The organism is Streptomyces sp. CWNU-52B, from assembly GCF_047444975.1.
Lineage (GTDB): Bacteria > Actinomycetota > Actinomycetes > Streptomycetales > Streptomycetaceae > Streptomyces.
This window is the reverse complement of sequence record NZ_JBLFJV010000065.1, coordinates 1-42,873: the sequence shown is the minus strand read 5'-3', so window position 1 is coordinate 42,873 and position 42,873 is coordinate 1. Positions and strand designations below refer to the sequence as shown.

The 42,873-nt window shown below is 72.6% G+C and carries 35 protein-coding genes and 1 pseudogene; 12 read left to right on the top strand and 24 right to left on the bottom strand.

Annotated elements, in window-relative coordinates:
• Positions 1 to 117 precede the first annotated feature (117 nt).
• The 5 genes from ACLVWQ_RS39565 to ACLVWQ_RS39545 all read right to left on the bottom strand — a co-directional run bounded on the left by ACLVWQ_RS39565 (position 118) and on the right by ACLVWQ_RS39545 (position 4,683).
• On the bottom strand, positions 118 to 2,508 hold the full coding sequence (locus tag ACLVWQ_RS39565) for a glycoside hydrolase family 65 protein (RefSeq protein WP_414114167.1): 2,391 nt from the start codon (positions 2,506 to 2,508) through the stop codon (positions 118 to 120).
• Positions 2,505 to 3,281, bottom strand: a complete 777-nt coding sequence (locus tag ACLVWQ_RS39560; protein ID WP_414114166.1) for an HAD family hydrolase — start codon at positions 3,279 to 3,281, stop codon at positions 2,505 to 2,507. The genes ACLVWQ_RS39565 and ACLVWQ_RS39560 overlap by 4 nt, the downstream gene beginning before the upstream one ends.
• Positions 3,278 to 3,427, bottom strand: coding sequence for a hypothetical protein (locus ACLVWQ_RS39555; protein WP_414114165.1), 150 nt, complete (start codon positions 3,425 to 3,427; stop codon positions 3,278 to 3,280). The genes ACLVWQ_RS39560 and ACLVWQ_RS39555 overlap by 4 nt, the downstream gene beginning before the upstream one ends.
• Positions 3,428 to 3,492: 65 nt before the next feature.
• On the bottom strand, positions 3,493 to 4,368 hold the full coding sequence (locus ACLVWQ_RS39550; RefSeq protein ID WP_414114168.1) for a universal stress protein: 876 nt from the start codon (positions 4,366 to 4,368) through the stop codon (positions 3,493 to 3,495).
• Positions 4,369 to 4,437: 69 nt separating this feature from the next.
• Positions 4,438 to 4,683, bottom strand: a complete 246-nt coding sequence (locus tag ACLVWQ_RS39545) for a hypothetical protein (protein ID WP_414114164.1) — start codon at positions 4,681 to 4,683, stop codon at positions 4,438 to 4,440.
• 210 nt (positions 4,684 to 4,893) lie between these two features.
• Here ACLVWQ_RS39545 and ACLVWQ_RS39540 point away from each other — a divergent pair, with 210 nt between their 5' ends.
• Together ACLVWQ_RS39540 and ACLVWQ_RS39535 are read left to right on the top strand one after the other, a co-directional pair.
• Positions 4,894 to 5,391, top strand: a complete 498-nt coding sequence (locus tag ACLVWQ_RS39540) for an OsmC family protein (protein ID WP_414114163.1) — start codon at positions 4,894 to 4,896, stop codon at positions 5,389 to 5,391.
• Positions 5,388 to 7,754: a heavy metal translocating P-type ATPase gene (locus ACLVWQ_RS39535; protein ID WP_414114162.1), complete on the top strand. Its 2,367-nt coding sequence runs from the start codon at positions 5,388 to 5,390 to the stop codon at positions 7,752 to 7,754. The genes ACLVWQ_RS39540 and ACLVWQ_RS39535 overlap by 4 nt, the downstream gene beginning before the upstream one ends.
• Before the next feature lie 141 nt (positions 7,755 to 7,895).
• Here ACLVWQ_RS39535 and ACLVWQ_RS39530 read toward each other — a convergent pair whose 3' ends face one another.
• A complete protein-coding gene (locus ACLVWQ_RS39530) occupies positions 7,896 to 8,318 on the bottom strand; it encodes an Hsp20/alpha crystallin family protein (protein ID WP_414114161.1) in 423 nt (140 codons plus the stop codon).
• A 681-nt stretch (positions 8,319 to 8,999) separates the two neighbouring features.
• Between ACLVWQ_RS39530 and ACLVWQ_RS39525 the strand changes: the two genes are divergently transcribed.
• Positions 9,000 to 9,221: a hypothetical protein gene (locus ACLVWQ_RS39525; protein ID WP_414114160.1), complete on the top strand. Its 222-nt coding sequence runs from the start codon at positions 9,000 to 9,002 to the stop codon at positions 9,219 to 9,221.
• Positions 9,222 to 9,305: 84 nt separating this feature from the next.
• Here the strand turns inward: ACLVWQ_RS39525 and ACLVWQ_RS39520 are convergent, their stop codons facing one another.
• The 3 genes from ACLVWQ_RS39520 to ACLVWQ_RS39510 form a co-directional block, all read right to left on the bottom strand.
• Complete coding sequence (locus ACLVWQ_RS39520) at positions 9,306 to 11,048, bottom strand: GAF domain-containing protein (protein WP_414114159.1); 1,743 nt, start codon at positions 11,046 to 11,048, stop codon at positions 9,306 to 9,308.
• A 131-nt stretch (positions 11,049 to 11,179) separates the two neighbouring features.
• Entirely contained in the window at positions 11,180 to 12,208 is a 1,029-nt protein-coding gene (gap, locus tag ACLVWQ_RS39515) for a type I glyceraldehyde-3-phosphate dehydrogenase (protein ID WP_414114158.1), read from the bottom strand.
• A gap of 169 nt (positions 12,209 to 12,377) precedes the next feature.
• Positions 12,378 to 13,070, bottom strand: a complete 693-nt coding sequence (locus ACLVWQ_RS39510) for a response regulator (RefSeq protein ID WP_414114157.1) — start codon at positions 13,068 to 13,070, stop codon at positions 12,378 to 12,380.
• A 332-nt stretch (positions 13,071 to 13,402) separates the two neighbouring features.
• Between ACLVWQ_RS39510 and ppdK the strand changes: the two genes are divergently transcribed.
• From ppdK to ACLVWQ_RS39495, 3 genes are all read left to right on the top strand, one after another.
• Positions 13,403 to 16,111, top strand: coding sequence for a pyruvate, phosphate dikinase (gene ppdK / locus ACLVWQ_RS39505; protein WP_414114156.1), 2,709 nt, complete (start codon positions 13,403 to 13,405; stop codon positions 16,109 to 16,111).
• A gap of 220 nt (positions 16,112 to 16,331) precedes the next feature.
• The gene (gene adhE, locus ACLVWQ_RS39500; protein ID WP_414114155.1) at positions 16,332 to 19,064 is read left to right on the top strand and encodes a bifunctional acetaldehyde-CoA/alcohol dehydrogenase; all 2,733 of its coding nucleotides are present in this window, start codon (positions 16,332 to 16,334) and stop codon (positions 19,062 to 19,064) included.
• Between the two features lie 72 nt (positions 19,065 to 19,136).
• Entirely contained in the window at positions 19,137 to 19,601 is a 465-nt protein-coding gene (locus ACLVWQ_RS39495; RefSeq protein ID WP_414114154.1) for a pyridoxamine 5'-phosphate oxidase family protein, read from the top strand.
• Positions 19,602 to 19,635: 34 nt separating this feature from the next.
• Here the strand turns inward: ACLVWQ_RS39495 and ACLVWQ_RS39490 are convergent, their stop codons facing one another.
• The 4 genes from ACLVWQ_RS39490 to ACLVWQ_RS39475 all read right to left on the bottom strand — a co-directional run bounded on the left by ACLVWQ_RS39490 (position 19,636) and on the right by ACLVWQ_RS39475 (position 24,852).
• A complete protein-coding gene (locus tag ACLVWQ_RS39490; RefSeq protein ID WP_414114153.1) occupies positions 19,636 to 22,020 on the bottom strand; it encodes a phosphoketolase in 2,385 nt (794 codons plus the stop codon).
• A 65-nt stretch (positions 22,021 to 22,085) separates the two neighbouring features.
• On the bottom strand, positions 22,086 to 22,922 hold the full coding sequence (locus ACLVWQ_RS39485) for a universal stress protein (protein WP_414114152.1): 837 nt from the start codon (positions 22,920 to 22,922) through the stop codon (positions 22,086 to 22,088).
• Positions 22,923 to 23,083: 161 nt separating this feature from the next.
• Positions 23,084 to 23,767, bottom strand: a complete 684-nt coding sequence (locus ACLVWQ_RS39480) for a pyridoxamine 5'-phosphate oxidase family protein (RefSeq protein WP_414114151.1) — start codon at positions 23,765 to 23,767, stop codon at positions 23,084 to 23,086.
• Positions 23,768 to 23,784: 17 nt separating this feature from the next.
• Complete coding sequence (locus ACLVWQ_RS39475) at positions 23,785 to 24,852, bottom strand: alcohol dehydrogenase catalytic domain-containing protein (protein WP_414114150.1); 1,068 nt, start codon at positions 24,850 to 24,852, stop codon at positions 23,785 to 23,787.
• Between the two features lie 284 nt (positions 24,853 to 25,136).
• Here ACLVWQ_RS39475 and ACLVWQ_RS39470 point away from each other — a divergent pair, with 284 nt between their 5' ends.
• On the top strand, positions 25,137 to 25,496 hold the full coding sequence (locus ACLVWQ_RS39470; RefSeq protein ID WP_414114149.1) for an STAS domain-containing protein: 360 nt from the start codon (positions 25,137 to 25,139) through the stop codon (positions 25,494 to 25,496).
• Here ACLVWQ_RS39470 and pflA read toward each other — a convergent pair.
• From pflA to ACLVWQ_RS39455, 3 genes are all read right to left on the bottom strand, one after another.
• Entirely contained in the window at positions 25,490 to 26,254 is a 765-nt protein-coding gene (gene pflA, locus ACLVWQ_RS39465; RefSeq protein ID WP_414114148.1) for a pyruvate formate-lyase-activating protein, read from the bottom strand. The two genes, ACLVWQ_RS39470 and pflA, sit on opposite strands and share 7 nt — an antisense overlap.
• An 11-nt stretch (positions 26,255 to 26,265) precedes the next feature.
• Positions 26,266 to 28,533: a formate C-acetyltransferase gene (pflB, locus tag ACLVWQ_RS39460; protein ID WP_414114147.1), complete on the bottom strand. Its 2,268-nt coding sequence runs from the start codon at positions 28,531 to 28,533 to the stop codon at positions 26,266 to 26,268.
• A gap of 143 nt (positions 28,534 to 28,676) precedes the next feature.
• A complete protein-coding gene (locus ACLVWQ_RS39455) occupies positions 28,677 to 29,585 on the bottom strand; it encodes a universal stress protein (protein ID WP_414114146.1) in 909 nt (302 codons plus the stop codon).
• Between the two features lie 207 nt (positions 29,586 to 29,792).
• Here ACLVWQ_RS39455 and ACLVWQ_RS39450 point away from each other — a divergent pair, with 207 nt between their 5' ends.
• Together ACLVWQ_RS39450 and ACLVWQ_RS39445 are read left to right on the top strand one after the other, a co-directional pair.
• Positions 29,793 to 30,257, top strand: a complete 465-nt coding sequence (locus tag ACLVWQ_RS39450) for a cyclic nucleotide-binding domain-containing protein (RefSeq protein ID WP_414114145.1) — start codon at positions 29,793 to 29,795, stop codon at positions 30,255 to 30,257.
• Between the two features lie 49 nt (positions 30,258 to 30,306).
• On the top strand, positions 30,307 to 30,984 hold the full coding sequence (locus ACLVWQ_RS39445; RefSeq protein WP_414114144.1) for a CBS domain-containing protein: 678 nt from the start codon (positions 30,307 to 30,309) through the stop codon (positions 30,982 to 30,984).
• A gap of 86 nt (positions 30,985 to 31,070) precedes the next feature.
• Here ACLVWQ_RS39445 and ACLVWQ_RS39440 read toward each other — a convergent pair whose 3' ends face one another.
• Complete coding sequence (locus ACLVWQ_RS39440) at positions 31,071 to 31,658, bottom strand: hypothetical protein (protein WP_414114143.1); 588 nt, start codon at positions 31,656 to 31,658, stop codon at positions 31,071 to 31,073.
• A gap of 264 nt (positions 31,659 to 31,922) precedes the next feature.
• On the opposite strand from ACLVWQ_RS39440, the gene ACLVWQ_RS39435 reads away from it, so the two are divergent.
• Positions 31,923 to 32,945: an Acg family FMN-binding oxidoreductase gene (locus ACLVWQ_RS39435; RefSeq protein ID WP_414114142.1), complete on the top strand. Its 1,023-nt coding sequence runs from the start codon at positions 31,923 to 31,925 to the stop codon at positions 32,943 to 32,945.
• A gap of 78 nt (positions 32,946 to 33,023) precedes the next feature.
• Here ACLVWQ_RS39435 and ACLVWQ_RS39430 read toward each other — a convergent pair whose 3' ends face one another.
• A complete protein-coding gene (locus ACLVWQ_RS39430; protein WP_414114141.1) occupies positions 33,024 to 33,926 on the bottom strand; it encodes a universal stress protein in 903 nt (300 codons plus the stop codon).
• 174 nt (positions 33,927 to 34,100) lie between these two features.
• Here ACLVWQ_RS39430 and ACLVWQ_RS39425 point away from each other — a divergent pair, with 174 nt between their 5' ends.
• Positions 34,101 to 34,970, top strand: coding sequence for a universal stress protein (locus ACLVWQ_RS39425; protein ID WP_414114140.1), 870 nt, complete (start codon positions 34,101 to 34,103; stop codon positions 34,968 to 34,970).
• A gap of 99 nt (positions 34,971 to 35,069) precedes the next feature.
• A complete protein-coding gene (locus ACLVWQ_RS39420; protein WP_414114139.1) occupies positions 35,070 to 35,735 on the top strand; it encodes a CBS domain-containing protein in 666 nt (221 codons plus the stop codon).
• A 236-nt stretch (positions 35,736 to 35,971) separates the two neighbouring features.
• On the opposite strand, the gene ACLVWQ_RS39415 is transcribed toward ACLVWQ_RS39420, so the two are convergent.
• From ACLVWQ_RS39415 to ACLVWQ_RS39390, 6 genes and pseudogenes are all read right to left on the bottom strand, one after another.
• Entirely contained in the window at positions 35,972 to 36,505 is a 534-nt protein-coding gene (locus tag ACLVWQ_RS39415; protein WP_414114138.1) for a flavodoxin domain-containing protein, read from the bottom strand.
• Between the two features lie 111 nt (positions 36,506 to 36,616).
• A complete protein-coding gene (locus ACLVWQ_RS39410; protein WP_414114137.1) occupies positions 36,617 to 37,366 on the bottom strand; it encodes a CBS domain-containing protein in 750 nt (249 codons plus the stop codon).
• A gap of 13 nt (positions 37,367 to 37,379) precedes the next feature.
• Positions 37,380 to 40,151, bottom strand: coding sequence for a GNAT family N-acetyltransferase (locus ACLVWQ_RS39405; RefSeq protein ID WP_414114136.1), 2,772 nt, complete (start codon positions 40,149 to 40,151; stop codon positions 37,380 to 37,382).
• A gap of 362 nt (positions 40,152 to 40,513) precedes the next feature.
• The gene (locus ACLVWQ_RS39400) at positions 40,514 to 41,395 is read right to left on the bottom strand and encodes a universal stress protein (RefSeq protein ID WP_414114135.1); all 882 of its coding nucleotides are present in this window, start codon (positions 41,393 to 41,395) and stop codon (positions 40,514 to 40,516) included.
• A 165-nt stretch (positions 41,396 to 41,560) separates the two neighbouring features.
• Entirely contained in the window at positions 41,561 to 42,466 is a 906-nt protein-coding gene (locus ACLVWQ_RS39395; RefSeq protein ID WP_414114134.1) for a universal stress protein, read from the bottom strand.
• A 143-nt stretch (positions 42,467 to 42,609) separates the two neighbouring features.
• Positions 42,610 to 42,873 (bottom strand): annotated as a pseudogene (locus tag ACLVWQ_RS39390) (hypothetical protein); the annotation flags it as partial.

Below are 42,873 nucleotides of genomic sequence, written 5' to 3'. Positions count from 1 at the left end.
TTCCTGACACCACCCACCCTCCCGCCACAACACCCCCCACACCCGATGCCGAAGGTCCACGACAACAGGACTGAACGTCCCCACCCACAAGGACCGTTGGACCACCACCCAGGTATCTCAGTCCCGAGTGCCGGGCAGTATCAGCCGGGACGTCTCCCCCGGCCGCACCGAGAGTGTGCGGTCCGGCAGCCGGACGTCGATGGGCAGTCCGTCGGACGCGGGCACCGTGATGTCCAGGCTTCCGCTTTCCATGCGCAGCCGTACGCCCCAGTGCCCCTGGTAGCGCAGGGTGAAGCCGTAGGAGGACAGCTCCGGCAGGGGCACCGGGTCGAGCCGCAGGGCGCCCTGACGGGTCTCCAGGCCGGTGAGTCCGCGCTGGACGAGGTCGAGGGTGCCTGCCATCGCGCCCAGATGGATCCCCTCCCCCGTGGTGCCGCCCTGCAGGTCGGCGATGTCACCCCGCAGGGCCTCCTGGCAGTACCTCCAGGCTTCGGCGCGCCGGGCCCTGGCCAGCACCCAGCCGTGCACCAGGCCGCTGAGGGTCGAGCCGTGACTCGTACGGCTCAGGTAGTGGTCGACGGTGCGCTGCCAGGTGGCGTCGTCGAGACGGTGGCCCAGGCGGCCGAAGAGCTCCCGGAGTTCGGAGGGTGAGAAGAGGTAGCCGAGCATCAGCACGTCGGCCTGCTTCGACGCCTGGTAGCGGTTGACGGAGTCGCCCTCCGCCTCCAGGATCCGGTCCAGCCGGCGGATGTCGCCGTACCGCTTGCGGTAACCGTCCCAGTCGAGTTCGTCGAGAGCCCCGTAGCCCTCGAACTGGCTGATGACGTCGTCGTGGAAGGGGACGTGGAGGGTGCGGGACACGTCCTCCCACAGTTCGAGTTCGCCGCCGTCCAGGGCCGTCCGCTCGACGAGTTCCCGCCGGCGCGGTTCGGGGAGGATCCGCAGGACTTCGAGGGCACGGGTGAGGACCCAGGCTGCCGTGACGTTCGTGTACGCGTTGTCGTCGAGACCCGGCTTCTCGGCGTCCGGGTACGCGTCGTGGTACTCGTCGGGCCCGACCACACCACGGATGCGGTGCCGCCCCAGACTCTCGTCGTACGTGGCCGAGTCCGCCCAGAAGCGGGCGATCTGCAGCAGCATCTCGGCACCCTTGGTGTACAGGAACTCGCTGTCCCCGCTCGCCTCGCAGTACTGCCACACGTTGTACGCCACGGCCGATCCGACGTGGTGCTGGAGCCGGGAGTGATCGGGCAGCCAGCGCCCCGAGCGGGGGTTGAGGTGCAGTTCCTGGGTCTCCTCGCGGCCGTCGCTGCCGCTCTGCCAGGGGTAGAGCGCGCCCGTGCGGCCGGCCGCACGGGCGGCGCGACAGGCCGCTTCGAGCCGCCGGTGCCGGTAGCGGAGCAACGCCCGGGACACCTCGGGGAAGTGCAGGTTGAGATAGGGCAGGACGAACAGCTCGTCCCAGAAGACGTGCCCCCGGTAGGCCTCACCGTGCAGTCCCCTGGCCGGCACGCCCACGTCGAGGTCGGCGGTGTGCGGGGAGAGCGTCTGCAGCACATGGAAGAGGTGCAGCCGCAGGATGCCGCCCGCCTCGCCCGGCACGTCCAGTTCGGCGCGGCGCCAGAGCTGGTCCCAGGCCGTGATGTGCGTCTCCAGCAGGTCGTCGAAGCCCGGCGCGCCGTCGACCCGGTCGACGGCGGCCCGCAGCGGGTCGCTGATCGCGGGATCACGTGAGGTGTGCAGGGCGACGGTCTTGTCGACGGTCACCGTGCGGCCGGGAGACAGGTGCAGGAGGGTGCGCTGGGTGGCGCTCAGGGGGGTGTGCCGGATCGACACGGGCGCGTCCGCGGTGAGGCGGGACGCCATGCCGATACGGATGTCCGACGTACGGGTGCGGCAGCGCAGCCAGACCGTGTCCTGGCCGGCGGTGTCCGTCTGCACGTGGGTCAGATGGCGGCCGTCCAGGTCCTGGTACCGGGCCACGCCCGCGTTGGTGACGGCGCCGTCGAGCGCCGCCTCCACGTCGAGGTCGCCGGAGAAGTTCTCCGCCGTGAACTCGCTGCGCAGGGCGGCCAGATGAGGGTCGGCCATGTGCGCCAGACGCAGCTGCCGCACGAGGAGGACGCGGCCTTCGCCGTCGGCGTACCGCGTGCGGCGTTCCAGCAGCCCGGACGAGAGGTGCAGGGTCTGCCCGTGGCCGAGCACGGTCGCGGTGTCCGGAGTGAACCACGCGCCGGGGCCCTTCTCGCCCCGCAGGCGGAAGCGGAGCGGCAGCCAGTTCGGCAGGTTCACCATGTCCTCGTTCTCGACCCGGTGCCCCGCCACGTCGGACGTGAGCCGGTTGTAGCACCCGGCCGCGTACGTGCCCGGGTAGTGCACGTCGTCCGCCGCGCACTCCGCCAGCACCCCGCGGGTGGCGAGATAGCCGTTGCCCAGCGTGCACAGCGACTCCCTGAGCCGCTCCTCCGCGGGGTCGTAGCCCTCGTACGTCCAGGTCCCGTCCGTCACTTCGCCGCTCCCGCCTCGATCAGCTCGCCGAGGTCCCGTACGACGAGGTGGGCGCCGTGCTTCAGAAGTGCCGCCCGGGTGCCGGGGCCGGCTGTCCGGTCCACTCCGACGACCAGGGCGAAGCCTCCCCGGCGGCCGGCCTCCACCCCGGCCAGGGCGTCCTCGACCACGGCGGCGCGGCCTGCGGGGACACCGAGTCGGCGGGTCGCCTCCAGGAACAGGGCGGGGTGCGGCTTGCCCGGCAGGTCCAGCCGGGCCGCCTCCGCGCCGTCGACCAACGTGTCGAAGAGGTCGATCACTCCGGCCCGGGTGAGGAGTTCACCCGCGTGACGGGACGCGGACGCGGCGGCCAGCGGTGTCCCCCTGCGGCGCAGCGCGCGCAGCAGGCGTACCGTCCCGGGGTAGGCGTCGATGCCGTGTGCACGGAGCCTGCCGGTGTACAGCCTCTCCTTGTCGGCGGCCACCTCCCGTACCGTCTCGGCGGGCAGGTCGAGACCGCGTGAGACGAGGAAGGCCGCCGCGCCGTCGAGACGGGACCTGCCGTCCACGTACCGCAGGTAGTCGTCCCGTTCGTCGAACGGTCGCCGCCCGCGGGGGTCCTCGGGCGGATGGGCGCGCAGGAAGGCGTCGAAGGCGCTCTTCCAGGCGGCGGCGTGCACCCGGGCCGAGTCGGTGATCACCCCGTCGGTGTCGAGGACGACGGCCCCGATCTCCCGCAGCACGGGAGCGACGCGGTCACCGAAGGCCCCGGGCCGGGCCGGCGACGGGTTCACGGCCGTCCCGGCGCGCGGCCGGTGCCGACCGCCGTCCCGGTCCGCGGGGCGGCTGCCCCGGCGCACTCCTCCCGCGCGCCGCGCCGGCGGGTGCCGGTACGGGTACGGGTACGGGCGAATCCGTTGCTGCCCGGCCGGACGGTCATGCGTGCTCCCGTGTGACGAGGGGTGAGGGCTGAGAACGCCAGGGCCTCTTCCGCTGCTTCCACGGTCACGCCTGTTGGGGCACTATCGCCACCGGACAGTCCGCGTGGTGCAGCAGCGTGTGTCCCACCCGGCCGAGCTGCAGGCCGAAGTGGCCGTGCCTGCGCCGGGCCCCGACGACCACGAGGTCCGCCGCCGCCGAGCGCCGCAGCAGCACCTTGCGGGCCGACCCCTCGGCCGTGGTCCTGTGCACCCGCACCTCCGGGTGGTCCGCGACCCCTTCGTGGACGACCGCGTCCAGCAGCGCCGAGGCCCGTTCCTCGTGGTACCTCTCGGCTTCGCCCGCCATGCTCGGATGGTCGGTGGTCTCGTACGCGGGACAGCGCCAGGCACGTACGACGTCCAGCGTGCACCCGCGCACCGCCGCCTCGCGGAACGCGAACCGGGCCGCCTCACCGCTGTCCGCCGGGTCCCCCGCGCCGAGCAGGACGCGCTCGTGCGTCGACTCGAGCGCGGCCTTGTCCCCGCGAATCACGATCACCGGGCAGTGGGCACGGGCCGCCACCGCCAGACCGACCGAGCCCAGCATCAGCTCCGTGACCCTGCCACGGCCGCGTGAGCCGGTGACGAGCACGGAGGCGTTGCGGGCGGCGTGCAGCAGCGCGGCCACCGCGTCCTCCTGCACGATCTCCGTCGAGATCCGCACGGACGGATCGACGCGCCGGGCACGCGCCGCCGCGGATTCGACGACGCTCTCGGCGAGCGCCTCCCGCGACGGGTGTCCGCGGCCGCTGTCCGGTTCGGCACCTTCGTAACGCTCCCACAGGCATGCGTGCACCAGGCGGAGCGGCAGGCCGCGGCGGGCTGCCTCGCCCACCGCCCAGTCCGTCGCCCGGAGGCTGGACTCCGATCCGTCGACTCCCACCACCAGGGGCAGCTGCATCATGGCCACCGCCTTCCGTACGTGTCGGAACACGTGTCGGGTCGCCCCGCCGCGTGCGGGGAACCGACTTCACCGTGGCACCGGTGTCCGCCGGACGGGAGGGGCGGTTCGGCCCTTGTCGGGGACCTTCGGCAGCGTCCCGGGAGTCCGGTGCCTGCGGAGGTGCCGGTGGAGGTGCCGGTGGAGGTGCCGGTGGCCCAGCAGCCGCTCGTACAGGGAGTCCGCCGTCGCGGCCACGATGAGCAGCACGGCCACGGCCGCGACCAGCAGCACGGCGAACAACTGGTAGAAGTCCGGCGTGAGTGTCGTACGCACGGCTGTCACCTCCTGGTACGTCACATCTCGGGTATCGCCTTCACCTTCATCCAACTCCGTTTCCGCAAAGCACACGTGAGCCGATGGGCACACTCCCCGGGCCGGACGGCCCTGCCGGACGGGGCCGACCTCCGCGCCGTACGGCTCTCGCGGTGCGGCGCCCGCTGCGCTCGGCTGGAAGGCGGCAGTCTCACACAGGGAGGAACCGTCATGTCCAAGACATCACAGGGGACGACCGGGACCGCCGGCCCGCGGGACCAGGCACAGGCACAGGCACAGGCACAGGCACAGGCACAGGCACAGGCAACCGTGCACGCTCTGGACGTCGTCCATGTCAACGGCGACGCCTACGAGACCGAGGTCCGCGGCCACCATCTGCTGGTCGACCAGCCCACGGACGCGGGTGGCACGGACACCGCGCCCACGCCCGTCGAACTGTTCGCCGCGTCCCTCGCCACCTGCGTCGCGTTCTACGTCGGCCGCTATCTCACCCGTCACGGCCTGCACCGCGCCGGTCTGCGGGTCAGGGCCGAGTTCACCATGGCCGAGGACCGTCCGGCCCGCGTCGCCTCCGTCCGTCTCCGCGTCACGGCGCCGCCCGGACTGTCCCGGCAACGCCGTACCGCCCTGCTCGCCGTCGCCTCCCACTGCACCGTCCACAACACGCTCCGTCAGCCACCCGGGATCGACATCGAGCTCGCCCCATGAACGCCTCCCGCACGCCGGGCGAGGACCCCATGGACCGCGTCCGTCCGGACGAGCCCACGCGCCGTCGCCCGGTGACACGTTTCCTGCCGTCCAAGCCCGAACCGGCTCTTCTGGCCGTCACGTCCGCCGCTCTGGCGGCCGGTGGCGTCTGCCGGCTGACCGGTGCCGCCGGCCTCGCCGATCTGTGCTGGGGCCTGGGCACGGTCGTGGCCGTCGCACCCGCCGTGCTCTGGGTGCTGACGGCGCTGCGCCGCGGCCACGCGGGCGTGGACCTGATCGCCGTCCTGGCGCTCGTCGGCACCCTGGCCGTGGGCGAGTACCTGGCCGGCTCCCTGATCGCGCTGATGCTCGCCACCGGTCGCACCCTGGAGACCGCGGCCCAGCGGCGGGCCTCCCACGACCTGCGCGCACTGCTGGAGCGGGTGCCCCGTACCGCTCGCCGTCGTACCGGGTCCGAGGTGGCCGCGGTGCCACTGGCCGAGATCGCCGTCGGCGACCTGCTGGTCGTCGGCCCCGGCGAGGTCGTCCCCGTCGACGGCCAGGTGGCCGGTACCCCGGCCCTGCTCGACGAGTCGGCGCTCACCGGGGAGTCACGGACGGTGGAGCGCGGGCCGGAGCAGACCGTCCGCAGCGGCGTGGTCAACGCGGGCGGCGCCTTCGAACTACGAGCCTCGGCCACCGAGCAGGACAGCACGTACGCGGGGATCGTGCGGCTGGCCCGGCAGGCCGGAGCACAGGCGGCTCCCGTCGTCCGGCTGGCCGACCGCTACGCGGCCTGGTTCCTGCCCCTGTCCGTGGCGGCGGCCGCGCTGGCCTGGCTGATCAATGGTTCCGCGGTGCGGGCGGTGGCGGTCCTGGTGGTCGCCACACCGTGTCCGCTCCTCCTGGCAGCGCCGGTGGCGGTCGTCTCCGGGCTGTCGCGGGCCTCCCGGCTCGGAGTGGTGATCCGGGACGGCGGCGCGCTGGAGAACCTGGGCCGGGCGCGGACCCTGCTGCTCGACAAGACCGGCACGCTCACCAGCGGCCGGCCACGGGTCCTGGACGTGACCGCCGCACCGGACCGGAGCCCGGCGGAGGTCCTGCGCCTGGCCGCCTCGCTCGACCAGTACTCCCCGCACGTACTGGGCCGGGCCCTCGTCCGCGCCGCCCGGACGCGCGGGCTGCGGCTCACCGTGCCGGTCGACGTCTCGGAGACCGCCGGCAGGGGAGCCTCCGGAGTCGTCGCCGGCCACCGGACGACCGTCGGCCGCCTCGACTCCGGCGCGGACAGGCCCGACTGGGCACGCTCGGTCGACCACCGCGCGCTCCTGGACGGGGCGGCGGTGGCCTGGCTCACCGTGGACGGCCGGGCCGTCGGTGCCGTCCTCCTGCACGATCCGCTGCGCCGCGACGCACCCCGAACGGTGCGGCGCCTGCGCGCGGCGGGCATCCGCCGTCTGGTGATGCTCACCGGCGACCGGCCGGAGCCGGCCCGGGAGATCGCCTCCGTGCTCGGCCTCGACGACGTGCACTCCGGACTCACACCGGCCGGCAAGGTCGCCGCCGTGCGCGCCGAACGCGAGCACGCGGTCACCGTCATGGTCGGCGACGGTGTCAACGACGCCCCGGCGCTCGCCGCCGCGGACGTCGGCGTGGCCATGGGGGCACACGGCTCCACCGCCTCCTGCGAGGCCGCGGACATCGTTCTCACCACGGACCGGGTGGACCGGCTGGCCGACGCCGTCTCCATCGCCGTACGCGCCCGGCGCACGGCCGTACAGAGCGCGCTCGGCGGAATGCTGCTGTCCCTGGCCGCCATGGCCGCGGCGGCCCTCGGTCTACTGCCTCCCGCCGTCGGAGCTCTGCTCCAGGAGGGCATCGACGTCGCGGTGATCCTCAACGCGCTGCGCGCCCTGCGGGCCGACCGGTCCACCCGGCCGGTCCTGGAACCCGCCACGGAGGCCCTCATCCAGCACTTCGCGGCCGAGCACGACGACCTTCAGGACGTCCTCGAAGCCGTACGCGATGCCGCGGACCGGCTGTCGGACGGCCCCGGGCCCGAAGCCCTCGCCGCGCTGTCCGCGGCACACCGGCTGCTCACCGAACGGCTGTTGCCGCACGAGTACGCCGAGGAACACCAGCTCTATCCGGCGCTGGCCCCCGCCCTGGGCGGTCCCGAGGCGACGGCCACCATGAGCCGCGCCCACGCGGAGATCGAGCGGCTGGCCCGACGCGTCGCCACCCACCTGGCACTCGCCGTCGCCGACGGACACCTGGCACCGCAGCAACTCGACGACCTGCGCGCCTGCCTCTACGGGCTGCACACCGTGCTGCGGCTGCACTTCACCCAGGAGGAGGAGAACTACTTCACCCTCGCCCCCTGACCGGCCCCCTGACCGCGGGCCACTTCCCCGGCGCGACCCGCACCGCCTGCCGAACGTCCTCACTGGCACACAGCACACGGATGCGCGGCCGGAAGACGGTCCGGCCGCGCAGACGGGGTGCGGCTCAGCGCGCTGTGACGCTCAGACGTGCCGCACCGGGATGGTCCTGGTGCCTGCCTTCGTCTCGGGCACCGGGACGGTGATGGTCAGGACTCCGTCCTTGTACTCCGCCGCCGCCTCGTCGCCCTGCGCCCCGGCCGGCAGCCGGACCGCGCGGGTGAACGTGCCGTAGCGGAACTCGGTGTGATGCTTCTCCGTCGTCTCCTCACTGCGCTCGGCACGCAGGGTCAGCACACCCCCCGTGACCGTGATCTCGACGTCCTTGGCGGGGTCGATGCCCGGAAGCTCGGCCCGCAGCGTGTACGCCCCGTCCGTCAGGCGTTCCTCGATCCGGATCCCGTGCGTCCCCGGAACCGTGTGTCCCGCGGGGAAGCCCGTTTCCATCCAGCCGAACAGGTCGGGCAGAGTGGGCCAGCCCGGCAGCCGCTCGATCATGCCGCTCATGTCTCCCTCCTCCTTCTTCGACACTCCCAGCGTCGCCCGGAAGCCGCCGCACCCGCGTGGGCCGACCGGCCCCGTACGGGCCCTGGTGGCCCCTGTCGGTCCTGCCGGACGACCGTCCTGCACCGCCGGACACCGGGAACGCCCCCGGACCGACCTGCGCAAGTGGCCCCTGGGGCACGGGAGACGGGCCGCCCGGCACGGGAGCCGGGGCAGCCGTGCCGCCCTGCCGCCCTGCCGCCGTCGAGCATCACGAGGTGCTTGCTCCTGTCCCCGCTCTCCGCACGGGCCGAGCCACGGTCATGGACCGGCGGTACGTCGGCCTGCGGAAACAGCCCGGTGAGCCGCCGACGGGCCGTGCGGCCCCGTGGTACAGGCCACTCGGCTCGACCCGGCTCCCCGTTCAGCCCCTGGGAGCCACCGCGTCCTCGCCGGACGCTGGTCTGTGAGCCAGGAAGGACGGGCCGTGATGACCGGCATCCCGGAAACCTCGACACACCCGCCGTCGCCGCGCGGCGCCGTCCCACGGACACGGCGGGGCGCGACACGACGATCGCCACGCGACGCCTCGGCCCGGCAGCCGGCCTGCCGGACGGACTCCGCGCGCGACCGGCGGGCGCCACCCGCGAACTCCGGCTCAGAACCCGGGCGCCGCACGGCTCCCGGCCGGCGAAGGAGGCAGCAATGGTTCCGATCGTCCTGCTCGGTGCGCTGGTGCTGGGCGCCTGCCTGGTCTTCGGCTACAGCTCGTTCGTCGTCGGCTTCGTCCTGATGGCGGGCGGTCTCCTCGGACTCTTCACGTTCCTGGCCACGGTCGGCGCGAAGCTGCCCGGCGAGCGCGAGACCGTCATCGACGAGCGCCACTACATCGGCCGGCACCACGACCACCGCGACTTCCGTTCCTGATCCACGACGCGTCCGAAGGACCACATGCCATGAGCACGCGCGCACTACGTCCCGGCAGCCGACCCGGCTGACCGTCCGGCGATCTCAGCCCCGCCGGTCACCCACCGGCGCACACCACACCAAGGTGGTTCCGTCGCCGTCGGGGCTGCCCAGCCGCAGTTCACCGCCCGACTGCTCGGCCCGTTCCGCCATGTTGCGCAGGCCGCTGCGGCGGCCCTCGGGCGGGATGCCCACACCGTTGTCCGAGACCGTCAGGCGGACCTCACGGCCGTCGGTCTCCAGGACCACCGCGACCCGGGTGGCCCTGGCGTGCCGCGCCACGTTGGTCAGCGCCTCGGAGAGCACGGCCACCACGTGGTCGGCGGTCTCCTTCGGGACCTCGGTGTCCACGAGGCCCTCCATCCGCAGGCTGGGCGCGAAGCCCAGCACCGTCGCCGCCTCGCCGGCCACGCGCACCGCACGGGCCCGCAGGCCCGGGGCCGTGCCGCCCTCACGGGATCGCAGACCGAAGATGGTCGACCTGATGATCTTGATGGTCTCGTCCAGGTCGTCCACCGCCCGCGACACGCGTTCCGAGGCCTCGGAGTGCTCGATGAAACGGCCGGCGCTCTGCAGGGTCATCCCGGTGGCGAACAGCCGCTGGATCGCCAGGTCGTGGAGGTCGCGGGCGATCCGGTCACGGTCCTGGAGCACCGCGATCTCCTCGGCGTCCTCCCGGCGCTCCGCGAGCTCCATCGCGACCGCGGCCTGTGCGGCGAAACCCCGCAGCGCCTCGGTCTCCTTCTCGGTGAACTCCGTCCGGCCCGACTCACGCACCAGCAGGACGATCCCCCGTACGCCCTCGCCCGACCCGATGGGCACGGCCACCGCCGGCCCCAGGCCGGTGAACCGCGGCGGTCCCGACCCAGCCCGTTCCTCGGCGGAGATGTCATGGCTGGCGACCGAGGTGGCCTGCGAGAACGCCCGGCCGATCAGGCCGTCGTCCACCGGCAGGACGAGCCCGCGGTGCGCCTGGGCCCCCTCGCCGATGGCCAGTTCCACCGTGAGCGCGTCGGTGTTCTCCATGGGCAGGGCGACCACGGCCAGAGCCGCCGAGGTGATCTCCCTCGCCCGTTCGGCGATCAGGCCGAGCACCTCACCGCGGTCGCTGCCGGACATCAGCCGGTGGGTGATCTCCGCGCTCGCCTGCAGCCAGCGTTCCCGCAGCCTCGACTCCTCGTACAGACGGGCGTTGTCGATCGCCACTCCGGCCGCCACGGCCAGCGTCGCCAGGACCGACTCGTCCTCCTCGTCGAAGTACGCCCCACCGCGCTTCTCGGTGAGGTAGAGATTGCCGAAGACCTGGTCCCGCACCCGGATCGGCACACCGACGAAGGTGTCCATCGGCGGGTGATGGGGCGGGAATCCGTACGAGGCCGGGTGCGCGGAGAGCTTCACCAGGCGCAGTGGCTCGGGGTGGCGGATGAGTTCGCCCAGAATGCCGTGCCCCTCCGGATAGTGGCCGATCTCGGCGATCTGCTCGTCGCTGATCCCGATCGTGTGGAAGGCCGACAGCCGCTTGCCGTCCGGCCCGATCACACCGAGGGCGGCGTACTCCGCGTCCACCAGCACGGCCGCGGCCTCCACGATGCTGTACAGCGCCTGTTCCAGGTCCAGTTCCCGGCCGACGGAGAGCACCGCCTCCAGCAGGCTGTGCACCCGGTCGCGCGTACCGCGGGCGGCGTCCAGCCTGGCCTGCAGCTCCGTCAGCAGCTCGTCCAGCTTCAGCTGCGGCAGCCGTACCCGGGCCTGGACCTGGGCCTGACGGGGCTCCTCGGGGCTTCCCACCGGTGTTCCTCCAGGTCCCCTCGACACACGGACAGCCGACCGTTGCGGTCGTGTGCCACGGTATCGGTCCGGCTCGGGGGAAGGATACGGATCTAGCCCGGCTGGAGGTCCCGGAGCGGGCCCGGTGCCCGTCAGTCCTGGGGCAGTCGGGACGCGACGTACTCGGTGAGGTCGAGGAGCCGGTTGGTGTAGCCCCATTCGTTGTCGTACCAGCCGAAGACCTTGACCAGTTCACCGTGCGCCTGGGTCAGCGGGGCGTCCAGGACGCACGAAGCCGGGTCGCCGACGACGTCACGGGAGACGATCGGGGCGTCGGAGACCCGCAGGATGCCCTTCAGGGGTCCGTCCGCCGCCTCCCGGAACGCCGCGTTGATCTCGTCCACCGACGCGGACCGCTCCAGGACCACGCTCAGGTCGGTCAGGGAGCCGTCCTCGACCGGGACGCGTACGGCGATACCGTCGAGGGTGCCCGCCAGTTCCGGCAGCACGAGGCCCACGGCGCGGGCGGCTCCGGTGCTGGTGGGGATGATGTTCACGGCGGCGCTGCGGCCCCGGCGCAGGTCCTTGTGCGGGCCGTCCAGGACGACCTGGTCGTTGGTGTAGCCGTGGATGGTGGTCATCAGGCCCTTGACGATGCCGAAGTGGTCGTCGAGCACCTTCACCATGGGGGCCACGCAGTTGGTGGTGCACGAGGCGTTGGAGACGACGTGGTCCCGCTGCGGGTTGTACGTGTTCTCGTTGACGCCCATGACGATCGTGCCGTCGACTCCCTTGCCTGGCACGGACAGCAGCACCTTGCGCGCGCCCGCCTTCAGGTGCAGACCGGCGTCCTCACGGGTGCGGAAACGCCCGGTCGACTCGATGACCACGTCCACGCCGAGGTCGCCCCAGGCCAGCGCGGCGGGGTCCCGTTCGGCGGTCACGGCGACGCGGTGCCCGTCCACCGTCAGCGAGGTGTCGTCGTGCTCGACGGCGCGGCGCAGCCGGCCGTACGTCGAGTCGAACTCCAGCAGATGCGCCAGTGCCGCCGGCGAGGTGATGTCGTTGACCGCCACGACCTCCACCGGCGTGCCGGTTCCGCTCTCCGCGCGCTCCAGTACGCAGCGCAGATAGTTGCGTCCGATACGGCCGAAGCCGTTGATGCCCACCCGTACGCTCATGTCCGTCGTCCTTCCGGTCCGTCCCGTGTCCGACTGGCTGTCCGACTGCTTTCCTGCGGTGCCAGCGTGCGGGCGGTGGACCGGATGGGGCTTGGGCCCTACGGGGGCGAGCCGGGGGACGTTCGGCCCTGTGGCCCGCCCCGTCGACTCCTGTGCGGACGCTCGGACTTCAGCGTCCTTCGTTCCTGAGCCGGTCCTGGGCCTGGGTGGCGATGACGGCGGCCTGGATGCGCCGTTCCACACCGAGCTTGGCGAGCAGGCGCGAGATGTGGTTCTTCACCGTCTTCTCGGCGAGGAAGAGCCGCTGGCCGATCTGGCGGTTGGTCAGCCCTTCGCCGATCAGGGCCAGGATCTCGCGTTCCCGCTCGGTCAGACCGGGCAGTCCGTCCGGCTCCTCCTTCGGCTGGTCCCCCGCGCGAAGGCGGGCCATCAGCCGGGCGGTGGCGCTCGGGTCGAGCAGGGACTGGCCCGCGGCGACCGTACGGACGGCCGACACCAGGTCCGAGCCCTGGATCTGCTTCAGGACGTAGCCGGAGGCCCCGGCCATGATCGAGTCGAGCAGGGCCTCCTCGTCGTCGAACGAGGTCAGCATCAGACAGGCGAGATCCGGCATGCGTGAGCGCAGCTCCCGGCAGACGCTCACGCCGTCCCCGTCGGGCAGCCGGACGTCGAGGACCGCCACATGGGGCCGCAGGGCGGGCACGCGTACCAGCGCCTGCTCGACCGTGGCGGCCTCGCCGACCACGCTGATGTCCGCCTCGTCGTTCAGCAGGTCGCGCACTCCGCGCCGTACCACCTCGTGGTCGTCCAGCAGGAAGACCCGGATCGGGCTGTCGGTGCCGGGCCGTTCACTGTCCGCCATCGGATGCTCCCTCGTGTGCGTCGGACCTGTGCCGGATCCGCGTCGGATCCGCGCCGGACAGCGAGGTCCGCGTCCGCGTGTACCCGGCGCGTGTACCGGCTTCGTCTTGTTCCCAGTGTTCCCCGTGTTCCTGGATCCTTCCCGCTCCGGGGCCGAACGGCCAGGGCCGGTCGGCCCTGATTCCCGGGCACGCCGGTCACCCGGGCCGGCCGCGGGGGCCGACCGGCCCGCCTGAAGGGACGTCCAGTACCTGCTCCGCCGCGGACGGCGGTCCGACTCTGGAGGAACACAAGCCCGCAGAGCCGCGGTACCGAGCCGAGGAGCACAGTGTCATGGTCCGTTACGTGTACGACTTCACCGAGGGCGGTCGTGACATGGCCGACCTGCTCGGTGGCAAGGGAGCCAACCTGGCCGAGATGACCGGCCTCGGCCTTCCGGTACCACCGGGATTCGTCGTCACCACCGAGGCCTGCCGGGCCTTCCTGGCCACCGGGGCCGAACCCGACGGCATGTCCCGGGAGATCTCCCGTCATCTGGCGGCCGTCGAGACCGCCGCCGGGCGGACCCTGGGACAGCCGGACGACCCGCTGCTGCTGTCCGTACGCTCCGGCGCCCGATTCTCCATGCCCGGCATGATGGAGACGGTCCTCGACATCGGCCTCAACGACTCCTCCGTGCTGGGCCTGGCCAAGTCCGCCGGGAGCGAGCGCTTCGCCTGGGACTCCTACCGCCGTCTTGTCCAGATGTTCGGCAGCACGGTCATGGGCGTCGACGCCGAACTCTTCGAGCGGGCCATGGCGATGCTCAAGGAGCGGCGCGGGGCCCCGGACGATCTGCACCTGGACGCGAGCGACCTCGCCGAACTCGTGGAGACGTACAAGAACGTGATCCACGTCGTGACGGGCGACGACTTCCCGCAGTCGCCCGCCGAGCAACTGCACCGGGCGGTGCTCGCGGTCTTCCGCTCGTGGACCGGTGAGCGGGCCCGCCTGTACCGGCGGCGCGAACACATCCCCGACGACCTCGGCACCGCCGTCACCGTGCAGCGCATGGTGTTCGGCAACCACGGCCCCGACTCCGGCAGCGGGGTCGCCTTCACCCGCGACCCGGCCACCGGACGCCGCGGTCTGTACGGCGACTACCTGTCCAACGCCCAGGGCGAGGACGTCGTCGCCGGCATCCGCAACACCGTGCCCCTGACCGAGCTGGAGCGGCTGGACGCCACCTCGTACCGGGAGTTGTGCGACCATCTGCGGACTCTGGAGAACCACTACCGGGACCTGTGCGACATCGAGTTCACCATCGAGCGCGGGAAGCTGTGGATGCTGCAGACCCGGGTGGGCAAGCGCACCGCCGAGGCCGCTTTCGCGATCGCCGCCGAACTGGTCGACGAAGGGCTCATCACCCCGGACGAGGCGCTGTCGCGGGTCAGCGGCGACGGGCTCGCCCGGCTGATGTTCCCGCGCTTCGACACCTCCGCGACCGGGGATCCGCTCGCCCACGGCCTGCCCGCCTCGCCGGGCGCGGCGGTGGGCGCGGCGGTCTTCGACTCCGCCGAGGCCGTACGGCGTGCGGCGGCCGGCGAGAAGGTCGTCCTGGTCCGCCAGGAGACCACCCCGGACGATCTGCCCGGCATGGTCGCCGCCCAGGCCGTGCTGACCAGCCGCGGCGGCAAGACGAGCCACGCGGCGGTCGTCGCCCGCGGCATGGGCAAGGTCTGCGTCTGCGGCGCCGAGGAACTCACCGTGGACACGGACGCGCGGCGCTTCACCACGCGTGAGGGCACCGTCGTCGAGGAGGGCACGGTCGTCTCCGTGGACGGCTCCGCGGGTGCCGTGTACCCGGGCGCGGCCCCGCTGGTCGACTCCGCGGTCATGCGGTACCTGGAGACCGGTCTGCGCGGTGAGCGGTCGGCCGACGTCGTCGACGCGGTCGCACGAGTCCTGCGACAGGCGGACGGGACACGGACGTTGGGGGTCCGGGCCAACGCCGACACCCCCGAGGACGCCGCCCGCGCCCGCGGGTTCGGCGCGCAGGGCATCGGCCTGTGCCGCACCGAGCACATGTTCCTCGGGGAGCGCCGCAAGCTGGTCGAGCGGATGATCCTCGCGGACGGCGACGCCGCCCGCGAACGGGCGCTGGACGCGCTGCTCCCCCTGCAACGGCAGGACTTCGTCGGCATCCTGGAGGCGATGGACGGCCTGCCGGTCACCATCCGCCTTCTCGACCCGCCGCTGCACGAGTTCCTGCCCGACCGCACCGAACTCGCCGTGCGGATCGCCACCGCCGAGGGACACGGCGACCTGCCGGATCCGCACGACACCGAGTTGCTCGACGCCGTGAACCGCATGCACGAGGAGAACCCGATGCTCGGCCTGCGCGGTGTGCGCCTGGGCCTGGTGGTGCCGGGCCTGGTCGCCATGCAGGTACGGGCCATCGCCGAGGCGGTCGTGGCACGCACCCGGGCCGGGGGCTCGCCGGAGGCGGAGATCATGGTGCCGCTGGTGGGCGCGGTCGAGGAGCTGCGCATCGAGCGCGAGGAGGTGGAGCGCGTCCTGGCTGAGGTCTCGGCGGAGTCCGGCGTCCCCGTGACCTGTCCGGTCGGCACCATGGTCGAGCTGCCCCGGGCCGCGCTCACGGCCGGCCGGATCGCCGAGCAGGCGGAGTTCTTCTCCTTCGGCACGAACGACCTCACCCAGACGACCTGGGGTTTCTCCCGCGACGACGTCGAGGCGGCGTTCTTCTCCGCCTACCTCGACAAGGGCGTCTTCGCCGCCTCCCCCTTCGAGACGATCGACCGCGAGGGCGTGGGACGGCTGATCCGCATCGCCGTCGCCGAGGGCCGCGCGGCCCGGCCCGGTCTGACGATCGGTGTCTGCGGTGAGCACGGTGGCGATCCCGCGTCCGTCCACTTCTTCCACGCGGCGGGGCTGGACTACGTCTCCTGCTCGCCGTTCCGGGTCCCGGTGGCCCGCCTGGAGGCCGGACGCGCCGCCCTGTCGGAGACCTCGGTCACGACCGCGGCGAGCGACAGCAGGTGAGGCGCCCCGGGCCGGGTGACCCGGCCCGGCGGTCCGCCGCGGGGCCGGTCCACCCGGCCCGCCCCGTCGGGGCCGGTCGGGCCCCGACAGGGACCATCGGCACAAGCGACGCGGCGCGCCCCGGACGAGAGTGGGACCTGAGCGGCACCGACCCCCGCGGTGCCGCTCCACCCGGACCCGCCGGCCAACGCGGCGGCACACGACAGCGGAGGTGTACGCCATGACCCGACACGGCGCCGCAACCACGGCCGCGGTGACCACGGCCGAAGGACCCGCCCCGGCACCGTCCGACATCGCCGTCGCCGTGGACCGGCTGGTGACGGCCGGTCTCAAGGCGCTCGCCGACTACGACGCCCTGACGCAGGAACAGGTCGACCACATCGTCAAGAAGGCGTCCGTCGCGGCCCTGGACCAGCACACCGCGCTGGCGCGCCTGGCGGTGGAGGAGACCGGGCGCGGGATCTTCGAGGACAAGGCCGCCAAGAACATGTTCGCGTGCGAGCACGTGACGCACAGCATGGGCGACATGAAGACCGTCGGCGTCATCGCCCGCGACGACATCGAGGACATGGTCGAGATCGCGGAACCGGTGGGTGTGGTGTGCGCGATCACGCCCGTCACCAACCCGACCTCGACCACGGTCTTCAAGGCGCTGATGGCGCTGAAGACCCGCAATCCCGTCGTGTTCGCGTTCCACCCCTCGGCCCAGCGATGCAGCACGCGGGCTGCCCGGATCGTACGGGACGCCGCCGTGGCCGCGGGGGCGCCGGAACACTGTGTCCAGTGGATCGAGAGCCCGTCGATCGAGGCGACCGACACCCTGATGCGCCACCCGGGCGTCTCCCTGATCCTCGCCACCGGCGGCAACGCCATGGTGAAGGCCGCCTACTCGGCCGGCAAGCCGGCCCTGGGCGTGGGCGCGGGCAACGTCCCGGCGTACGTGCACAAGAGCGCACCGCTGCGCCGGGCCGTCAACGACCTGGTGCTGTCCAAGTCGTTCGACAACGGCATGATCTGCGCCTCCGAACAGGCCGTCATCCTGGACGCGGAGATCTACGACGAGGCCCTGGCCGAGTTCCGGATCCTGCACGCCCACCGGGCGACCGCCGAGGAGAAGGCGAAACTGGAGACCTTCCTCTTCCCCGTCGGCAGGGCAGCGGGAACGGGCGGTGAGCCCAAGGTCAACCCCGCGGCGGTCGGGCAGAGCGCGGCTTGGATCGCCGAGCGGGCCGGGTTCACCGTGCCCGCCCACACCTCGCTCATCCTCGTCGAGGCCGAACGGGTCGGCCCCGAGGAGCCGTTGACCCGCGAGAAGCTCTGCCCCGTCCTGGCCGTGCTGCGTGCCGGGTCCGAGCGGCAGGGTTTCGACCTGGCAGCCGACATGGTCGCCTTCCACGGGCAGGGCCACAGCGCCGTCATCCACACCGGGGACCCCGCCCTCGCCGAAGCGTACGGCCGGCGCATGAAGACCGTGCGGATCATCGTCAACGCACCGTCCTCGCAGGGCGCGATCGGCGGCATCTACAACCACCTGCTGCCGTCGCTGACCCTGGGCTGCGGCTCCTGGGGCAGCACGTCGGTGTCCAACAACGTCTCCGCCGTGCAGCTGCTCAACATCAAGCGCGTCGGCACCCGCCGCAACAACCTGCAGTGGTTCAAGGTCCCGCCGAAGATCTACTTCGAGCCGCAGTCCATCCGCTACCTGACCGCCATGCCGGACATCCACCGCGTCACGATCGTCACCGACGCCACCATGACCCGCCTCGGCTTCGTCGACCGCGTGACCCGCGTCCTGCAACGACGGCACGACGCGGTCACCCTCCAGATCATCGACAACGTCGAGCCGGAGCCGAGCATCGACTCCGTCCGGCACGGCGCCCGTCTGATGGACGACTTCCGCCCCGACACGATCATCGCGCTGGGCGGCGGCTCCCCCATGGACGCGGCCAAGGTGATGTGGCTGCTCTACGAGCAGCACGCCCGCGGACAGGACATCGACTTCAGCGACATGCGGCAGAAGTTCTCCGACATCCGCAAACGCGCCTTCCGCTTCCCCGTGCTCGGCGCACGCGCCCGCCTGGTGTGCGTGCCCACCACCTCCGGCACCGGCGCCGAGGTCACCCCGTTCGCAGTCATCTCCGACCCGGCCACCGGCAAGAAGTACCCCTTGGCCGACTACGCGCTGACTCCCAGCGTGGCCATCGTCGACCCGTCGCTGACCAAGGAACTGCCTCCGGCGCTGGCCGCCGACAGCGGCTTCGACGCCCTGACCCACGCCATCGAGTCGTACGTCTCCGTGTACGCCAACGACTTCACCGACGGACTGGCGCTCCACGCGATCCGGCTGATCTTCGACAACATCGAGGCGGCGGTCGCCGACCGCACGGGCCGGCCCGACGCGCGGGAGAAGATGCACAACGCCGGCACCATCGCCGGAATGGCCTTCGGCAACGCCTTCCTCGGCATCGTGCACGCCATGTCCCACACCCTCGGCGCCACCTTCCACGTCGCGCACGGCCGCACCAACGCGGTCCTGCTGCCGCACGTCATCCGCTACAACGGCACCGTTCCGACGAAGCTCACCGGCTGGCCCAAGTACGAGCACTACCGCGCCCCCGAACGCTTCCAGGACATCGCCCGCACCCTCGGCCTGCCGGCGGCCACCCCGCAGGAAGGGGTGGAGTCGCTCGCCACAGCCGTGGAACACCTGCGCGACGCGGTGGCCATCGAGCCGTCGTTCCAACGCCTCGGCGTCGACGAGCACGCCTTCCTCGACGCGCTGCCGCAACAGGCGCTCAACGCCTACGAGGACCAGTGCGCGCCGGCCAACCCCCGCATGCCCATGCTGGACGACATGCAGGAGATCATGCGCACGGCCTACTACGGCCACGCACCCGCTCCTGACGTGCAGGGCCGCCCGGACGCGAACGAGGGCCGAACGGCCCTGGCATGAGAGACACCACCATCGTTCCAATGGCCTGACGGCACACACGCCGTATACAACGACCCCACACGGAAATCCGCCATGGCCTTCGACAACGCCGAGCCGGTCGCCGCGGGGCCTCGCCGGAGCAGCGAGCTCCACGGCGACGAGGCCCTGCGGCTGCTGGGCAGCGTGTCCCTGGGAAGGATCGTCTTCACCCGGCACGCGCTGCCCACCGTCCGCCCCGTCAACCACGTCCTTGACGACGGCGACATCGTCATCCGCACCCACGAGGGGGCGGACATCGCCTCACACGCCCGGCAGGGCGGGAGCGACAGTCCGGGGGTGGTCGTGGCCTACGAGGCCGACGCCATCGACCCGGACACGCATCTCGGCTGGAGCGTGGTGGTCACCGGCTACGCCCACCTGGTCACCGACGCGCACGAACTCGCCCGCTACCAGAAGCTGCTGCACCCCTGGGTGGAGCAGACCATGGACTACGCGGTCCGCATCCACCCCGACCTGGTCACCGGCATCCGGCTCACCGAGGCCGGCCGGCCCCGGTGACGCCCGGTGGCGTCGGGGCCGGCCGGCGCGCCGGTCAGCCCTCCCAGGTCCAGTCCGCGACCTCCGGCAGGTCGGTGCCGTGGCTGCGGATCCAGTCGTGGTGGCGCAGCCTGGTGTCCTCCATCAGCTGGCGGACGGCCGCGGCGCGGACGGCCAGGCCCGGGACACAGTCGATGACGTCCATGACCAGGCGGTAGCGGTCCAGGTCGTTGCGGACCACCATGTCGAAGGGCGTGGTGGTGGTGCCGATCTCCTTGTAGCCGCGTACGTGCAGGTTCCGGTGGCCGGTCCGGCGGTAGGCCAGGCGGTGGATCAGCCAGGGATAGCCGTGGTAGGCGAAGATCACCGGCTTGTCGGTGGTGAACAGCGCGTCGTACTCCGAGTCGTGCATACCGTGCGGGTGTTCCTCGCTCGGCAGCAGCCGGGCGATGTCGATGACGTTGACCACGCGCACGGCGAGGTCGGGCAGATGCCGGCGCAGCAGCTGCGCGGCGGCCAGCACCTCCTGGGTGGGGACGTCGCCCGCGCAGGAGAGCACCACGTCGGGTTCGCGGGTGCCGTCCTCGGTGCCGGCCCAGTCCCAGATGCCGGCGCCGCGGGCGCAGTGGGCGCGGGCCTGCTCCATGGACAGCCAGTCGAAGCACGGCTGCTTGCCGGCGACGATCACGTTCACGTAGTCGCGGCTGCGCAGCGCGTGGTCGGCGACCGACAGCAGCGTGTTGGCGTCCGGCGGCAGATAGACCCGTACGACCTCGGGGCTCTTGTTGAGGACGTGGTCGATGAAGCCCGGGTCCTGGTGGGAGAAGCCGTTGTGGTCCTGGCGCCACACGTGCGAGGTCAGCAGGTAGTTGAGGGAGGCGATGGGGGCCCGCCAGGGCAGCCGCCGGGTCACCCGCAGCCACTTGATGTGCTGGTTGACCATCGAGTCGACGATGTGGACGAACGCCTCGTAGCAGGAGAACAGGCCGTGCCGGCCGGTCAGCAGATAGCCCTCCAGCCAGCCCTGGCAGGTGTGTTCGGAAAGGATCTCCATCACCCGGCCGTGCCGGTCGAGGTGTTCGTCGACCGGGAGCGTGCCGGCCTGCCAGGCCTTGCCGCTCGCGCCGAAGACGGCCTGGAGCCGGTTGGAGGCGGTCTCGTCGGGACCGACGATCCGGAAGTCGCGCCGCCCGCTGGTGGCGCGCATGACGTGCTCCAGCACGTCGCCGAGCACCCGGGTGGGTTCGTGCAGTGTCACGCCGGGCTTGTCGACGGTGACGGCGTGGCGCTCCAGTTCGGGCAGCGGCAGGTCGCGCAGCAGCAGACCGCCGTTGGCGTGCGGTGTGGCGCCCAGCCGTCGGGGGCCGTCGGGCACGCAGGCCAGTACGTCCGGGCGCGGCCGGCCCCGCTCGTCGAACAGCTCCTGGGGGCGGTACGAGCGCAGCCACGCCTCCAGTTGCCGCAGGTGCTCCGGGTTGTCCCGGACGGCGGACAGCGGGACCTGGTGGGCCCGCCAGGTGCCCTCCACCGGCAGGCCGTCGACCTCCGCGGGGCCGGTCCAGCCCTTCGGGGTGCGCAGCACGATCACCGGCCAGTGGGCCCGCTGGGTGACGCCCTCCTCGCGTGCCGTGCGCTGGATGAGCTCGATCCGTTCCAGGGCGTCGTCCATGGCGGTGGCCATGGCCCGGTGCACGGTCATGGGGTCGTCCCCGGTGACGTGGATCGGGGAATGCCCGTATCCCCGCAGCAGCGCGTCGAGTTCGGGCTCGGGCAGCCGGGCGAGGACCGTCGGGTTGGCGATCTTGTAGCCGTTCAGGTGGAGGATCGGCAGCACCGCTCCGTCGTGCACCGGGTCGAGGAACTTGTTGGAGTGCCAGGAGGCCGCGAGCGGCCCGGTCTCGGCCTCGCCGTCACCGATCACACAGGCGACCAGCAGGTCCGGGTTGTCCAGGGCGGCCCCGTAGGCGTGCGAGAGCGAGTAGCCCAGCTCGCCGCCCTCATGGATCGAGCCGGGTGTCTCGGGCGCGACATGGCTGGGCACCCCGCCGGGGAACGAGAACTGCCGGAAGAGACGGGCCATGCCCTCGGCGTCCCGGCTCACGTCCGGATACGTCTGCGTGTACGAGCCCTCGATCCAGGAGTTGGCCAGCACGGCGGGCCCGCCGTGTCCGGGGCCCCAGACGCACATGGCGTCCAGACCGCGGCCCTTGACGACACGGTTGAGGTGGGTGTGGACGAGGTTCAGACCCGGGGACGTGCCCCAGTGACCGAGCAGCCGCGGTTTGACGTGTTCGGGGCGCAGCGGCTCGGTCAGCAGGGGGTTGGCCATGAGGTAGATCTGGCCGACGGACAGGTAGTTGGCGGCGCGCCAGTGGGCGTCCAGTGTCCTCAGCTCGTCGTCCGTGAGCGGGGCGGGTGCCTGCTGGGTGTCGGCGGACATGGGGGTCCCTTCGTGATCGTGGGTGGGTCGGGGCGTGCCGGTCCGTCCTGCGGCTGCGGCGTCGTTCATCCGCTCGGCACGACGAGTACGGGGCAGTGGGAGCGGTGCAGCAGGGTGTGCGCCACCGGGCCGAGCCGCGGCGCGACGTGGTGGGTGCGGCGGTGGGCGCCGATGACCACGACGTCGGCCGTGCGGGTGGCTTCCAGCAGTGCGTGTGCCGGCCCGGTGCGGACCGTACGGGCGTCGATGCCGACGGCGGGGTGCTGCTCCTGGAGCCGGGCCATGGTGTAGCGCGGCACGGATTCCTCGGCCCCGGCCCGCCGGGTGAGCCGCGCCTGTGCCGGGGTCTGCGCGGACGCGGGTGCGAGCAGGGGCAGTTCGGGGGTGATGTGCCGTTGGTTCCAGGAGTGCAGGACACGGAGCCGGGCCCCGCGCCGCTCCGCCTCCTGGAACGCGTGGGCGGCCGCGTCCGTGTCCGCCTCGCCGGCCAGGCCGAGCAGCACCTCACCGCCGTCCCCGCACCGGTGATCGCCGCGTACGACCAGCAGCGGGCCGTGCGCGTGCGCCGCCAGACGCAGGCTCACGGAGCCCAGCAGCATGCCGGTGAACCCGCGGAGTCCGCGGGTACCGACGACGGTGAGCGCGGCGTCCTCGCTCGCGTGCGCCAGGGCCCGTACGGCGCTGCCCCGCACGGCCTGTGTCGTCACCGGCAGCCCGGGGCGGCGTGCGCGGACCCTGGCCGCGGCCGCGGCCAGGATCGGACCGGCCTCGTCGAGGTCGGGCACGGCGTACAGGACGCGCAGTGCGGCCGCGCGGCGCGCCGCCTCGTCCGCGGCCCGGTCCAACGCCCGTACGGAGACCAGCGAGCCGTCCACTCCGGCGACCACCTGATGGACCCTCATCGTCGTGCTCCCTTCCGTTCCTGCCGTTCCTTCCGTGTTCCAGGGAGATGCTCGTCGCTCGCGCGGCCTCGGAGCAGGGCCCCTGAGAACCCGGCGCCGCGCCGTACGGCCCCTCGCCGTTGGGCCGTACGGTCCGGTGCGCGGTGTGCGGAGCGGCCCCCTCACGTGGTGATCCTGCGTCCGGTGACGGCGACGGGGGCGATGCGGATCCACAGGTCCCGCTCCCCTCCGGCCCAGGGCGTGCTGTGGGCCGACTCGGTGAGCAGACGTACGGTCGCGGGGTCGGTCACCGTACGAGCGTGACCCCGCACCAGCACGCTCCAGCCCCGGCTGAGGGCGTCGTCGACGCGGTCGACCTCGAAGGCGACCAGGTGGCCGGCTGCCCGTGCCGGGGCGGCGCCGGGAGCGGTCCTGAAGACGATGTCCCCCTCGACGACGCCGTAGTTGACGGGGACGACGACCGGCCCTTCAGGAGTCGACACCGCGATCCGTCCCACGCCGTGCGTCCGCAGCAGCGCCCGGGACTCCTCCGCGGTCAGCTCGGTGAACTCGGCGTTCCGGGAGGCCCGTCCGACGCCGGGCGGCAGAGCGGTGTTGCCGCCGGTGAGCTCCGCCACCGTGGTGCCCAGGGTCCCGGCGAGTCTGAGGAGGACGCTCGCGTCCGGCGCGGCGCCCGGATGCCCTTCCAGGTACCGGAGGTAGCTCAGGGCCATGCCCGCTCGGGCGGCCGTCTCCGTTCTGCTCAGGCCGAGTTCCGCGCGCCGCAGGGCGAGGCGGCGCCCCAGATCGCCCAGGGGTGCTCTCCCTGCCGCGTTCCGGGACTTCGAGGGCGGCTGATCGGTCATGGCCCTCACTCCTTTCGTCACACCCCCCGGACGGCGACCTCGTGCCGCGCTCCGCCGAGCAGCACCTTCAGGGCGCCGGTGTCGGCGGCCCGGCCGAAGACGTCGTACGCCTCCTCCATGCGCTCCAGCGGGAAGCTGTGGGTGACCAGCGGCGAGGTGGGCAGCCGGCCGGCGGCCGCCATCCGCAGCAGGGTGGGCGTGGAGGTGGTGTCGACCAGTCCGGTCGTGATGGTCACGTTCCTGATCCACAGATCTTCGAGATGCAGGGTCGCGGGCCCGCCGTGCACGCCGACGTTGGCCACGTGCCCGCCGGGGCGTACGACGCGCGTGCACAGCTCGAAGGTCTCCGGTACGCCGACGGCCTCGATGGCCACGTCCACGCCCGTCCCGTCGGTGAGGTCGGCGATCAGCTGCTCGGGGTCTTCCCCGGCGGCGACCACGACATCGGCGCCGAGGCCCTTGGCCGCGTCCAGCCGTGCGGCCGCCTTGTCCACGGCGATGATCCGCTCGGGGGTGAACAGCCGGGCGGCGGCGACGGCGGCCAGGCCGATGGGGCCGGCCCCGATCACCGCGACGGTGTCACCGGGCCGTACCCGCCCGTTGAGGACACCGACCTCGTACGCGGTCGGGAAGACGTCCGCCAGCAGGACGGCGTCCCGGCTCTCCACCGTGCCGGGAAGGAGGTGGACCGACAGATCGGCGTGCGGCACCCGGACGTACTGGGCCTGGGTGCCGTCGATCAGGTGGCCGAGGACCCAGCCCCCGCCCCCGCGGCACTGGCCGTACGCCCCGTCCCGGCAGAAGCGGCAGCGACCGCAGGCGCTGATGCAGGAGACGAGTACCCGGTCGCCCGGCCGCACGGTACGTACGTCGGACCCGACCTCGACGATCTCGCCGACCGCCTCGTGTCCCAGCACCGTGCCGGGAGGCACCTCGGGCACGTCGCCCTTGAGGATGTGCAGGTCCGTCCCGCAGACGGTGACGACATCGACGCGCACCACCGCGTCGGTGGGATCCTTGACGGCCGGGTCCGGGACATCCTCCCAGGCGGCCTGCCCGGAGCCGTGAAAGACGAAGCCCTTCATGTCGAATCCACCTTCCTCGTTGTCTGTCCGGGCCCGCGGCCCGCGCCCGGCGCTCCCCGTGGGCCGGGGCCGGCAGACACCGGCACGGCGTCGGGAGTGCCTCGCACGTCCAGCTTGTCCGGAGCGGCAGGGGTGCGCTTGGGCCGGTCGGCCCTGATGGTCCGCCGGGTGGGGCGATCGGGCCGGGATGCCGCGCGGCGGGCCGGGCGCCCGCCGACCGGACCCGTTCGGCGGGGACCGAACGGCCCTTCCGGCCGGGACGTGGTCCCGGCTTTGCTCGGCTCATGTCCGAGAACCGTTCCAGGTCCACCTGCCACCACCGCGCACCCGACACCGGCGGCGCGACCGTCGTGGAGCTGCGCGGCGAGATCGACATCGCCACGGCACCGGCCGTCTCGGCCCGCCTCGACACACTGACGGCCGGTCCGTGCCCCGACCTGGTGGTGGACCTGCGTGGCGTGTCCTTCATCGACTGCGCCGGGCTGAACCTCCTGTGCCGCGCCCGCAGCCGGGTCCTGGCCAGGCGAGGCCGCCTGTGTCTGGTCACGGAGGACACCCGCTTCCTGCGTGTGCTGGGCGGCGCGGGCCTGTCCGGTGTCTTCACCCTGTGCCGCGCGGCCCGGCCGGCTCACGCGGTTCAGTAGGCGGCCACTCCGTGCTCCCGGAACTGTTCCCGGACCCGCGCGACGAGCTCGGGCCCGGGGCCCGGGGTGTCGCGCAGCGGGAAGGGCAGGCCGAGGGCCTCGTACTTCGCCGCGCCGAGCCGGTGGAACGGCAGGACGTCCACGCGGTCGACGCTGCCGAGGCCGGCGACGAAGCGGGCGAGGCCGTCGACCGCTTCGGGGTCGTCGGTCCAGCCGGGGACCAGGACGTAGCGGATCCACATGCGGACGCCGAGCCGGTCGAGCCGCGTGGCGAAGTTCAGGGTGGGCGCCAGTTCGCCGCCGGTCAGCTTTCGGTAGGTGTTGACGTCGAAGGACTTGATGTCGAGGAGCACCAGGTCGGTGTCGGCGAGGAGTTCGTCGGTGGCGCGGGCACCGAGGAAGCCCGAGGTGTCGAGCGCGGTGTGCAGCCCGGCCTCCTTGCAGCGGCGCAGGACCGCGGCGGTGAAGGCGGGCTGGAGCAGGGGCTCGCCGCCGGTGAGGGTGACCCCTCCCCCGGCGGTGGTGACGAATCCCCGGTACGGGTCGATCTCGGCCATCACCTCGTCGACGGTGGCCTCCCGGCCGTCCCTCATGTGCCAGGTGTCGGGGTTGGCGCAGTACAGGCAGCGCAGCGGACAGCCGCTGACGAAGAGCACGAACCGGGTCCCGGGCCCGTCCACGCCGGTGGACAGGTCCCAGGAGTGGATCCGCCCGGTCGTCGCCGTGCTCGCCTTCGCCTTCTCGGCACGCTCGGTCACGGTCCGCTCCTTCACAGCGAGCCGTGGAAGGTGCGGCTGATCACGTCGAGCTGCTGCTCGCGGGTCAGGCGTACGAAGTTGACGGCGTATCCGGAGACCCGGATCGTCAACTCCGGGTAGTTCTCCGGGTGTTCCATCGCGTCCTCCAGCGTCGCCCGGTCGAGGACGTTGACGTTCATGTGGAAGCCGCCCGAGGCCGTGTAGGCGTCGAGGATGCCGACCAGGTGGGCCGCCCGCTCCTCCGGGCGGTGGCCCAGACCCTCGGGTGTGATCGTCGTGGTCAGCGAGATGCCGTCACGTGCCTGCTCGTACGGGAGCTTGGCCACCGAGAGCGCGGAGGCGGCCACCCCGTGCCGGTCACGTCCGTTCATCGGGTTGGCGCCGGGCGCGAAGGGCTGTCCGGCGCGGCGGCCGTCCGGGGTGTTGCCGGTGTGCTTGCCGTAGACGACGTTCGAGGTGATGGTCAGCACCGACTGCGTGTGCTCGGCGTCCCGGTAGGTGGGGTGCTCGCGCACCTTGGCCATGAAGGACTCGACCAGTGCGACGGCTATGGCGTCGGCGCGGTCGTCGTTGTTGCCGTACGCCGGCCAGTCGCCCTCGGTCTCGTAGTCGACCGCCAGTCCGGTGGCGTCGCGGATCACCTTCACCCTGCCGTACCTGACGGCGGACAGGCTGTCGGCGGCGACCGACAGACCGGCGATGCCGCAGGCCATGAAGCGGTGCACCGGGTGGTCGTGCAGGGCCATCTCGATGCGCTCGTAGGCGTACTTGTCGTGCATGTAGTGGATGACGTTCAGCGTGTTGACGTAGGTGGCCGCCAGCCAGTCCAGTGTCCGGTCGTACGCCGCCGACAGTTCCTCGTAGTCCAGGTACTCCCCGGTCAGCGCGGGCGCCGGCGGGGCGATCTGCTCGCCGGTCATCTCGTCCCGGCCGCCGTTGACCGCGTACAGCAGGGCCTTGGCCAGGTTGACCCGGGCGCCGAAGAACTGCATCTGCCGGCCCACCGCCATCGCGGAGACGCAGCAGGCGATCGCGGTGTCGTCGCCGGTGCGCGGGCGCGTCAGCTCGTCCGACTCGTACTGGACCGCGCTGGTGTCGATCGACACCTGGGCGCAGAACTCCTTGAAGCCGGACGGGAGTTCGGGCGACCAGAGCACGGTGAGGTTGGGTTCCGGGGCCGGGCCGAGGTTGTAGAGCGTCCGCAGGAAGCGGAAGGAGGTGCGGGTGACCAGCGGCCGCCCGTCGGTGCCGAGGCCGCCGATGGACTCCGTCACCCACGTGGGGTCACCGGAGAACAGCGCGTCGTACTCCGGGGTGCGCAGGAACCGTACGATCCGCAGCTTGATGACGAAGTCGTCGATCAGTTCCTGGGCGCGGGTCTCGTCGATCAGGCCCTCCGTCAGGTCCCGCTGGAGGTAGACGTCGAGGAACGTGGAGGTGCGGCCCAGCGACATGGCCGCGCCGTTCTGTTCCTTCACCGCCGCCAGGTAACCGAGGTAGAGCCACTGCACGGCCTCGTGGGCGGTGGCGGCCGGACGGGTGACGTCGCAGCCGTACGAGGCCGCCATCTGTGTCAGCTCGTCCAACGCCCGTATCTGCTCGGCCAGTTCCTCACGGTCCCGGATGATGTCGGGGCCCGAGGGTTGTGCGTCCAGCAGGGCGCGCTCGGCCTCCTTGGCCTCGGTCAGCCGGGCCGTGCCGTACAGCGCCACCCGCCGGTAGTCCCCGATGATGCGCCCTCGCCCGTAGGCGTCGGGCAGGCCGGTGATGATCCCCGCCTTGCGGGCGGCCCGCATCGTGGGCGTGTAGGCGTCGAAGACACCGTCGTTGTGGGTCTTGCGGTAGGTCCCGAAGACGCGCGTGACGAAGGGGTCGGGCTGGTAGCCGTACGCCTTCAGCCCGTTCTCGACCATCCGCAGGCCGCCGTTCGGCATGATCGCCCGCCGGAGCGGGGCGTCGGTCTGCAGGCCGACGATCAGCTCGCGCTCGCGGTCGATGAAGCCCGGCCGGTGCGACGTGATGGTGGACGGGGTGCCCGCGTCCACGTCCAGGACGCCCTTGCGCCGTTCCTCGGGGAACAGCGCGCTCACCTCGTGCCAGACGGCCAGGGTGCGTTCGGTCGGACCGGCCAGGAACGCCGGGCCCCCCTCGTACGGTGTGTAGTTGGCCTGGATGAAGTCGCGTACGTCGACGCGGCCCCGCCACTGCGTCCCGACGAAGCCGTGCCAGGCCTCGGCCTGTCGGCTGCCGGTCTTCGCGGCTTTCACGGTTGCGGTCATCGCCGGTCGTCCTCTCCCTGGTTCGTTCCGTCTGCGCGTGTCCGACTCGCTTCACATGCTGCTGCGCCGCGGTCGTCACGGGCAGTGCCGGACAGGTCCGGCGGGTGGTCCGCCCGGCCCCGGGCCGATGGGGCCGGGTGGGCTCAGACGTGCGGGACCACGGCGACGGGGCAGCGGACGTGGTGCAGCACCGCGTGGGCCACGGGACCGATGTGCGGTCCGAGGTGGCTCTCCCGGGTCCTGCGGCCCACGACGACGAGACAGGCCTCGGACGACGCGTGCACCAGGGCGCCGGCCGGCCTGCTTTCGGAGACGGTCTCGGTCACCGGGACCTCGGGGTACTTCGCACACCACGGACGCAGCGTCGCGACGACGGCGCGTTCCTGGGCGGCGAGCACCTCGGCCCCTGCCCCGGTGACCGCGTGCAGGTCGGCGCCGTCGGCCGAGGGAACGCTGAAGGCGTGGATCACGCGCAGTGCGCAACCGTGCTGCCGGGCGGCTTCGAAGGCGAACTCGATCAGTTCGTCACAGGGGTGCCGGATGTCCAGACCGAGGACGACATCGCGGTACGGGGGCTCGGAGCCGTCCTCCGAGGCGGCCCCGCCGGGTGTCGTGGGGTACTCGTCGGCCGTCGCCTCGCCCGCGCGGACGAGCACGACAGGGCGTACGGACCTGGCGACGACCCGCTGGGACACCGAGCCGACCATGAACCCCGCGAGACCACTGAGCCCTCGGGAACCCAGTACCAGGACCTCGGAATCGTCGGTCGCGGCGAGCAGGGCCTCGACCGGGGAGTCGGACACCAGCCGGGCGTCGATCCGAAGGTCGGGGTGTGCGGCCCGCACACCGCGGACCACCTCGTTCAGCGTCTGCTGGGCCCATTCGCGCTCGCTGCTGTCCGCGGGGACGGAGCCGGGCGGGCGGGGGTGCCACTTCCAGGCGTGCACCAGCCTCAGCGGGACTCCGCGGCGTACGGCTTCCCGGGCCGCCCAGTGTGCGGTCGCGACGCTCTCGACGGAACCGTCGACTCCCGCGGTGACATGGCGAAGCATGGCTGCGTACCTCCTGAATCCGGGGCTCAAGCTCTTCTCGTCGAGCTTCGGGCAGGAAAGGAGCCGTGCGCAGGGTGCCGAACGGCCTTCCCGCCGTACCGGGTGGCCTGGTCGTGGGGCCGGGTGGCCCATGGTCCCGCCCGTGCCCCGGTAGGACGCTGTGACTGCCAGGACCCTATGCACCGTATGCACCGATGGAGGCACGTCATGAACGATCCCGTCACGTCGAGCATGCTGCGGGCCCTCCCCGCCGAGCACCGGCAGCGGTTGACGGACCTCGCCCGGGAGGTGTCGTTCGAGGCGGGTAGCCGCCTCTTCGAGGAGGGTAGCCGCGCCGACCGGTTCTGGATCGTGCGCACCGGCACGGTCGCCCTCGACATGCGGGTGCCCGGCCGGCGGGCAGCGGTCATCGAGACGCTCGGGCACAACCAGCTCATCGGCTGGTCCTGGCTGTTCGCGCCGCACACCTGGCACCTGGGCGCCGAGGCGACGACTCCTGTACGGGCCTACGAGTTCGACGCCACGACCGTACGCGCCCTGTGCCGGAACGATCCGGCGTTCGGTGTGGCGGTCACCCAGTGGGTCGGTGACGTACTGGCCCACCGGCTGCGCTCGGCCCGCACCCGGCTGCTGGACCTGTACGCCCCCTACGGCAGCGGCAGTCTCCTGTGAAGCCGGCCCATGGCCCGCCCGCCCGTACCGACGCGTTCAAGGAGGCACCATGCACGGCACACCGCACGTCGTGAGCGATGTGATGACCCGCACCGTCGCCACGGTGGACCGCAAGGCCTCGTTCAAGGAGATCGTGCAGACGATGCAGGAGCGCAAGGTCAGCGCCCTGCCCGTGGTGGGAGCCAAGGGGCAGGTGATCGGGGTCGTCTCCGAGGCCGATCTGCTGCCCAAGGAGGAGTTCCGCGACAGCGACCCCGACCGCTACACGCAGCTGCGCAGGCTCTCCGACCTCGCCAAGGCCGGCGCGGTGACCGCGGGGGAACTGATGACCTCCCCGGCCCTCACCACACCCCCCGACGCGACGCTCGCCCAGGCAGCGCGCACGATGGCACACGCCAAGGTCAAGAGGCTCCCCGTCGTCGACGCGTCGGGCACGCTGCGCGGCGTCGTCAGCCGCACCGACCTCCTGAAGGTCTTCCTGCGGGACGACGAGGAGATGGCGGAGGAGGTCCGGCGGGAAGTCGTCGCGTACCTGTTCCCCACGCCCTCGTCCGTCGTGCGGACCGAGGTGCGGGACGGCGTGGTGAAGCTCAGCGGACACATCCGGGACACGTCCCTGGTCCCGGTGGCCGCACGTCTGGTCCGGGCGGTCGAGGGGGTCGTGGACGTCGAGTTCGACCTCTCCGGTCACGACTCCGGGTACGACGGCTCCGACTCCGGCTCGTGAACTCATGGCTCGTGAGGTGAGGGGCCGTGCGGACGTCCGCACGGCCCCTCACCCCGTCCTCATCCCCGCCGCTCGGGGTGCCCGGCTCAGCCGGCCCTGCGCCTCCACCGCGGTCCGACCAGTTCCCACTCCTCGCCCCACTGCTCCGTCGCCCGGCGCTCGACCCGCAGCCGGACGAGGCGTCCGCCCGCGAGGATCACCAGACCGCCGAAGGCGGTGACTCCGGATCCGGTCAGGATCGCGCGCGCCTGCGCCTCCGCCCGGCTCATCGGCGCGGGCACCAGGCGGCCGTGCCCGTCCGTCCAGACCGGCACGGTGGCACCGGCCTCCGTACCGGCCCGCACCCTCGCGCTGTCGGTGCGGACGGTCCCCGTGTCGTCGGTCCAGCGCACCCGCGCTCGCACCTGGGAGTAGACGGCTCCCGTGGTCACGTCCCGCAGGCCGGCCGGCGCCGTCTCCAGGAGCACCGCGGACACCTCCTCGCGCGCTGCCCGGCTCCGCGTCATCGCGTCCTGCATCCCCTGCGCGGAGACGGCTCCCACGGCGACCCCGCCGACCGTCGCCAGCACCCAGGTGGCCAGGACGATCCACGCCTCCACCGCGTCGCTGTGCCGCCGCAGCGGATTGTGCCGCCATCGCCATCCCAGAACCTTGGTACGCCTGACCTTCGGCATCGGTCGAACCCCCTCACGGGCAGCTGAGACTTGAGACTGAGGAACTGTGCTTGCTGAGGAACCGCACTGAACGTCTCACCTCCGAGATGACCGCGGCAGGTGCCTCAGGTCCGCGATATCCGGGCCGTTCGGGACCCGGCAAGGCCGTACGGCCCCTCCTGTCCGACCGCCTGTCCGCGCCACGCTGGAACCCGCGCGCCAGCCTGGATCAACTTGCCGGCAGAGCCCCGCCGCCCATCGGCGCGGGGCTGGGAGGAGTTCCCGATGCGAACCGCCGTTCTCGACGTCACCACGCTGGAGAGCCTCGTCTCGGCGGCCGTGGCCGCCCCTTCGATCCACAACACGCAGCCGTGGCGCTTCCGGCTGGACCCGGACGCCATGACGCTGGAGATCCGGGCGGCGGCGGCACGCGGTCTTCGCCACGTCGACCCGACAGGGCGGGGCCTGTACCTCTCCGTCGGGTGCGCTCTCCTCAACCTCCGCGTGGCGGTGGCCCACTACGGCTGGGAGCCGGTGACCCGGTTGCTGCCCCGGCCCGACGAGCCGGATCTGCTGGCGACCGTACGGCTCAGCGGGACGACCACCGCGTCCTGCACCCCCCACCTGTACACGACGTTGTGGCGTCGGCACAGCAGCCGCTTCCCGTTCTCCGCGCGCCCCCTGCCGACGGTCGTCCGCACCGAGCTCGCGGAGGCCGCCCATGCCGAGGGGGCCCTCCTAGGCCGTCCCGGTCCCGCGGAGACCGACCGGATCCTGCGCCTGACCCGTGAGGCGGAACACCGCAACACGGCCGACGCCGACCGGGCGGCGGAGAGCCGCCGCTGGGCGCACGAGCCGAACGGCGACGGTCTCGGCGTACCGCCCGCCGCCGTGGGACCGCAGGACTACGGGGAGCACGTTCCGATGCGGGACTTCGGGGCGCACCGGCACCCCGACGCTCTCCTCGCCCGCCCCTTCGAGAAGCGGCCGTCGATCGCCGTACTGTCCACGGCGCACGACCGGCGGACCGACTGGCTGCGCGCCGGCCAGGCACTCGAACGCGTCCTGCTGGTGGCCACCGCTCACGGCGTACGGACGTCCCTGCTGCACCAGGCCCTGGAATGGCCGGACCTGCGGGACCAGCTCCTGGGTGGCGACGGCGCCCGGCGTGCGCACGCCCAGATGGTGCTGCGCCTCGGATACGGCCCGGAGGGCCCGCCCTCCCCACGCCGCACGGCCGACCGGGCACTGGCCGACGACTCGCTGCCGGCCTCCGGCGCGCCCGGCGCGACCGACGCGACGCGCTGACCACGGAGTGACCACCGCGTGGGCCGGGCCGGCCGCTCCGGCACGCTGCCTCGTCCACCCGAAGGCTGAGGGCTCAGGTCACCTGTGGGGCACCACGGCCACGGGGCAGCCGACGTGTTGGATCACCGCGTGGGTGACGGGCCCGGTACGCGGTCCCACCGGCCGCTCGGCCAGGCGATGGCCGACCACCAGGAGGCCGGCGGAGGAGGCGGCCCGGACCAGCGCGGTCGAGGCCTTGCTCTGCGGTACGCACTCCACCACCTCGACTTCGGGGTACTTTTCCCGCCACACCTGAAGCACCGCGGACAGGAAGCCCTGCCACTCCCGCGCCTGCCGCGGCTCGTCCGCCAGCGCGATGTCTCCCGGGCCCAGTTCGAACGCCGAGGGCGGCTGCCAGGCGTAGAGAACCCGCAGCCGGGCGCCGCGCCGGCGGGCCGCCTCGAAGGCGAACTCGATCGCTTCGTCGCTCGGGTCACCGGCGTCGAGACCGAGCACCACGTCCCGGAATCCGGTGCGGGCCGAGGGACTCCCGTCCTCCGCGGGTACGTGCTCGTCCTGCGCCTCCTCCCCCGCGCGTACCAGGACCACCGGGCAGGTCGACCTCGCCACCACCGCGAGGGCCACGGACCCCACCAGGAATCCGGTGAAGCCGCTGAGCCCGCGCGAGCCGAGGACCAGCAGGTCCGCCCGGTCGGCCGCGGCCAGCAGGGCGGCGGACGCGGGCCCTTCGACCTGTTCGTCCGACAGGAGCACCGCGGGGCAGGAACGGCGGACGCGTTCCTCCGCCTGTCGCAGGGCACGCCGGGCCAGATGCCGCTGGGCCGCGTTCGCCTGCGCGCCGTCCGTCCGGCGGGGCGGGCGGCTGCGGGCGTGCAGGAGCAACAGGGGACGTTCGCGGCGTACGGCCTCGCGGGCCGCCCACTCGGCTGCGGCGAAACTCTCTGCGGAGCCGTCGACTCCGGCGATCACGGGCGCGAGCATTCCGCACACCTCCAGTATCTCGGTCTGCTTCTCACGGCCGGCGTCGTCCCGGGCCTGGCCCTCGGGTAGGGACCGCCAGGTCTGTGCCGGGGACCGTTCGGCCTCTGCGCAGGAGCGCCGTCCGGGTCCAAGGTGGTGATGGGGAGAACTTCTCCCACAGAACTGGGAGGTCGCATGCCCGGCCAGCGAGTGATCGTCGTCGAAGTCGACCGGTCGGCACGCAGCCGTGTCGCCGCCGACTGGGCCGCACGCGAGGCCCGGTGGCGCGGCCTGCCTCTGCGAGTGGTCCATGTCGCCGCGCCGGACGCCCTCGACGCGCCCCGGCCGAAGCCGGGCCGGCCGGCTTCCGTGACGCCCCAGGTGGCGGCCGAACTGGCAGCCGAACTGACTCACAGGCACCCGGACGTGCGGATCGTCACCGACACGGCGCGGCTCACCGGAGCGGCCGTGCCGGAGCCGTACCCGCTGTGCCAGGACGCGGAGATCGTCGTCCTCGGCCTGCCCGGAGAGGACGAACTCTCCGGCCCCGGCCCGGTGTCGACGACCGTCCGGCACGTCGCGGGGACGGCCACCTGCCCGGTGGTCCTCGTGCCCGACGGCCCCGTCCGCGCGGGCCCTGCGCACCGGCCCGCGCAGGTCACCGTCGGCGTCGATGCCCGCCGCCCGGCCGGCGACGCGATCGACTTCGCCTTCGGCACGGCACGTCTGCGGCGCGCCCGGCTGCGCGTCCTGCACGCCTGGGCGCTTCCTCCGTCCGCCGCCGAACTCCCCTTCTCCGTACCGGAGGAGGACCGTGCCGCCTGGGAGGACCACGAGGTGCAGCTGTTGTCCGACGCGGTACGGCCGTGGCGTGAGAAGTACCCGGACGTACGGGTACTCGAGGACGTCGTCCTGTTCTCACCGGCCGAGGCGCTGATCCGCAACCCGGGCGACGCGGAGCTGGTGGTGATCGGGCGGCGGCACCCGTACGGAAACGGTCTGCCCGCCGTCGCGGACGACCTGCTGCGGCACACCGGGTGCCCGGTGGCCGTCGTGCCCGGGTGACACGCCACGGGCATCGGCCCCCGCCGGGCCGCCAGACCATCAGACGCTCCCGGCAAGGCCGGGACACCGGGAACAGGACGCACGCTTCGGGAGGCTGCGATGTCCGACTCATCGTCCACCTTCACATCCGCCGGCTCTCCGCGCACGGTGAGCGATGTGATGACCCACACCGTCGTCGCCGTCGGGCGCGACGCGACCTTCAAGGAGGTCGTCGAACTGCTCGGTCAGTGGAAGGTCAGCGCGCTTCCGGTCCTGGCGGGCGAGGGACGGGTCATCGGCGTGGTCTCCGAGGCCGATCTGCTGCCCAAGGAGGAGTTCCGGGACGCCGACGACCGCCTCGCCGGCCGTGACTGCGACCCGGCGGAACGGGCCAAGGCAGGCGCACTGACCGCGGGTGAGCTGATGAGCAGCCCCGCCGTCACCGTCCATCCGGACGCCACGCTGGCCGAGGCCGCCCGCATCATGGCCCGCCGTCGGGTCAAGCGCCTGCCGGTGGTCGACGGGATCGGCCTGCTGCAGGGAGTGGTGAGCCGCGGCGACCTGCTCAAGGTCTTCCTGCGGCCCGACCAGGAGATCGCGGACGAGGTCCGGCGGTCCGTCCTCACCCAGCTCCCGATCACCACCACGGTGACGGCCGGCGTGGCCGACGGAGTGGTCACGCTGAGCGGTTCCCTGCCCGACCGCGGTCTCGTACCCGTACTGGCCAGGGCCGTGCGGGCGGTCGAGGGGGTCGTGGACGTCCGTATCGACCTCGTGCACCGATGACGTACCTGAGACCCGTGGCCCGGTGGTGTACCCGAGGTCCGGTGCTCGCTCGAACGGCCGCCGCCCTGTGCGCCGATGAGGGCGGCGGCCGGTGCGCGAGGTCGTGCGTCTCCCCAGCCGCGTCGTCCTCGCGCTGGTGTCCTCGCGACTCCCGGGAGAGTGCCCGGCCCGCAAGAGCCGTGAGGACTGGCTTTCGGCGGCTCGGTCCAGTCGGGTCCAGTACGTTTCAGTTCGTTTCAGTTCCGCTTGTCATGGCCCCGGCTCTGACTCCGGTCGTCCACGAGTGCGGCTCCGATGCGCGCTGCCCACGCCTCTATGGCGGTGAAGTCCCGGAAGTCCCCGCCTTTTCCGGAGCGGACTATCATCCGGGCGACGAACCCCTTCGCGCCCTCTTCGATGCAGCCCCCGAAGGTGACGTGCTCCCTGACGTCCAGTCCGTCCATGGCCCGTGTCACATCGGGCACCGGCGGGATGTCCCGTTCCGAGGCCGACGCGTCGAGCGGGCCGCTGCTGAACAGCCACACCGGCCGGCCGGCCAGTTCCCCGCGGTGGCGGCGGACGAACCGGCGGGCGTCCCGGTGCCAGTGCCCGGCGTACAGGCCACCGCCGAGCACCACGGCGTCGTACGACCCGACGTCCGCCGCCACGGACCGCGCCGGCAGTGACTCGGCGACGAGTCCGTCCTTGCGCAGGACCGCCGCGATGGCCTCGGCGATCCGGGCGGTCGAGCCGTTCTTCGTCCCGTAGGCGACCAGCACGCTGTCCGGCATGACGGTCCGCCTCCTCTCTCGGTTCTCTCGGTTCTCTCGGTTCTCTCGGTTCTCTCGGTTCTCTCGGTTCTCTCGGCTCGCTGTTCTCACGGCCCCGTGCCGCGCGTCCTCTCAGATCCTGCGCAGCCAGGTGTCGGCGACACCGTGCAGCGCCTGCTCGTCGGGCTGGAAGCGCGCGTCGTCCAGGCGGAAGGTGAGTTTGTGGACGACGCCGACCACGCCGTCGATCTGGCGCGTCATGGAGACCGCGATCTCCGTCTCGCTCTTGCGCTCCATGTGGCCGGTGAGCGTGACCACACCTTCGGTCACGGAGACGTCGACCGTCTGGGGTGCCAGCCACAGCGCCCGTACCAGCACCTCGTCGATCACCTCCTGGCGGATCTCGCGGTCCGGCCGCAGGAACACCTGCAACAGGTCACGGCGGGTGACGATGCCGACCAGCCGGTCCTCCTCGTCCAGGACCGGCAGCCGCTCCACGCGTCGCCGGGCCATGGTGCGGGCGGCCTCGACGATGGTGTCGTCGGCGTGCGCGGTCACGGCCGGGGCCGTCATCAACTGCCCCGCGGTACGGGCCCGTCCCTTCACGGCCTGCTTCCTGGCGCCCCGCGTCAGGCCGGCCAGTTTGGCCGGCCCGGTGAGCCAGGGCCGCCGCCTCGGCGCGTACGGGTCGGCGGTCAGTGCCTGCCGGACCATCAGGTCGGTCTCGGAGATGACTCCGATGACCTGTTCGTCCTCGTCGACCACGGGCAGGCCGCTGATCCGGTGGTCGGCGAGCAGCCGTGCCACTTCCTTGAACGGGGTGCCGTACTCGGCCCGGACGACCTCCGTGGTCATCACGGATCCGACCTTGTTGTGCTTCATGGTTGTTTCCTCCTCAGCGGAGTCGGCGCAGGTACGGGTCCTGGGGCCTGCGAGGCAGCAGGCGCACACGCGCGTCGAGCACGGAGACCGCGCCCGGCGCCGCGAGAACGGGGTTGAAGTCGGCCTCGGCGAGCTGGGGCAGGTCGCTCGCCATGCGGGACAGGCGCAGCAGCAGCTGTTCGAGGGCCGCGAGATCGACCGGGCCGCCGCCGTCCGCCCCGAAGAGGAGCGGGGCGCAGCGCGGTGCGGTGATCAGGTCGTGCACGTCCTGGTCGGTCAGCGGGGCGAGCCTGGCCGCGTGGTCCGCGAGTACCTCCGTCGCCGTGCCGCCGAGGCCGAACAGGACCAGTGGTCCGAAGACCTCGTCCTGGACGACGCCCGCGAAGAGTTCGGTGCCGCGGGCGGCGAGCGGCTGCACGACCACACCGGTCAGCAGTCCGGCGAACCGGGTCTCGAAGTCCCGGAAGGCGGCGCGCACCTGGGAGTCGCCCTGGAGGTCGAGGTGGACGGCGTGCTGCTGGCTCTTGTGCACCAGGCCGGGCCAGTGGGCCTTCATGACCACCCGCCCGTCGGGGCCGCGCAGCCGCTCGGCGGCGATCACGGCGTCGGTCTCGGTCTCGGCCCACGCCCACCGGAGCTGCGGGACGGCGTAGCAGGCGAGGAGTTCGGCGCAGGTGCGCGGGTCCAGCCAGCCGCCCTCGGGGTGGGCGGTCAGGTAGGCGTCGGCGACCTCGTGGGCGCGCTGTGTGTCGACGGCGTCGAGTTCCGGGACCGTTCCGGCGGGGCGGCTGAGCCAGGCGGCGCGGTGGGCGGCGTGGGCCAGTGCCCGTGCCGCCGCCTGGGGTTCGGCGTACGACGGGACGGTGCCGCCGTCGGTGGCGGGCAGCAGCTTGACCGGGAGGTCCTGTTCGAGGCGCACGGCGACCACCGGCCGTGTCCGGTGTCCGGGCCCGCGGGTCCCGTCCGCACCAGGGCCGGAGGCGGAGTCAGGGGTCCGTGGCCGGGTGACGGCGCGGATCAGGTCGTCGCCGGTGGCCTCGGCCACCGCCGTGGGGACGAGGGCCAGCAGGACGGCGTCGACTCCCGGGGAGCGGGTGATCCGCTCGACGCAGTTCCTGAGCTGCTCCTCGGTGACGGCGGGTGTGACATCGACGGGGTTGCCGACGACGGCGCCCTCGGGCAGTACGGCGAGCAGGTCGTCGACCGTCCCCGGGGTGAACGGCGGCAGCACGAGCCCCGCCTCCGCACAGGCGTCGGCCGCCAGGACGCCCGCACCGCCCGCGTTGGTGACGACCGCGACGCGGGTCCCGGCGGGCAGCGGCTGGGAGTGCAACAGGGCGGCGGCTTCGAGGAGTTCGGCGACCGAGCGGGTGGCGGTGACGCCCGCCTGGGTGAACAGCGCCTGGCGGGTCATCGTCCGGGTGGCGGCGGCCGCCGTGTGCGAGGCCGCGGCGCGGCGGCCCGCGTCGGTGCGGCCTGCGTCGACGGTGAGCAGGGGCATACGCCGGGTCACCCGGCGGGCGGTGCGGGAGAAGGACCGCGGATTGCCGAAGGACTCCAGGTGCAGCAGGGCCAGGTCGGTGCGGCCGTCGCTCTCCCACCACTGGAGCATGTCGTTGCCGCTGACGTCGTACTTGTCGCCGAGGGAGGCGAAGGAGGACACGCCGATGCCCAGCCGGGACAGGCCGTCGAGGAGCGCGATGCCCACGCCGCCGGACTGCACGGCCACGCCCGCGGTACCGGGGCGCGGGTGGTCGGCGGCGAAGGTGGCGTCGAGGAGCAGGCCCGGTTCGGTGTTGGAGACACCGAGGCAGTTGGGTCCGACGAGCCGCATGCCGTACGTGCGGCACGCCGCCGTCAGCGCATGCGCCTGGGCGCTGTCGAGACCGGCGGAGACGACGAGCAGGGCCCGGACGCCGGCCTTGCCGCACTCCTCGGCGGTGGCCGGGACCGCGGCGGCCGGGACCGCGACGACGGCGAGGTCGGGGGTCCGGGGCAGGGCACTGACCGAGGGGTACGACGGCACGCCGAGAATCGACGTGGCGGACGGGTTCACCGCGAAGAGCCGTCGGGTGAAGCCACCCGCGTGCAGGTGGTGCAGGACGGCCCGCCCGACAGAGCCGGGCCGGCGCCCCGCGCCCACGACGGCGACGACGCGGGGCCGCAGAAGCGGTTCGAGGCTCGCGACGGCTGCGGCCCGCCCACGTGCTTCCACCGCCGTCAAGTAGGCGTCGTCCTGGGCGAGTTCCACGGTGCAGCGCACCTCGGGGCCCTCGAAGCGACGGGCCGTGCGCAGGCCGAGGTCGGCGAAGAGCTGGAGGACCTCGTGGTTCTCGCTGAGCGCGTCGGCCGTGAACGTGACGATGCCCTCCGCCCGCGCGGCGGAGATCAGGTGCTCGACGAGCAGGGTGCCGATGCCACGGTGGTGGAGCCCGTCGGCCACGGCGATGGAGATCTCGGCCGAGTCGCCGCCGTCGTCGCCGCTCCCGTCGGTGTTGGTGTCGGTGTCGTACTCGGCCAGGCCGATCACGTGCCCCTGTGTCTCGGCCAGCAGGGCCCGGTAGCCGGGTCGCGGCGGTGCGCAGGCACGGTCGGCGGCCATCTCGGCGGAGCGCCGGCTCGCCGCGAAGAAGCGCAGCCGGAGGTTGTCCGGGGACATCTCCTCGTAGAGTCCCTGCAGTTGGTCGTGATCGCCTCGTGCCACGGGACGGATGCACACGGTGGTGCCGTCCGCGAGCAGGGCGTGGACCGTGCGTCGGCCGAGTGCTTCGTCTTCGTCCGTCATCGTGGATCTCTCCTCAAGGCCTCTGGGCACTTCGAGCATCCAGCGGTCCGGTCTGCGGACCCATGGGCTGTACGGGGGCGGCATGAGGGCCGGTCGGCCCGTGGTTCCCGGCCGTGTGGCCGTCCGGACAGCCGGGGGCGGCGGGCGGCGGGCGGTGACCATCAACGAGCCGGGCCCTACCCAGCTCGCCAGGTCCGCCAGGTCCGCCACCTCCGTTTGCCGGTACCGGAGTTGGCGCCGGGCACGAAAGCCCGCCGCACCCGGCGTCGACCGGCCGCGTCCGACAGGCGGTGAGCGGCCGCCACGTGATCCGCGGACCCATGTCCCCGGTCACGTGGCGAGCGCTGAACGGGGCCGCGTGATCAGCCCAGTTGCGGTACGACGGCCACAGGGCAGGCCGAGTGGTGCAGCGCCGTGTGGGCGACGCGGCCGAGCTGGAGTCCGAAGTGCCCGTTCCGGCGCCTGGCTCCGACGACGAGCAGGTCGGCGGAGGCCGAGGCGTCCAGCAGCACCTTGCGAGCGGTGCCCTCGACGATGCGCCGGTGCAGCTCCACGGAGGGATACTCCGCCGCGGCCTCGTCCACCGCCGCCGCGAGTATCTCGCCGGCCTGCTGTTCGTGCAGGCGGGCCGGTTCCCCGGCCAGCAGGGGATGGTCGGTGCTCTCGTAGGCGGGGCATCGCCAGGCCCGTACCGCCTCCAGGGCGGCGCCTCGTCGCTTGGCCTCCTGGAAGGCGAAGCGCACGGCGGCCGAGCCGCGCTTCGCCTCGGCGACGCCGAGCAGGACGCGCCCATGGGCCTCGGGGCCCGTCCGGCTGCTGTGGTCGCCGCGCAGCACGATCACCGGGCAGTCGGCATGGGCGGCGACCGCGAGACTCACCGAACCCAGCAGCAGTTCGGCGACCCCGCCTCGGCCGCGTGACCCGAGGACCAGGAGGGCGGCGCGGCGGGCTTCCCGCACCAGAGCGGGCACCGGTGCGTCCTGCAGCACCTCGGTGTCGACCTTGACGTCCGGCCGGCGACGGCGGGCCCGGTGGGCGGCCGCTTCGACGATCTTGTCGGCGAGGATCTGCTCGGACGTCCTGCCGAGGCCCTGGGCGAGCGCGGCGCCTTCGTACCGCTCCCACAGGGACGCGTACACCAGCCGAAGCGGCGCGCCGCGCAGGGCGGCCTCGTCGACCGCCCAGTCGACGGCGTGCAGACTCGGCTCGGAACCGTCGACCCCGACCACCAGAAGGATGTTCACCGCGCTCACCGTCCCGCACCGGGACGGAAAGCAAGGCCGCGGACGATCCGGGCTCCGGGGTGCTCCTCGATGAACTGGGGCTCACCGAAGGTTCGTACAACGGCTGCCTTCATGATCGTGGTCTCCTCTCTCGTACGCCTCTGCCGTACGCCTCAGCCGTGTGCCTCAGTCGTGCGCCACGACGGCGACGGGTGCTGCGGAGTGGTGCAGGACGGCGTGCGTGACGGGACCGATGTGCACGCCGAAGGGGTTGCGCCGGACGCGTCGGCCGACGACGAGCAGGGACGCGTCATGGGACGCGTCCACCAGGTGGTTGGCCGCGCTGCCCCAGCGGGACTGCGGGACGACCTCGACGGCGGGGAACTTCCGCCGCCACGGGCGCAGCACTTCGGTGAGGGCCGCGGCCCGCTCCTTGGACAGTTCGTCGTGGAGCGCGAGATCCGAGGAGAGTCCGTACGCGTAGTAGGGCGGCGGGTTCCAGCCGTTGACGACCCGTAGGCCCGTTTCCCGCCGGACCGCGGCGTCGAAGGCGAACTCGATCACCGTGTCGTGCGGGTTGTCGGTGTCGAGGCCGAGGACGACCGGCAGGAAGGGGCTCGCGCCGGAAGGTATGCCGGACGGGTCCATGGCGTGCTCGTCGGCGGCCTGTTCCCCGGCCCGGACCAGGACCACGGGCTGCTCGGCCTGGGCCACGACGGCCTGGCCGACGGAGCCCAGCAGGAAGCCGCCGATGCCGCTCATGCCCCGGGAACCGAGGACCAGCAGTTCGGAGTCCTTCGCCGCACGTGCCAGCACCTCACGGGGCGGACCGCTCAACTGCTCCACGGTCACGTCCACCCCGGGGTGGCGCAGCCGGATGCCGTCGGCTGCCTCGCGGGGGATGCGTTCGGTCCAGTGCTGCTGTGTCTCGGCGCCCATGAGGGGTGCCTGGGCGATGGGTTCGGGGACCGGCTCCCATACGTGGACGAGCTTCAGCGGCAGACCGCGCAGCCTCGCCTCGCGGGCCGCCCACTCGGCCGCGGCCAGGCTCTCGGCCGAGCCGTCCAGACCTGCGACAACCGTGCGGACCATGATTCTTCCTCCTGGGTGGTGACGTGGTTCAGCCTGGGTGGCCGGGACGGACGGCCCGGGGACGGGCGGACTCGTCGGACCGGCGGATACAGCAGGGGGGACGCGGTGGGCCCGTGACGACGGGTCCACCGCGTCTTCCGCGGTCATCGCAGCCAGGTGTGGTCGCGGACCACGGGGAGCCGCGCCCAGACCCTGCCCAGACCCCAGGTGACACCCGCACCCGCCACCGCGACAGCGACCAGAGCCACCGCATAGATCACGTGATAGTCGGCGAACGGATTCGTCGACATACTCGCCGCACCGTCCGACAGATGCTTCGCCGGCGGCCACTCCGCGATCCACATGAACGCCATCAACGCCGTCCCCGCCACCGCCGCCAACCGCAACGCCACACCCGCGGTCACAGC

Bases quoted from the DNA above. Each gene is read 5' to 3' on its own strand.
- ACLVWQ_RS39440 (WP_414114143.1), bottom strand. From the start codon at position 31,658: ATGCCGAAGGTCAGGCGTACCAAGGTTCTGGGATGGCGATGGCGGCAC.
- ACLVWQ_RS39405 (WP_414114136.1), bottom strand. From the start codon at position 40,151: ATGACGGACGAAGACGAAGCACTCGGCCGACGCACGGTCCACGCCCTG.
- ACLVWQ_RS39420 (WP_414114139.1), top strand. From the start codon at position 35,070: ATGTCCGACTCATCGTCCACCTTCACATCCGCCGGCTCTCCGCGCACG.
- ACLVWQ_RS39495 (WP_414114154.1), top strand. From the start codon at position 19,137: ATGGCCTTCGACAACGCCGAGCCGGTCGCCGCGGGGCCTCGCCGGAGC.
- ACLVWQ_RS39530 (WP_414114161.1), bottom strand. From the start codon at position 8,318: ATGAGCGGCATGATCGAGCGGCTGCCGGGCTGGCCCACTCTGCCCGAC.
- ACLVWQ_RS39415 (WP_414114138.1), bottom strand. From the start codon at position 36,505: ATGCCGGACAGCGTGCTGGTCGCCTACGGGACGAAGAACGGCTCGACC.
- ACLVWQ_RS39450 (WP_414114145.1), top strand. From the start codon at position 29,793: ATGAACGATCCCGTCACGTCGAGCATGCTGCGGGCCCTCCCCGCCGAG.
- ACLVWQ_RS39555 (WP_414114165.1), bottom strand. From the start codon at position 3,427: ATGACCGTCCGGCCGGGCAGCAACGGATTCGCCCGTACCCGTACCCGT.
- ACLVWQ_RS39535 (WP_414114162.1), top strand. From the start codon at position 5,388: ATGAACGCCTCCCGCACGCCGGGCGAGGACCCCATGGACCGCGTCCGT.
- ACLVWQ_RS39485 (WP_414114152.1), bottom strand. From the start codon at position 22,922: ATGAGGGTCCATCAGGTGGTCGCCGGAGTGGACGGCTCGCTGGTCTCC.
- ACLVWQ_RS39490 (WP_414114153.1), bottom strand. From the start codon at position 22,020: ATGTCCGCCGACACCCAGCAGGCACCCGCCCCGCTCACGGACGACGAG.
- ACLVWQ_RS39540 (WP_414114163.1), top strand. From the start codon at position 4,894: ATGTCCAAGACATCACAGGGGACGACCGGGACCGCCGGCCCGCGGGAC.
- ppdK (WP_414114156.1), top strand. From the start codon at position 13,403: ATGGTCCGTTACGTGTACGACTTCACCGAGGGCGGTCGTGACATGGCC.
- ACLVWQ_RS39395 (WP_414114134.1), bottom strand. From the start codon at position 42,466: ATGGTCCGCACGGTTGTCGCAGGTCTGGACGGCTCGGCCGAGAGCCTG.
- adhE (WP_414114155.1), top strand. From the start codon at position 16,332: ATGACCCGACACGGCGCCGCAACCACGGCCGCGGTGACCACGGCCGAA.
- pflB (WP_414114147.1), bottom strand. From the start codon at position 28,533: ATGACCGCAACCGTGAAAGCCGCGAAGACCGGCAGCCGACAGGCCGAG.
- ACLVWQ_RS39445 (WP_414114144.1), top strand. From the start codon at position 30,307: ATGCACGGCACACCGCACGTCGTGAGCGATGTGATGACCCGCACCGTC.
- ACLVWQ_RS39550 (WP_414114168.1), bottom strand. From the start codon at position 4,368: ATGCAGCTGCCCCTGGTGGTGGGAGTCGACGGATCGGAGTCCAGCCTC.
- ACLVWQ_RS39430 (WP_414114141.1), bottom strand. From the start codon at position 33,926: ATGCTCGCGCCCGTGATCGCCGGAGTCGACGGCTCCGCAGAGAGTTTC.
- ACLVWQ_RS39455 (WP_414114146.1), bottom strand. From the start codon at position 29,585: ATGCTTCGCCATGTCACCGCGGGAGTCGACGGTTCCGTCGAGAGCGTC.
- gap (WP_414114158.1), bottom strand. From the start codon at position 12,208: ATGAGCGTACGGGTGGGCATCAACGGCTTCGGCCGTATCGGACGCAAC.
- ACLVWQ_RS39410 (WP_414114137.1), bottom strand. From the start codon at position 37,366: ATGAAGCACAACAAGGTCGGATCCGTGATGACCACGGAGGTCGTCCGG.
- ACLVWQ_RS39525 (WP_414114160.1), top strand. From the start codon at position 9,000: ATGGTTCCGATCGTCCTGCTCGGTGCGCTGGTGCTGGGCGCCTGCCTG.
- ACLVWQ_RS39435 (WP_414114142.1), top strand. From the start codon at position 31,923: ATGCGAACCGCCGTTCTCGACGTCACCACGCTGGAGAGCCTCGTCTCG.
- ACLVWQ_RS39480 (WP_414114151.1), bottom strand. From the start codon at position 23,767: ATGACCGATCAGCCGCCCTCGAAGTCCCGGAACGCGGCAGGGAGAGCA.
- ACLVWQ_RS39425 (WP_414114140.1), top strand. From the start codon at position 34,101: ATGCCCGGCCAGCGAGTGATCGTCGTCGAAGTCGACCGGTCGGCACGC.
- ACLVWQ_RS39510 (WP_414114157.1), bottom strand. From the start codon at position 13,070: ATGGCGGACAGTGAACGGCCCGGCACCGACAGCCCGATCCGGGTCTTC.
- ACLVWQ_RS39475 (WP_414114150.1), bottom strand. From the start codon at position 24,852: ATGAAGGGCTTCGTCTTTCACGGCTCCGGGCAGGCCGCCTGGGAGGAT.
- ACLVWQ_RS39470 (WP_414114149.1), top strand. From the start codon at position 25,137: ATGTCCGAGAACCGTTCCAGGTCCACCTGCCACCACCGCGCACCCGAC.